62 protein-coding genes (1 of these 62 running past the window's edge) are annotated in these 57,671 nt (G+C 46.9%); 53 read left to right on the plus strand and 9 right to left on the minus strand.

Annotated elements, in window-relative coordinates; translation table 11 throughout:
* The first annotated feature begins 460 nt into the window (after window positions 1–460).
* The 7 genes from ACYVR3_RS04935 (at window position 461) to ACYVR3_RS04965 (ending at window position 13,525) form a co-directional block, all read left to right on the plus strand.
* Entirely contained in the window at window positions 461–928 is a 468-nt protein-coding gene (locus ACYVR3_RS04935; protein WP_054734076.1) for a CtsR family transcriptional regulator, read from the plus strand.
* Between the two features lie 17 nt (window positions 929–945).
* Window positions 946–3,432, plus strand: a complete 2,487-nt coding sequence (locus ACYVR3_RS04940) for an ATP-dependent Clp protease ATP-binding subunit (RefSeq protein ID WP_461243346.1) — start codon at window positions 946–948, stop codon at window positions 3,430–3,432.
* A 439-nt stretch (window positions 3,433–3,871) separates the two neighbouring features.
* On the plus strand, window positions 3,872–4,462 hold the full coding sequence (locus ACYVR3_RS04945) for a TetR/AcrR family transcriptional regulator (protein WP_461243347.1): 591 nt from the start codon (window positions 3,872–3,874) through the stop codon (window positions 4,460–4,462).
* Between the two features lie 257 nt (window positions 4,463–4,719).
* Entirely contained in the window at window positions 4,720–8,325 is a 3,606-nt protein-coding gene (gene rpoB, locus ACYVR3_RS04950; protein ID WP_057151908.1) for a DNA-directed RNA polymerase subunit beta, read from the plus strand.
* 19 nt (window positions 8,326–8,344) lie between these two features.
* Window positions 8,345–11,989, plus strand: coding sequence for a DNA-directed RNA polymerase subunit beta' (gene rpoC / locus ACYVR3_RS04955; protein ID WP_461243348.1), 3,645 nt, complete (start codon window positions 8,345–8,347; stop codon window positions 11,987–11,989).
* A gap of 121 nt (window positions 11,990–12,110) precedes the next feature.
* Entirely contained in the window at window positions 12,111–12,989 is an 879-nt protein-coding gene (locus tag ACYVR3_RS04960) for a helix-turn-helix transcriptional regulator (protein WP_461243349.1), read from the plus strand.
* Between the two features lie 143 nt (window positions 12,990–13,132).
* Window positions 13,133–13,525 (plus strand): hypothetical protein, encoded by a 393-nt coding sequence (locus tag ACYVR3_RS04965; RefSeq protein WP_461243350.1) that lies wholly within the window; start codon window positions 13,133–13,135, stop codon window positions 13,523–13,525.
* Between the two features lie 117 nt (window positions 13,526–13,642).
* Here the strand turns inward: ACYVR3_RS04965 and ACYVR3_RS04970 are convergent, their stop codons facing one another.
* On the minus strand, window positions 13,643–14,320 hold the full coding sequence (locus tag ACYVR3_RS04970; protein ID WP_461243351.1) for a prepilin peptidase: 678 nt from the start codon (window positions 14,318–14,320) through the stop codon (window positions 13,643–13,645).
* A gap of 299 nt (window positions 14,321–14,619) precedes the next feature.
* Between ACYVR3_RS04970 and rpsL the strand changes: the two genes are divergently transcribed.
* The 41 genes from rpsL (at window position 14,620) to ACYVR3_RS05175 (ending at window position 42,997) form a co-directional block, all read left to right on the plus strand.
* The gene (gene rpsL / locus ACYVR3_RS04975; protein ID WP_054734059.1) at window positions 14,620–15,033 is read left to right on the plus strand and encodes a 30S ribosomal protein S12; all 414 of its coding nucleotides are present in this window, start codon (window positions 14,620–14,622) and stop codon (window positions 15,031–15,033) included.
* A 36-nt stretch (window positions 15,034–15,069) separates the two neighbouring features.
* Complete coding sequence (gene rpsG, locus ACYVR3_RS04980; protein WP_054734056.1) at window positions 15,070–15,540, plus strand: 30S ribosomal protein S7; 471 nt, start codon at window positions 15,070–15,072, stop codon at window positions 15,538–15,540.
* 162 nt (window positions 15,541–15,702) lie between these two features.
* Entirely contained in the window at window positions 15,703–17,796 is a 2,094-nt protein-coding gene (gene fusA, locus ACYVR3_RS04985) for an elongation factor G (protein WP_461243352.1), read from the plus strand.
* A gap of 1,343 nt (window positions 17,797–19,139) precedes the next feature.
* Window positions 19,140–20,831, plus strand: coding sequence for a dihydroxy-acid dehydratase (gene ilvD, locus ACYVR3_RS04990; RefSeq protein WP_054734053.1), 1,692 nt, complete (start codon window positions 19,140–19,142; stop codon window positions 20,829–20,831).
* 73 nt (window positions 20,832–20,904) lie between these two features.
* On the plus strand, window positions 20,905–21,246 hold the full coding sequence (locus ACYVR3_RS04995; protein ID WP_461243353.1) for a metal-sulfur cluster assembly factor: 342 nt from the start codon (window positions 20,905–20,907) through the stop codon (window positions 21,244–21,246).
* Window positions 21,247–21,829: 583 nt separating this feature from the next.
* On the plus strand, window positions 21,830–22,138 hold the full coding sequence (rpsJ, locus tag ACYVR3_RS05000; RefSeq protein WP_054709151.1) for a 30S ribosomal protein S10: 309 nt from the start codon (window positions 21,830–21,832) through the stop codon (window positions 22,136–22,138).
* 47 nt (window positions 22,139–22,185) lie between these two features.
* On the plus strand, window positions 22,186–22,821 hold the full coding sequence (gene rplC / locus ACYVR3_RS05005) for a 50S ribosomal protein L3 (protein ID WP_054734049.1): 636 nt from the start codon (window positions 22,186–22,188) through the stop codon (window positions 22,819–22,821).
* A 17-nt stretch (window positions 22,822–22,838) separates the two neighbouring features.
* On the plus strand, window positions 22,839–23,462 hold the full coding sequence (gene rplD, locus ACYVR3_RS05010; protein WP_057151905.1) for a 50S ribosomal protein L4: 624 nt from the start codon (window positions 22,839–22,841) through the stop codon (window positions 23,460–23,462).
* Window positions 23,462–23,749: a 50S ribosomal protein L23 gene (gene rplW / locus ACYVR3_RS05015; protein ID WP_054734046.1), complete on the plus strand. Its 288-nt coding sequence runs from the start codon at window positions 23,462–23,464 to the stop codon at window positions 23,747–23,749. Before rplD ends, rplW begins: the two co-directional genes overlap by 1 nt.
* Window positions 23,750–23,777: 28 nt before the next feature.
* Complete coding sequence (rplB, locus tag ACYVR3_RS05020) at window positions 23,778–24,614, plus strand: 50S ribosomal protein L2 (RefSeq protein ID WP_054734043.1); 837 nt, start codon at window positions 23,778–23,780, stop codon at window positions 24,612–24,614.
* A 45-nt stretch (window positions 24,615–24,659) separates the two neighbouring features.
* Entirely contained in the window at window positions 24,660–24,938 is a 279-nt protein-coding gene (gene rpsS, locus ACYVR3_RS05025) for a 30S ribosomal protein S19 (protein WP_054734040.1), read from the plus strand.
* Window positions 24,939–24,954: 16 nt separating this feature from the next.
* Window positions 24,955–25,302: a 50S ribosomal protein L22 gene (gene rplV / locus ACYVR3_RS05030; protein WP_054734036.1), complete on the plus strand. Its 348-nt coding sequence runs from the start codon at window positions 24,955–24,957 to the stop codon at window positions 25,300–25,302.
* 12 nt (window positions 25,303–25,314) lie between these two features.
* The gene (gene rpsC, locus ACYVR3_RS05035; RefSeq protein ID WP_054734033.1) at window positions 25,315–25,983 is read left to right on the plus strand and encodes a 30S ribosomal protein S3; all 669 of its coding nucleotides are present in this window, start codon (window positions 25,315–25,317) and stop codon (window positions 25,981–25,983) included.
* A 2-nt stretch (window positions 25,984–25,985) separates the two neighbouring features.
* The gene (rplP, locus tag ACYVR3_RS05040; protein WP_054734030.1) at window positions 25,986–26,420 is read left to right on the plus strand and encodes a 50S ribosomal protein L16; all 435 of its coding nucleotides are present in this window, start codon (window positions 25,986–25,988) and stop codon (window positions 26,418–26,420) included.
* Window positions 26,410–26,604, plus strand: a complete 195-nt coding sequence (gene rpmC, locus ACYVR3_RS05045) for a 50S ribosomal protein L29 (protein ID WP_054734027.1) — start codon at window positions 26,410–26,412, stop codon at window positions 26,602–26,604. Before rplP ends, rpmC begins: the two co-directional genes overlap by 11 nt.
* 23 nt (window positions 26,605–26,627) lie before the next feature.
* Window positions 26,628–26,894 carry a 30S ribosomal protein S17 gene (gene rpsQ / locus ACYVR3_RS05050; protein ID WP_054734026.1) on the plus strand — a complete coding sequence of 89 codons (267 nt, stop codon included), beginning with the start codon at window positions 26,628–26,630 and terminating at the stop codon, window positions 26,892–26,894.
* 54 nt (window positions 26,895–26,948) lie between these two features.
* Window positions 26,949–27,317 carry a 50S ribosomal protein L14 gene (gene rplN, locus ACYVR3_RS05055; protein WP_054734024.1) on the plus strand — a complete coding sequence of 123 codons (369 nt, stop codon included), beginning with the start codon at window positions 26,949–26,951 and terminating at the stop codon, window positions 27,315–27,317.
* A 31-nt stretch (window positions 27,318–27,348) separates the two neighbouring features.
* A complete protein-coding gene (gene rplX / locus ACYVR3_RS05060) occupies window positions 27,349–27,657 on the plus strand; it encodes a 50S ribosomal protein L24 (RefSeq protein ID WP_054734022.1) in 309 nt (102 codons plus the stop codon).
* A gap of 25 nt (window positions 27,658–27,682) precedes the next feature.
* The gene (rplE, locus tag ACYVR3_RS05065) at window positions 27,683–28,225 is read left to right on the plus strand and encodes a 50S ribosomal protein L5 (RefSeq protein WP_057151904.1); all 543 of its coding nucleotides are present in this window, start codon (window positions 27,683–27,685) and stop codon (window positions 28,223–28,225) included.
* A 13-nt stretch (window positions 28,226–28,238) separates the two neighbouring features.
* Complete coding sequence (locus tag ACYVR3_RS05070; RefSeq protein ID WP_082624472.1) at window positions 28,239–28,424, plus strand: type Z 30S ribosomal protein S14; 186 nt, start codon at window positions 28,239–28,241, stop codon at window positions 28,422–28,424.
* A 30-nt stretch (window positions 28,425–28,454) separates the two neighbouring features.
* A complete protein-coding gene (gene rpsH, locus ACYVR3_RS05075) occupies window positions 28,455–28,853 on the plus strand; it encodes a 30S ribosomal protein S8 (RefSeq protein ID WP_054700913.1) in 399 nt (132 codons plus the stop codon).
* A gap of 30 nt (window positions 28,854–28,883) precedes the next feature.
* Window positions 28,884–29,417, plus strand: coding sequence for a 50S ribosomal protein L6 (rplF, locus tag ACYVR3_RS05080; RefSeq protein WP_054734015.1), 534 nt, complete (start codon window positions 28,884–28,886; stop codon window positions 29,415–29,417).
* Between the two features lie 34 nt (window positions 29,418–29,451).
* The gene (rplR, locus tag ACYVR3_RS05085; RefSeq protein WP_054734012.1) at window positions 29,452–29,817 is read left to right on the plus strand and encodes a 50S ribosomal protein L18; all 366 of its coding nucleotides are present in this window, start codon (window positions 29,452–29,454) and stop codon (window positions 29,815–29,817) included.
* Window positions 29,818–29,837: 20 nt separating this feature from the next.
* A complete protein-coding gene (gene rpsE / locus ACYVR3_RS05090) occupies window positions 29,838–30,341 on the plus strand; it encodes a 30S ribosomal protein S5 (RefSeq protein ID WP_054734009.1) in 504 nt (167 codons plus the stop codon).
* A 12-nt stretch (window positions 30,342–30,353) separates the two neighbouring features.
* Window positions 30,354–30,536 (plus strand): 50S ribosomal protein L30, encoded by a 183-nt coding sequence (gene rpmD, locus ACYVR3_RS05095; RefSeq protein WP_054734006.1) that lies wholly within the window; start codon window positions 30,354–30,356, stop codon window positions 30,534–30,536.
* A 27-nt stretch (window positions 30,537–30,563) separates the two neighbouring features.
* The gene (gene rplO, locus ACYVR3_RS05100; RefSeq protein ID WP_054734003.1) at window positions 30,564–31,001 is read left to right on the plus strand and encodes a 50S ribosomal protein L15; all 438 of its coding nucleotides are present in this window, start codon (window positions 30,564–30,566) and stop codon (window positions 30,999–31,001) included.
* Complete coding sequence (secY, locus tag ACYVR3_RS05105) at window positions 31,001–32,302, plus strand: preprotein translocase subunit SecY (RefSeq protein WP_461243354.1); 1,302 nt, start codon at window positions 31,001–31,003, stop codon at window positions 32,300–32,302. Before rplO ends, secY begins: the two co-directional genes overlap by 1 nt.
* A 74-nt stretch (window positions 32,303–32,376) precedes the next feature.
* Complete coding sequence (locus tag ACYVR3_RS05110; protein ID WP_054734001.1) at window positions 32,377–33,036, plus strand: adenylate kinase; 660 nt, start codon at window positions 32,377–32,379, stop codon at window positions 33,034–33,036.
* 132 nt (window positions 33,037–33,168) lie between these two features.
* Window positions 33,169–33,384 (plus strand): translation initiation factor IF-1, encoded by a 216-nt coding sequence (gene infA / locus ACYVR3_RS05115; protein ID WP_010619611.1) that lies wholly within the window; start codon window positions 33,169–33,171, stop codon window positions 33,382–33,384.
* Between the two features lie 46 nt (window positions 33,385–33,430).
* Window positions 33,431–33,550 (plus strand): 50S ribosomal protein L36, encoded by a 120-nt coding sequence (gene rpmJ, locus ACYVR3_RS05120; protein WP_054709090.1) that lies wholly within the window; start codon window positions 33,431–33,433, stop codon window positions 33,548–33,550.
* A 29-nt stretch (window positions 33,551–33,579) separates the two neighbouring features.
* Window positions 33,580–33,945 carry a 30S ribosomal protein S13 gene (gene rpsM / locus ACYVR3_RS05125; RefSeq protein ID WP_054733999.1) on the plus strand — a complete coding sequence of 122 codons (366 nt, stop codon included), beginning with the start codon at window positions 33,580–33,582 and terminating at the stop codon, window positions 33,943–33,945.
* Between the two features lie 27 nt (window positions 33,946–33,972).
* The gene (gene rpsK, locus ACYVR3_RS05130; RefSeq protein ID WP_054700933.1) at window positions 33,973–34,362 is read left to right on the plus strand and encodes a 30S ribosomal protein S11; all 390 of its coding nucleotides are present in this window, start codon (window positions 33,973–33,975) and stop codon (window positions 34,360–34,362) included.
* 90 nt (window positions 34,363–34,452) lie between these two features.
* The gene (locus tag ACYVR3_RS05135) at window positions 34,453–35,400 is read left to right on the plus strand and encodes a DNA-directed RNA polymerase subunit alpha (RefSeq protein WP_054733993.1); all 948 of its coding nucleotides are present in this window, start codon (window positions 34,453–34,455) and stop codon (window positions 35,398–35,400) included.
* 24 nt (window positions 35,401–35,424) lie between these two features.
* On the plus strand, window positions 35,425–35,808 hold the full coding sequence (gene rplQ, locus ACYVR3_RS05140) for a 50S ribosomal protein L17 (protein WP_054733992.1): 384 nt from the start codon (window positions 35,425–35,427) through the stop codon (window positions 35,806–35,808).
* Window positions 35,809–36,167: 359 nt separating this feature from the next.
* The gene (locus ACYVR3_RS05145; protein ID WP_461243355.1) at window positions 36,168–37,001 is read left to right on the plus strand and encodes an energy-coupling factor ABC transporter ATP-binding protein; all 834 of its coding nucleotides are present in this window, start codon (window positions 36,168–36,170) and stop codon (window positions 36,999–37,001) included.
* Entirely contained in the window at window positions 36,977–37,849 is an 873-nt protein-coding gene (locus ACYVR3_RS05150) for an energy-coupling factor ABC transporter ATP-binding protein (RefSeq protein ID WP_461243356.1), read from the plus strand. Before ACYVR3_RS05145 ends, ACYVR3_RS05150 begins: the two co-directional genes overlap by 25 nt.
* Entirely contained in the window at window positions 37,842–38,642 is an 801-nt protein-coding gene (locus ACYVR3_RS05155; protein WP_461243357.1) for an energy-coupling factor transporter transmembrane component T family protein, read from the plus strand. Before ACYVR3_RS05150 ends, ACYVR3_RS05155 begins: the two co-directional genes overlap by 8 nt.
* An 81-nt stretch (window positions 38,643–38,723) precedes the next feature.
* Window positions 38,724–39,518, plus strand: coding sequence for a tRNA pseudouridine(38-40) synthase TruA (gene truA, locus ACYVR3_RS05160; RefSeq protein ID WP_461243358.1), 795 nt, complete (start codon window positions 38,724–38,726; stop codon window positions 39,516–39,518).
* Between the two features lie 155 nt (window positions 39,519–39,673).
* A complete protein-coding gene (rplM, locus tag ACYVR3_RS05165) occupies window positions 39,674–40,117 on the plus strand; it encodes a 50S ribosomal protein L13 (RefSeq protein WP_054733981.1) in 444 nt (147 codons plus the stop codon).
* 13 nt (window positions 40,118–40,130) lie between these two features.
* On the plus strand, window positions 40,131–40,523 hold the full coding sequence (rpsI, locus tag ACYVR3_RS05170; RefSeq protein ID WP_054733978.1) for a 30S ribosomal protein S9: 393 nt from the start codon (window positions 40,131–40,133) through the stop codon (window positions 40,521–40,523).
* A gap of 635 nt (window positions 40,524–41,158) precedes the next feature.
* Entirely contained in the window at window positions 41,159–42,997 is a 1,839-nt protein-coding gene (locus ACYVR3_RS05175; protein ID WP_461243359.1) for a diguanylate cyclase domain-containing protein, read from the plus strand.
* 437 nt (window positions 42,998–43,434) lie between these two features.
* Here the strand turns inward: ACYVR3_RS05175 and ACYVR3_RS05180 are convergent, their stop codons facing one another.
* Window positions 43,435–44,622, minus strand: a complete 1,188-nt coding sequence (locus tag ACYVR3_RS05180; RefSeq protein WP_461243360.1) for an MDR family MFS transporter — start codon at window positions 44,620–44,622, stop codon at window positions 43,435–43,437.
* A 131-nt stretch (window positions 44,623–44,753) separates the two neighbouring features.
* On the opposite strand from ACYVR3_RS05180, the gene ACYVR3_RS05185 reads away from it, so the two are divergent.
* Entirely contained in the window at window positions 44,754–45,470 is a 717-nt protein-coding gene (locus tag ACYVR3_RS05185; RefSeq protein ID WP_461243361.1) for a gamma-glutamyl-gamma-aminobutyrate hydrolase family protein, read from the plus strand.
* 395 nt (window positions 45,471–45,865) lie between these two features.
* Here ACYVR3_RS05185 and ACYVR3_RS05190 read toward each other — a convergent pair whose 3' ends face one another.
* Window positions 45,866–46,045, minus strand: coding sequence for a hypothetical protein (locus ACYVR3_RS05190; protein WP_461243362.1), 180 nt, complete (start codon window positions 46,043–46,045; stop codon window positions 45,866–45,868).
* Between the two features lie 202 nt (window positions 46,046–46,247).
* Between ACYVR3_RS05190 and ACYVR3_RS05195 the strand changes: the two genes are divergently transcribed.
* Window positions 46,248–46,697: a MarR family winged helix-turn-helix transcriptional regulator gene (locus ACYVR3_RS05195; protein WP_057151899.1), complete on the plus strand. Its 450-nt coding sequence runs from the start codon at window positions 46,248–46,250 to the stop codon at window positions 46,695–46,697.
* Window positions 46,698–46,765: 68 nt separating this feature from the next.
* Here ACYVR3_RS05195 and ACYVR3_RS05200 read toward each other — a convergent pair whose 3' ends face one another.
* Window positions 46,766–47,308: a cysteine hydrolase family protein gene (locus tag ACYVR3_RS05200; RefSeq protein ID WP_054733956.1), complete on the minus strand. Its 543-nt coding sequence runs from the start codon at window positions 47,306–47,308 to the stop codon at window positions 46,766–46,768.
* A gap of 371 nt (window positions 47,309–47,679) precedes the next feature.
* Between ACYVR3_RS05200 and ACYVR3_RS05205 the strand changes: the two genes are divergently transcribed.
* A complete protein-coding gene (locus ACYVR3_RS05205; RefSeq protein ID WP_461243363.1) occupies window positions 47,680–48,936 on the plus strand; it encodes an RNA-guided endonuclease InsQ/TnpB family protein in 1,257 nt (418 codons plus the stop codon).
* Window positions 48,937–49,448: 512 nt separating this feature from the next.
* On the opposite strand, the gene ACYVR3_RS05210 is transcribed toward ACYVR3_RS05205, so the two are convergent.
* Together ACYVR3_RS05210 and ACYVR3_RS05215 are read right to left on the minus strand one after the other, a co-directional pair.
* Entirely contained in the window at window positions 49,449–50,066 is a 618-nt protein-coding gene (locus ACYVR3_RS05210) for a hypothetical protein (RefSeq protein ID WP_461243364.1), read from the minus strand.
* Between the two features lie 304 nt (window positions 50,067–50,370).
* Complete coding sequence (locus ACYVR3_RS05215; protein ID WP_461243365.1) at window positions 50,371–51,873, minus strand: MFS transporter; 1,503 nt, start codon at window positions 51,871–51,873, stop codon at window positions 50,371–50,373.
* 156 nt (window positions 51,874–52,029) lie between these two features.
* On the opposite strand from ACYVR3_RS05215, the gene ACYVR3_RS05220 reads away from it, so the two are divergent.
* Together ACYVR3_RS05220 and ACYVR3_RS05225 are read left to right on the plus strand one after the other, a co-directional pair.
* Window positions 52,030–52,290, plus strand: coding sequence for a hypothetical protein (locus ACYVR3_RS05220; RefSeq protein WP_202813645.1), 261 nt, complete (start codon window positions 52,030–52,032; stop codon window positions 52,288–52,290).
* A 288-nt stretch (window positions 52,291–52,578) separates the two neighbouring features.
* Window positions 52,579–54,408, plus strand: coding sequence for a bifunctional diguanylate cyclase/phosphodiesterase (locus ACYVR3_RS05225; protein WP_461243366.1), 1,830 nt, complete (start codon window positions 52,579–52,581; stop codon window positions 54,406–54,408).
* A 116-nt stretch (window positions 54,409–54,524) separates the two neighbouring features.
* Here ACYVR3_RS05225 and ACYVR3_RS05230 read toward each other — a convergent pair whose 3' ends face one another.
* From ACYVR3_RS05230 to ACYVR3_RS05240, 3 genes are all read right to left on the minus strand, one after another.
* Entirely contained in the window at window positions 54,525–54,788 is a 264-nt protein-coding gene (locus ACYVR3_RS05230) for a hypothetical protein (protein ID WP_461243367.1), read from the minus strand.
* A gap of 159 nt (window positions 54,789–54,947) precedes the next feature.
* On the minus strand, window positions 54,948–56,477 hold the full coding sequence (locus ACYVR3_RS05235; RefSeq protein ID WP_461243368.1) for an AMP-binding protein: 1,530 nt from the start codon (window positions 56,475–56,477) through the stop codon (window positions 54,948–54,950).
* Between the two features lie 525 nt (window positions 56,478–57,002).
* Window positions 57,003–57,671, minus strand: the 3' portion of a protein-coding gene (locus tag ACYVR3_RS05240; protein WP_461243369.1) for a citrate/2-methylcitrate synthase. It continues 468 nt past the right edge of the window; only the last 669 of its 1,137 coding nucleotides appear in the window; its start codon lies off the right edge, out of view; it ends in the stop codon at window positions 57,003–57,005.

Here is a 57,671-nt window from a genome sequence, read left to right on the forward strand (position 1 = left end):
AGCGCCTTGAGACGCTGGCAGGTACATAGGCCTTATAGGCCGAGTGCAAACCACCCGTTTTACGGGTGGTTTTGATTTTCTATCGGCTGCGTTATATGAATAACTGATTAAAGCTCACTTGACAATCTCATGATAGGCGATTATGGTAAAGCCTAAACCTAAGCTAACTTAGGCCAGTTGCTAGTTCGTGACAGTCATTGATCCGTTGGGATGGTTAAACTGAGTTAATGACAATAAATCCCATCAATTCACGGCTTTCAGTAGTCAGAATAAGGGGTTCTGGCCTATAATATAGGTAGTAATCGGTTTTCGGGTCCAACCGCAACGTAGAGGACGGCCCCTTTAATTACCAAAGAAATTTAAATTTAAGGTTAATACTTTGCTTTTTGGCTAAAGATTCGTATAATAAAAGTCAACATTAGTCAAAGTAGATTGCTGAGTTGGTGAATGGAGGGATAACGTGCAAAATCAAAATATTTCCGATATTATCGAAAAGTACCTCAAACAGATTCTGTCGGATACGGAGCACGTAGAAATTCGCCGATCTGAGGTTGCGGACCTCTTTAATGTGGTACCTTCTCAGATTAATTACGTGATCAAAACGCGCTTTACATTATCAAATGGGTATTTAGTTGAAAGCAAGCGTGGCGGTGGCGGCTATATTCGAATAGAGAAGGTCAACTTGTTAGATGATACGGACGTGTTGGACTCTTTAATTGAAACGATTGGTGATTCAATTGGGCAACGCGATGGTTACGCTGTCGTGCAGGGTCTTTATGAAAGTGGCGTCATTGGTCGGCGTGAAGCCAACATCATCTTGACGATCATGAATAAGGACACCCTTCAAATGGAAAACCGAGCACAAGAAAACGGCTTACGAGCGCGGATCTTAGTGAGCATCCTAAAGCATTTGCGTTACGAGAGCTAAGAAAGTGAGGAATTGATATGGATAATCTTTTTACCCCAAGTGCGAAGAGCGTATTGGCATTAGCTCAAGAGCAAGCCAAATTTTTCAAGCACCAAGCGGTAGGTACGGAACACTTACTCTTAGCGCTCACGATTGAGAAGAACGGGATCGCCAACAAGGTGTTACAACAGTTCTCAATTAGCGAAGACGATGTGCGTGAAGAAATCGAACGGTTTACCGGTTACGGCACTTTAGGCAACGTTGATAAGGATACTTACCTCCCATATTCACCAAAGGCCAAGGACATGCTGTCCGTTGCTGGTGAAGAGGCAAAGCGAATCGGTGCGACTAAGATTGGTACTGAACACCTATTACTTGCGCTACTGAGTGATGAAACCATCTTATCCTCACGTATTTTAATGAACTTAAACATTGACCTCGGCCAAGCGCGCAAGGTGATCTTGCGGAAGCTCGGCGTTAGTGAAACTCAAGATAAGCGGCGCAACCCACGCGCTCGCAAGCAACAAGGCGGTACCCCAACTCTGGATTCGTTGGCTCGGGATTTGACCCAATTGGCCAAAGATGATCGAATGGATCCAACGGTTGGCCGGAACAAGGAAGTTCGGCGTGTAATTCAGATTTTGAGTCGACGGACCAAGAACAACCCCGTGCTGATTGGCGAACCCGGTGTCGGGAAAACGGCGATTGCTGAAGGGCTTGCTCAACGAATCGTTGCTGGTGACGTTCCAGAAGATATGCAGCAAAAACGGCTGATGGCTCTTGATATGGGGTCGTTGGTTGCTGGGACTAAGTACCGTGGTGAATTCGAAGACCGGTTGAAGAAGGTTATCGAAGAAATTTATAACGATGGCCAAGTCATCCTGTTTATCGACGAATTACACACTTTGATCGGTGCCGGTGGTGCTGAAGGTGCCATTGACGCCTCGAACATCTTGAAACCCGCTCTGGCACGTGGCGAACTCCAAACCATTGGGGCAACCACGTTGGACGAGTATCAAAAATACATCGAATCTGACGCAGCGTTGGAACGTCGGTTTGCAACTGTGCAAGTCGATGAACCAACCGAAGACGAAACGATTGAAATTTTGAAGGGCTTGCGGCCACGTTACGAGGAACACCACCACGCCAACATTTCAGATGAGGCGCTTGAACAAGCCGTTAAGTTATCTACTCGCTACATTACGGATCGCTTCTTACCTGATAAGGCCATTGATCTGATGGATGAAGCAGCCGCTAAGGTGCGAATCAGCCAAATGGATCAACCATCTGCAAAATCTAAGCAAGAAGCGAAGTTAGCTGAATTAGCCGACCAACGCGAAGCTGCCATCTTGGACCAACGGTTTGAAGAAGCCGCTGATTTGAGAGAACAAGAAATTGCGTTGAAAGCGAAGCTCGATAAGAAAGCCAAGAAGAAGGCTGAAAGTGACCAACAGTATGACTTAAACGTCACTGGCGAAGACGTTGCCGAAGTTGTTTCTGACTGGACTGGGGTACCAACGACCCAATTGCAACGGACTGAACAGGAACGTTTGATCAACTTGGAAAACATCTTGCATAAGCGGGTTGTGGGTCAAGAAGAAGCCGTTTCTGCAGTCTCACGGGCAATTCGGCGGGCTCGGAGTGGGTTGAAAGATCCAAACCGGCCAATTGGTTCATTCATGTTCTTAGGCCCGACGGGGGTTGGGAAGACGGAATTGGCCAAGGCACTGGCTGAAGCCATGTTCGGCTCCGAAGATAACATTATTCGGGTTGATATGAGTGAATACATGGAGAAGTACTCAACGAGTCGGTTGATTGGCTCGGCACCAGGGTACGTTGGCTATGACGAAGGTGGCCAATTAACTGAAAAGGTCCGTCAAAAGCCTTACTCAGTCGTTCTCTTTGATGAAGTTGAAAAGGCACATCCAGACGTCTTTAACCTGTTACTGCAAGTGCTTGACGATGGTTACTTGACTGACTCCAAGGGTCGTAAAGTGGACTTCCGAAACACCATTTTGATCATGACCTCTAACTTGGGGGCAACTCGCCTTCGGGACGAAAAGACGGTTGGGTTTGGTGCCGAAGATCATGCCGAAGACTACAAAGCCATGGCAGCCACGATTCGTGAAACCTTGAAGCAATCATTCCGGCCAGAGTTCTTGAACCGGATCGATGAAATCGTGGTCTTCCACGCCCTCGTTAAGAAGGAACTCCACCAAATCGTGAAGTTGATGGCTAAGACGGTGATCAAGCGGATCAGCGATCAAGGTATCAAGGTCAAGGTAACACCAGCAGCTATCGACGTGATTGCCGATGCTGGTTTTGACCCTGAGTATGGTGCACGACCAATTCGTCGAGCCCTCCAAACCAAGATTGAAGACCGGTTGAGCGAAGCCTTGCTCTCTGGCGAAATCAAGGCGGGGAACCAAGTCACGCTTGGTGCAACCAAGGGTGAGATTACCGTGAACGTGAAACAAGAGACTGAAAAGCCGGTTGAGAAGAATCAACCGGTTGGAACTAAGTAAGTTAAATAGATTACAGTAGAAGCAACTTCACTTTGGTGGGGTTGCTTCTTTTGTGTCCAGCGTACACATTGGGTGCGATTGGGGGTGTCGGCTGTTTGTCGTCGCTTTGCTCGCCAAAGCCGCATTAAAAAGCGCTCGTTCAGGCGACAAAATTCGGCGCCGCTTAAACTGTTATTTTCAGGGTTCCTGAAGTTGTAGAAACCTGTCAACCACGCACTTTCTGGCCACCACGCCGAATGGTGCTGCGCGAGACTGAGAGCTGCATGTAGGGGCACTTCGATAAAACCGCCAGGCCCAGGCGCTTTCACCGAAGTGCCCCTACACACCGCTCTCAACCCGTCTCGCTTCGCACACTAACGCTTTGCCGTTTCGTTTACAAGGTTAATATGGTAGACTATTAATCGACAAAAAGTAGTTGGTATGAGAAAGGATCGTTCAATTGAAGCGAGAGGAACAGTTAGCACAGACCCGCCAGGCCATTCTTGATGCAGCGCGGGAATTATTTTTATCCAAGGGGTTCCAAGAAACCTCGACCCGAGACATTGCCAAAGCGGTGGGGATTACCCAACCGGCGCTGTACCATCACTTTGACGATAAAGAAGTGATTTTCTTGCAGGTGATTCAAACGGTAGGGGCGTCGATCAAAGAACGAATCGATGCAATTAATGTCCAACAGACGACGTTATCACCAGAAGATCGGTTAACGCAGATTACGCAGGTGCTGACAGATGCGCATCCGCGTGACATTTTTACGGTGATCCACTCTAGTTTTGCGTATCTAAAACCAGCGCACCAAGGACGACTCGGCATGCTGTTTCAAACGGATTATCTAACGCCGATCACCACGTTCTTTGAAAGTGAAGATGTCACCCTTCGAAAGCCATTGACCGCAACGGAGGCGGCTTCGTTTTATATGACGAGTCTTAGTCCGCTGTTCAGCCGGTTTCACCAAATCGGTGGTTCGGACTTATCGGAAGAGGCCCGCATTCGGTTGTTGTTGGATATGATTTTGCATGGCGTCGTTGATTAAGACCAATTTAGGCGTAATGTGAGCAACAGCCTTGACAAGCACAATTGAAGTGCGTATACTAATCAGCAGTATGGAACTGTGAACTGAAATGATTCGTCACGATCTATTGTCCGCGGCGGGTCTCATAAAAACCAAAAGCAAACAGAATCGGTTTGTTTTTGGATTTTTTTTGCCAAAAAACCGGTTAGAAATCGTTTTCTTTGAAAATGTAATCTAATTGTAATATTTGGATTCAGTTCGCTGAATAAACTGGAGAGGTGAACAACTTGGCAGGACACTTGGTTAAATATGGCAAGCACCGGACCCGACGAAGCTACGCACGGATTAAGGAAGTATTGGATTTACCTAACTTGATCGAAATCCAAAAGAATTCGTACCAATGGTTTCTAGATGAAGGGCTGCGCGAAATGTTCGATGACATTATGCCAATCGAAGATTTCCAAGGGAACCTTTCATTAGAGTTCGTTGATTATCAATTACTAGAACCAAAATATACCGTTGATGAAGCACGAGAACACGATGCAAACTACTCAGCACCACTACACGTCACGTTGCGCTTGACGAACCATGAAACTGGCGAAATCAAGTCACAAGACGTTTTCTTTGGGGATTTCCCACTGATGACGGAACAAGGGACGTTTATTATTAATGGTGCCGAACGGGTTATCGTATCGCAATTAGTTCGTTCCCCTGGTGTTTATTATAATGAAGAAACTGATAAGAACGGTCGGACGGTTTACGGTGCCACTGTGATTCCTAACCGAGGTGCTTGGTTGGAATTCGAAACCGACGCTAAGGGCCTCTCTTACGTTCGTATCGACCGGACGCGGAAGATTCCAATGTCAGAACTTGTTCGGGCATTGGGCTTCGGCTCTGACGATGAAATCATCAAGATGTTCGGTGACAACGACAGCTTGATGGCAACTCTTGAAAAGGATGTTCACAAGAACACCGATGATTCACGAGTTGAAGAAGCGTTGAAGGATATCTACGAACGCTTGCGGCCAGGTGAACCTAAGACCGCTGACTCTTCACGGAGTCTGTTGACCGCGCGTTTCTTTGATCCTAAGCGTTATGACATGGCGCCAGTTGGCCGTTACAAGACGAACAAGAAGTTAGTTTTGAAGAACCGCTTACTGGGCTTGACCTTAGCTGAAACCTTAGCTGATCCTGAGACTGGCGAAGTTTTGGCACAAAAGGGCGATATCTTAGATAAGGATCGTTTGAAGACGTTATCACCTTACTTAGATCGTGACGACTTCAAGACGGTGACTTACACGCCATCTGATGAAGCAGTTGTGACTGAACCAGTTACGTTGCAAACCATCATGGTTGAATCACCAGACGATCCAGAACGTGCTATCCCTGTTATTGGCGATGGCCATATTGATCTCAAATACAAGCACATTACCCCAGCCGACATCTTAGCTGCTGTTAACTACTTCTTCAACTTGCAAGAAGGCGTTGGCAACACTGATGATATCGATCACTTGGGTAACCGTCGGATTCGTTCCGTTGGTGAATTGTTGCAAAACCAATTCCGAATCGGGTTATCTCGGATGGAACGGGTTGTTCGGGAACGGATGTCAATTCAAGACGCCTCAACCGTAACGCCACAACAATTAATCAACATTCGGCCAGTTGTTGCTTCAATCAAGGAATTCTTTGGGTCATCACAACTGTCACAATTCATGGACCAAACCAACCCATTGGGTGAATTAACGCATAAGCGTCGGTTATCTGCCCTTGGACCTGGTGGTTTGACTCGTGACCGTGCCGGTTATGAAGTTCGTGACGTGCACTACACCCACTACGGTCGGATGTGCCCAATCGAAACGCCTGAAGGCCCTAACATTGGGTTGATCAACAGTTTGTCTTCTTACGCTCGGATCAACAAGTATGGCTTTATCGAAACGCCATACCGTCGTGTTTCTTGGGAATCTCACAAGGTTACCGATAAGATCGACTACTTGACCGCTGACGAAGAAGATAACTACGTTGTGGCACAAGCGAACTCACCATTGAACGATGATGGTTCATTTGTGAACGACGTTGTTATGGCACGTGCGAAGTCTGAAAACATCGAAACCGGGATCGACGCTGTCGATTACATGGACGTTTCGCCTAAGCAAGTTGTGTCGGTCGCTACGGCCTGCATTCCTTTCTTGGAAAACGATGACTCTAACCGGGCTTTGATGGGTGCCAACATGATGCGTCAAGCCGTTCCTTTGTTGGATCCTCACTCACCATTAGTTGGGACTGGGATCGAATACAAAGCTGCGCATGACTCTGGTGTTGCCTTGATCAGCAAGCACGATGGGACTGTTGAATACGTTGATGCACGTGAAATCCGTGTTCGTCGTGAAGACGGTGCCTTAGACACTTACAAGTTAATGAAGTTCCAACGTTCTAACGGTGGTAAGAACTACAACCAACGGCCAATCGTTAAAGTGGGCGACCACGTTGATAACGACGAAGTCTTGGCTGATGGGCCATCAATGGAAGATGGCGAATTGGCCTTAGGTCAAAACCCATTAGTTGCCTTCATGACTTGGCAAGGTTACAACTTCGAAGATGCCATTGGGATCAACGAACGCCTTGTTAAGGATGACGTTTACACGTCGATCCATATTGAAGAATACGAATCAGAAGCCCGAGACACGAAGCTCGGACCTGAGGAAATTACGCGTGAAATTCCTAACGTTGGTGAAGATGCCTTGAAGAACCTCGATGAAGAGGGGATTATCCGCATTGGTGCCGAAGTTCATGATGGTGACATCTTAGTTGGTAAGGTAACGCCTAAGGGTGTGACTGAATTATCAGCCGAAGAACGTCTGTTGCACGCAATCTTTGGTGAAAAGGCCCGTGAAGTTCGGGATACGTCACTTAAGGTGCCTCATGGTGGCGGCGGGATCATCCAAAACGTCCGGATTTTCACTCGTGAAAACGGTGATGAATTGTCTCCTGGCGTTAACATGATGGTTCGGGTCTACATCGCTCAAAAGCGTAAGCTGCAAGTCGGTGATAAGATGGCCGGTCGTCATGGGAACAAAGGGACCGTTTCAATCGTGATCCCTCAAGAAGATATGCCTTACATGCCAGATGGTACCCCAATCGATATCATGTTGAGCCCAATGGGTGTGCCTTCTCGGATGAACATCGGGCAAGTGCTCGAAATTCACTTAGGGATGGCTGCTCGTAAGTTAGGTATCCACGTGTCAACCCCTGTCTTTGATGGTGCGCAAGATGAAGATATCTGGGCGGCTGTTAAGGAAGCCGGGATGGCGGACGATGCCAAGACCGTTCTTTACGATGGTCGGACCGGTGAAGCATTTGACAAGCGGGTTGCCGTTGGTGTCATGCACTACATGAAGTTGGCCCACATGGTTGACGACAAGATCCATGCCCGTTCAATCGGACCTTACTCACTGGTTACGCAACAACCACTTGGTGGTAAAGCGCAATTTGGTGGCCAACGGTTTGGTGAAATGGAAGTTTGGGCCCTTGAAGCTTACGGTGCTGCGTACACGTTGCAAGAAATCCTGACTTACAAGTCAGATGACGTGGTTGGTCGTGTGAAGACCTACGAAGCCATCGTTAAGGGCGAACCAATTCCAAAGCCTGGTGTGCCTGAATCCTTCCGTGTGTTAGTGAAGGAATTGCAATCACTTGGGTTGGACATGAAGGTCCTTGGTAGTGACAAGCAAGAAATCGAGTTACGTGACATGGACGAAGAAGATGACGACGTGGTTAACGTTGACGCTTTGAGTAAATTCGCGGAACAACAAAAAGAACAAAACAAAGCCGCTGCCGATGCAAAGCAAGCAGCTGCTAAAACGGATGAAGCTAACGCAAAAGACTAATTAAAGGGAGGTCGATCCTTTGGTCGATGTCAATAAGTTCGAAAGCATGCAAATTGGACTTGCATCGTCTGACAAGATTCGGAGCTGGTCATTTGGTGAAGTTAAGAAGCCAGAAACCATCAACTACCGAACCTTAAAGCCAGAAAAAGACGGACTGTTCGATGAACGTATCTTTGGCCCAACTAAGGACTGGGAATGTGCTTGTGGTAAGTACAAGCGGATCCGGTACAAGGGTGTCGTGTGTGACCGTTGTGGTGTTGAAGTTACGCGTTCTAAAGTTCGTCGTGAACGGATGGGACACATTGAATTAGCAGCACCAGTTACTCACATTTGGTATTTCAAAGGGATTCCTAGCCGGATGGGCTTGGTCCTTGATATGAGCCCTCGCTCATTGGAAGAAATCATCTACTTTGCTTCATACGTGGTTATCGAACCAGGTAACACACCATTGGAAAAGAAGCAGTTGCTTTCTGAACGTGAATACCGTGATAAGAAGGCCGAATACGGTAACGGGTTCAGCGCCGAAATGGGTGCCGAAGCCATCAAGAAGTTGTTACGTGACGTGGATCTTGAAAAAGAAGTCACTGAACTTAAGGAAGAATTGAAGGAAGCTACTGGCCAAAAGCGGACGCGTGCCGTTCGTCGTTTGGACATCTTGGAAGCCTTCCTGACTTCCGGTAACAAGCCGGACTGGATGGTAATGGATACCATTCCAGTTATCCCACCTGATCTCCGGCCAATGGTTCAATTGGAAGGTGGCCGTTTTGCCACTTCTGACTTGAACGACTTGTACCGTCGGGTGATCAACCGTAACAACCGGTTGAAGCGGTTATTGGACTTACACGCCCCAGGCATTATCGTTCAAAACGAAAAGCGGATGTTACAAGAAGCCGTTGATGCTTTGATCGATAATGGTCGTCGTGGCCGTCCAGTTGCTGGTCCTGGTAACCGGCCATTGAAGTCTCTTTCACACATGTTGAAAGGGAAGCAAGGTCGGTTCCGTCAAAACTTGCTGGGTAAGCGTGTCGATTACTCAGGCCGTTCCGTTATTGACGTTGGTCCATCATTACGGATGAACCAAATGGGCTTGCCAGTGCCGATGGCAATGGAATTATTCAAGCCATTTATCATGAAGGAATTGGTTAGCCGTGGGTTAGCTTCTAACATCAAGAACGCTAAGCGTAAGATTGATCGTCAAGACGATGATATCTTTGACGTTTTAGCTGATGTTATCCGTGAACACCCCGTTCTGTTGAACCGGGCCCCTACGCTTCACCGTTTAGGGATTCAAGCGTTCGAACCAGTGTTGGTTAGTGGTAAGGCAATGCGGTTACACCCATTAGCCTGTGAAGCTTACAACGCCGATTTCGATGGGGACCAAATGGCCATTCACGTGCCGCTATCTGATGAAGCACAAGCTGAAGCGCGTTTGCTGATGCTTGCTGCCCACCATATTTTGGCACCTAAGGATGGGAAGCCCGTTGTGGCCCCATCTCAAGATATGGTTATCGGGAACTACTACCTGACTATGGAAGAAGCCGGCCGTGAAGGCGAAGGCATGATCTTCAAGGATAAGGACGAAGCTGTGTTGGCTTACAACAACAACTTAGTTCACTGGCACACCCGTGTCGGGATTCAAACGTCATCCTTAAAGAACAAGCCATTTACCGATGAACAAAAGGGCAAGATTATGGTCACGAGTGTTGGTAAGTTGATCTTTAATGACATCTTACCTAAGTCATTCCCATACTTGAACGAACCAACAACGACGAACTTGAACGGCCACGTGCCGGATAGCTACTTCTTGGAATCAGGCGAAGATATCTTCGATCATTTACGTGATGCTGAAGTTGTTAAGCCATTCAAGAAAGGCTTCTTGAGTGATATCATTGCTGAAGTTTACAAGCAATACAAAGTGACTGAAACGTCACTCTTACTTGACCGGATGAAGGACTTGGGTTACAACGAATCGACCCGTTCTGGCTTAACTGTCGGAATCGTCGACGTGACCGAAGTACCTGATAAGCCACAAATCATCGATGACGCCCACAAACAAGTGGCAACGATCACCAAGCAGTTCCGTCGTGGTTTGATTACCGACCACGAACGTTACGAACGGGTTATCGGGGTTTGGAACGATGCGAAGGATAACTTGCAAGACAAGTTGATCCATAACTTCGAACAACAAAACCCAATCTTCATGATGAGTGACTCCGGTGCTCGTGGGAACATCTCTAACTTTACGCAACTTGCCGGGATGCGTGGTTTGATGGCTGCGCCTAACGGGGCAATCATGGAATTGCCAATCACCGCAAACTTCCGTGAAGGGCTCTCTGTTTTGGAAATGTTTATCTCGACCCACGGTGCCCGTAAAGGGATGACCGATACGGCCTTGAAGACTGCCAACTCAGGTTACCTGACTCGTCGTTTGGTCGATGTGGCGCAAGACGTTATTGTGCGTGAAGAAGACTGTGGTACCGATCGTGGTTTGACGATCAGTGCAATCAAGAACGGTAACGAAATGATCGAACCATTGTACGACCGGATCCTTGGCCGTTACACGATGAAGTCGATCTACGACCCAGAGACTGGTGATTTGATCATCGGCCGTAACCAAATGATCGATGAAGACATTGCTCAAAAGGTTATCGATGCCGGTGTTGAAACCGTCACGATTCGTTCGGTCTTCACTTGTAACACCGCCCACGGGGTATGTGAACACTGTTACGGTCGGAACGTTGCCACTGGCGATCCAGTTGAAATTGGCGAAGCAGCCGGTACGGTTGCCGCTCAATCAATCGGTGAACCTGGTACGCAATTGACCATGCGTAACTTCCATACCGGTGGTGTTGCCGGTAACGCCGATATCACCCAAGGGCTTCCTCGTATTCAAGAAATTTTTGAATCTCGGAACCCTAAAGGTAAAGCTGAGATTACGGAAGTTACTGGGACGGTTGAATCAATCGAAGAAAACCCAGCTGAACGGACGACTGAAATCACCATTAAGGGTGAAGCTGATACTCGGAGCTATACGTTACCGATTACCGCTCGTCTTAAGGTGACTGAAGGCGACTTTGTCCACCGTGGCGCTGCGTTGAACGAAGGGTCTGTTGATCCTAAGGAATTGATTCGCGTTCGTGACGTCTTATCTACTGAAAACTACCTACTCCACGAAGTCCAAAAGGTCTACCGGATGCAAGGTATTTCCATCTTGGATAAGCACGTTGAGATCATTGTTCGTCAAATGCTTCGTAAGGTTCGGGTCATGGATCCGGGCGATACGGACGTCTTACCTGGGACGTTGCTGGATATTAAGGACTTCAAGGAACATAACTACCAGACCTTGGTTTCTGGTGGGATTCCTGCGACTGCCCGTCCAGTTATCTTAGGGATTACCAAGGCTGCCCTTGAAACCAACAGTTTCTTGTCAGCTGCGTCATTCCAAGAAACCACGCGTGTCTTAACTGATGCTGCGATCCGTGGTAAGAACGATCCTCTGATCGGTCTGAAAGAAAATGTTATCATTGGGAAGATTATTCCAGCTGGTACCGGGATGCCGGACTACCGGAAGATCAAGCCTAAGGAAGTTGGCGGCTCTGCCACTGATGGCGTCTATTCAATCAATGAATTGGAACGTCGGATGAAGGAAGAAGAAGCTAAGTAAACATTTAGAAAAGGCTCGAAAGTCGGTTGGCTTTCGGGCCTTTTTGCGTCCATAATTGGTTTTGTAGAAGAGAGACTTAGTGCGGAGGGGATGCAGCATCAAATCAGAAAAATTATTAAAAATGATTTATATCCTGTTAGATCATGATCAAGTGACAGCCGAACAATTAGCCGAACAGTTAGCCGTTTCGGTGCGAACGATTTATCGTTACATTGATACCTTGAGTGCTGCTGGCATTCCAGTCTACACGTCGCATGGTAGAAACGGTGGGGTTTCATTATTGCCAGAGTTTAAAATCAGTAAAGCGCTGGTGAATAAGGATGAGCAGATCGATATCTTAACGTCGTTGAAGAATATGCGAGATTTAGATGTTCAAGATGATCAAACGTTGACTAAGTTATCGGCCATTTTTCAGCAGGTACCGGTTGACTGGTTGAAGATTGACCCAACGGCTTGGCGGAAAGACGATGCGCAAGAAGTGATTCTTGCACAATTAAGGTCGGCAATTCTCAATCACCAGTTTGTTAGTTTTCAGTATCTGAACGCCAAAAATGAGGTTTCTAATCGTGAAGTTTACCCGTTTCAGGTGGTGTTCAAGAATAATGCGTGGTATCTGACGGGTTATTCAATTGAACGCAAAGCGACTCGCAGCTTTAAATTGACCAGATTGAGTGACCTAAAAGGCGAACAAACGGACCATCCGGAAGTAACCGGTCAACCGTGGTTAACTGAATCAACGGTGCAATCGACCCCAGTGGCGCAAATTCAGGTGAGGTTGCGTTTGGCGGAGCGGTTAAAGTACCGAGTTTTTGAGGCGTTTCCGAAATCGGATATCAACCAAAACAAGTCGGGCGAGTTTGAAGTTGTAACAATGGTTAATGAAGGTGACTGGCTAGTGACCTACTTATTGTCATTTGGGAGCGGGTTGACGGTCTTGGCGCCTCAATCGTTAAGGGATCAATTGCGAAGTGAAGTTCAAAAAATTTTGGCGAATTATTAAAAGCTGACAGTCCCTGTCAGGTAAAACCCTGTATGATTCAGTCATCGGGTTGAGGCGGATGTGCTAGCAGGACGAAACGGTTGTTGTCGGGCTGTTAAGCAATGCCTCAATCTGATGATCAATATTGAAAGCAGGTAGATACAATGACAACTTATCCAGATGGCTATAACCAATATTCAATCTATTTTTTGAATCTCATGATGCAGGGCCTACAGGACCACGTTGACGCAAATTCATTTTGGGAGGCAATTTCAGACGAGACCACGTTCACGTTCCATTACCATTTTCCGGGATTCCCACATCAAATGACGAAAGCAGCGTACAAAACGTGGTTTGAAGCCTACGATGCACCGGAAACGGGCGCCGAATTCGCTAATATCTACAGAGACACTACTGCAGGCGTGACGACGTTGATCATGGATTACGCCGTTCATTACAAACAGGGACCAGATATGAATTTTTTGTCAATCGTTAAAATTCAAAATCAGCAAGTGATCAAATGGGATGATTACTTGGATACGGCCAAGCTGAATTAGGTTGAAGATTTGATGATTAGCTAGCATGTCGGCATATATTAAATGAAGCAAAAGACTGCCATAGTTTTACCACCAGAGTTTGGCGATGAAACCATGGCAGTCTTTTTGCGTTCTGTTTCAAAATGAGATTAAGTCAACCAGGAGCACTGTTAAATAACCAACAGTTAAAAACGGAATAAATGGTAATTGTCGCCGTTCGCTGATCATCCCGAATAATAGGGCGGTGCAACTAGCGATCAATAGTAGCCAAGCAAGGTGGTAAAGGTTAAATAAAATTGCGAAACTTAAGCCCAGATCCACATCACCCGCACCAAAGTAGTGGTTGGTATCAGGAACCAGCTGAAAAAGTAACCAGCAGGCGATTAAACCACCATGCCACCAGGTGAAAGTGGTCAAATGCGTTAAACTCGCTAACAACATAATCAGATAGAAATAAACACTTGGCACACGCATTGTTTGCCAGTCGTGCAGACTCATCCAAAGTACTAAGCCACCAATTAGTGTTGTGCAGGTCGCTATTAGGTTCGGCTGCCAAGTGATCGCTAGTACGCCGAAGTAACCTTCAATGATTAAGGTACTTGGGGGGATGGTGGCGCGGCAATTGCGACAATGACCGCGGAGGACGAGATAAGAGATGATCGGAATCAAATCAAACCAACTTAATTGGTGATGGCAATGGTCACAGTAGGAGCGAGCAGGCGTCAGACAAGTTTGGCCGACCTGAATGCGACAAAAAGTGGCGTACAAAAATGAACCGATGATCGTGCCGATAATAAGTTGTGTGAATAAAACCATGATGGCCTCCTTTCGGCTAACTACGTGCGCAATATGGGATGTGTTTTTACGGATGAAAGGGACCTAAGTCAACGTAACGTTAACCAGTATGAATTCAGAAGTTATCGTTGACAGTCCCAAATTGCCATGGTATTATTTTAAAGGTGCTTTTTGTAGACCGGTTTCTGCTACGCAGACATGCTGACGGAAAACATAGCACGACTTATACGTGCATCTGGCTTTTATTTTTACCCAAAAATGAATCACCTGGATGTGTGGACTTAAAATCTAAATTAGACAAAAGGAAGGAGGACTCTTAGATGCCTACAATCAACCAATTGGTTCGTAAAGGTCGTAAATCTAGAAGTTCTAAATCAAATGCCCCAGCTTTGAACTATGGGTATAACAGTTACAAGAAGAAGCAAGTGAACAATCCTGCACCCCAAAAGCGTGGTGTGGCTACCCGTGTCGGTACGATGACACCAAAGAAGCCTAACTCTGCTTTGCGGAAGTACGCTCGTGTTCGTTTGTCGAACTTGATCGAAGTGACGGCCTACATTCCTGGTATCGGTCACAACTTGCAAGAACATAGTGTTGTTTTAATTCGTGGTGGTCGTGTTAAGGATTTACCTGGGGTACGTTACCACATCATCCGTGGTGCTTTAGATACCGCCGGTGTTGACGATCGTCGCCAAAGCCGTTCTAAGTACGGTACAAAGAAGCCTAAGGCTTAAGATAATACTAAGTTCCAACAAGGAGGATATTAAGTAATGCCAAGAAAAGGAAACGTCCAAAAACGTGAAGTCCTTCCTGATCCAATCTACAACTCAAAGATGGTTACTCGTTTGATTAACCGCTTGATGTTAGATGGTAAGCGAGGCACTGCATCACAAATTTTATATGGTGCATTTGATTTAATTAAGACTGAAACTGGCAACGATCCAGTTGAAGTATTTGACGAAGCAATGAAGAATGTTATGCCTGTTCTGGAAGTTAAGGCTCGTCGTGTTGGTGGTTCTAACTACCAAGTTCCGATCGAAGTTCGTCCAGATCGTCGTTCAACTTTAGGCCTTCGTTGGCTTGTTCAATACTCACGTTCACGTGGGGAACACACAATGACTGAACGTCTTGCACGTGAAATCATGGATGCTGCCAACAACACTGGTGCATCAGTTAAGAAGCGTGAAGATACGCACAAAATGGCCGACGCCAACCGTGCATTTGCTCACTACCGCTGGTAATCAGCAAATTGTCTCGCTGTCAGCACCGATTGTGGTGGACAACGCCGCATAGTTAAATTGATGTTGATAGTGATTGTTTGGGATGGCTAAATTAAGACCTTAATATAGCCATCCCTTTTTTTATAAAAATGTGATTAAACTGAGAGGAGTTACAGATTTAACATGGCTAATACACGAGCTTTTCCACTAGAAAAGACCCGTAACATCGGGATCATGGCCCATATCGATGCTGGTAAGACTACCACGACTGAACGGATCTTGTACTATACTGGTAAGATTCACAAAATTGGTGAAACCCATGATGGTGCTTCACAAATGGACTGGATGGAACAAGAACAAGAACGTGGGATCACGATCACTTCCGCAGCCACTACGGCCGAATGGAAGGGTCACCGGATCAACATCATTGATACCCCAGGACACGTGGACTTCACTGTCGAAGTTGAACGTTCATTGCGTGTTTTGGATGGTGCCATTGCCGTTTTGGATGCCCAAGCCGGTGTTGAACCCCAAACCGAAACTGTTTGGCGTCAAGCTTCTGACTACGACGTTCCCCGTATCGTCTTTGTTAACAAGATGGACAAATTGGGTGCTGATTTTGATTTCTCAGTTAACTCAATCAAGGAACGTCTCCAAGCTAACGCTTTAGCAATCCAAATGCCTATTGGTGCCGAAGACGACTTCGAAGGAATCATCGACTTGATCGAAATGAAAGCCGATATCTACGACGAAGATGAATTAGGTGCTGAATGGGATACGGTTGATATTCCTGATGAATACAAGGAAGAAGCTCAAAAGCGTCGCGATACGATGATCGAAGAATTGGCCGACGTTGATGACAGCATTATGGAAAAGTACCTTGAAGGTGAAGAAATTTCCATTCCTGAAATCAAAGCAGCTATCCGTAAAGCAACCTTGAACCTTGAATTATTCCCAGTTCTTGCTGGTTCTGCCTTCAAGAACAAGGGTGTTCAAATGTTGATGGATGCTACGGTTGACTTCTTGCCATCACCATTAGACGTTAAGCCTTACAAGGCTACTAACCCTGATACTGATGAAGAAGTTGAATTGAAGGCTAACGACGATGCACCATTCGCCGCTTTGGCATTCAAGATTGCTACCGACCCATTCGTTGGTCGTTTGACGTTTATCCGGGTTTACCAAGGTACTTTGGAATCTGGTTCATACGTCTTGAACTCAACGAAGGACAAGCGTGAACGTGTTGGTCGTTTACTTCAAATGCACTCAAATCACCGTCAAGAAATCCCAGAAGTCTTCTCTGGCGATATCGCTGCGGCCATTGGTTTGAAGAACACCACTACTGGTGATTCATTGACCGATGTTGATCACCCATTGCACTTGGAATCAATGGAATTCCCTGAACCAGTTATTCAGGTTGCCGTTGAACCTAAGACGAAGGCTGACCAAGATAAGATGAACAACGCCTTACAAAAGCTTTCTGAAGAAGATCCTACTTTCCGGGCCGAAACTAACCCTGAAACTGGTGAAACTTTGATCGCCGGGATGGGTGAACTTCACTTGGACATCATCATCGACCGGATGAAGCGTGAATTCAAGGTTGAAGCAACTGTTGGTGCACCTCAAGTTTCATACCGTGAAGCCTTCACTAAGCAAACTTCCGCACAAGGTAAGTTTGTTCGCCAATCTGGTGGTAAAGGTCAATATGGTGATGTTTGGATCGAATTTACTCCTAACGAAGAGGGTAAAGGGTTCGAATTCGAAGACGCTATCGTTGGTGGGGTTGTTCCTCGTGAATACATCGCATCAGTTGAACAAGGTGTTAAGGAATCAATGGAAAATGGTGTTCTTGCCGGCTACCCATTGATTGACTTGAAGGCCAAGTTATATGATGGTAGTTACCATGAAGTCGATTCTAGTGAAGCTGCCTTTAAGGTTGCCGCTTCGATCGCTTTACGTAACGCTTCGAAGACTGCCGCACCAGTTATCTTGGAACCAATCATGAAGGTCGACATCCTTGTACCAGAAGAGTACATGGGCGATATCATGGGCCAAGTTACTGCACGTCGTGGTCGTGTTGACGGGATGGAAGCACGTGGGAACGCACAAATGATTCACTCATTCGTGCCATTGGCCGAAATGTTCGGTTATGCCACTACTCTTCGTTCTGCATCACAAGGCCGTGGTACTTTCACCATGACTTTCGATCACTACGAAGCTGTTCCAAAGTCTATTCAAGAAGAAATCATCAAGAAGAACGGTGGCAACCCAGCCTAACCGAATCTTCACTAAAAGAGTCTCCGCTTGCGGAGGCTCTTTTTTGTGTCTATTACACTGTCGTTTGTGTCCAACGTAAGCATTCTGCTGCTCAGTTTGTGAAGTGCGATGATTTGCGTGGACTTACGATTCCGGTAAGCGACTAGGTTCCTGCTGTGGGGCCGGCCTGAGCCGAAGGGCGGTCTCAGACCTCGAAGTTAAGCCTCGCCACAACCCACGCGAGTCTTAACTTCGTCCCCGATAATTGGCGGTTGTTGGAGGTTCATCAACAACCGCCAATTATCGCGACACAGCATCCACCTAGTCGCCTACCTCCATCTCACATTGCGCAATTCGGTACTATTGTAGATCATCTCAAGTGCTTAATTGCACGGTTTTCGCAGTATTGCAACGACAGAATTAATCATCAGTCAACGCTTCAGAATCGCAGCAGAAGTCTGAATGGCAACGTAACTGCATTAAGTTCACGTGAGCGCATGACTGGCTGATTTAGTTCTGCACAATCTTTGACCCGTTGCAGTTGCTGAATATTGACCATGATTGTTTCTACAGTTGTTGAGTTACCATCCAACGTAGTTGTCACGTAGTTTCGTTAACTTCAGAATGTGACATTTGGCAGTTTTGTTACCGACAGCGCACCATGTGGCGGGAGGCGGAGGCGCGCGGGGCTCAGCAGTGTCGGTATGACTTAAGCAGTCGTGCCCCGTGGGGTTCGGGGTGCGAGTGCTTTAGTCATACGCCAGTCCGGAGAGATCCGGCATGGGCGGTTTTTGCCCATTCCTAGCTCGTAGGCTGGCCACTGCGTTCCAGTCCCCGCATAGCGCCGGAGCCTCCCGCGGCATCCTCCCAATATAGAAGACCAGAATCACCGAACTTCACAAACTAAACACACTTACGCTGAACACAAACGTAAGACTAAACATTGAATTAACAAAATCATTAAATTATGGCAAAACTCTCAATTAACTCTGTTAGAACACTGATAGTTGTGTTAAAATTCAATTAAATTATAATTATTTTTACAATAACTGTAATTGAAAAAATACATATTTATATACGCGCGGTGTTAACCGAGTCGAAAGATTCTGGACCCAGCGCGCCCCGCGTTGGCCTCAACCTGCTGATAAGGTTGGTATTTAACGCCGCAAACGTGTTTTGTAAGGGGCAGGTAAACAATACCGCACGTTTGATGCAATTAATTAATACACGCGGCAATTCAGACAGACTACCAGTTGGATAAGTGGTGATCAGTGCACTGCCATCATCGTCTGGTGACATGAGAGCGCCGGCGTACGAATTACGCACCACGTGTATTTAACTATGTTTTGGAAGGAGCGCTTCAAATGGCAAAAGATCTTAGAATCAATAGCCACGTATACGATGGCATCGTGAAAGCCCCGAACCGGGCGATGATGCGGGCAACCGGGATGAAGGATGACGACTTCAAGAAACCCATCGTTGGTGTGGTTAGTACTTGGGCTGAAAACACCCCCTGTAACATTCACCTTCGTGGGTTAGGGGACACGGTTGAAGAGGGGGTCAAAGCCGATGGTGGCTGGCCCGTTCAATTTGGTGCGCCAACTGTTTCAGATGGGATTTCAATGGGGACCCAAGGGATGCGGTTCTCATTACCGTCTCGTGACGTAATCGCCGATTCAATGGAAGTTTCCATCATGGGACACAACTGTGACGCCTTCGTTGCCGTTGGTGGCTGTGATAAGAACATGCCTGGTAGTGTGATTGCCATGGCAAACGCCGATGTGCCATCAATCTTCGTTTATGGTGGGACGATCTTACCTGGGAACTTAGATGGTAAGGATATCGACTTGGTTTCCGTATTCGAAGCGGTTGGTCAATGGAACGATGGTAAGATTTCATCTGATGAAGTGTCTGCTATCGAATGTAACGCTTGTCCTGGACCTGGTGCTTGTGGTGGGATGTACACTGCCAACACGATGGCTTCTGCAATTGAAGCTTTAGGTATGAGCTTACCAGGCTCAGCCTCACACCCTGCTGTCACGGAATTGAAGAAGCAGGATTGCGAAAAGGCTGGGAAAGCCGTTTTGAAGTTGATTGAAAATGACATTCGGCCACATGACATCTTAACTCGAGAAGCATTTGAAAATGCCATTACCGTCGTCATGGCCTTGGGCGGATCAACGAACTCTGTGTTGCACTTATTGGCAATTGCGCACGCTGCAAACGTTGATTTGACCATCGAAGACTTCAACACGTTCCAAAAGAAAGTGCCTCACTTGGCTGACTTGAAGCCTAGTGGCCAGTACGTCATGAAGGACCTCTTTGACGTTGGTGGTGTTTCAGCAGTTATGAAATACCTCTTGTCAAAGGGCATGCTTCACGGCGACTGCTTAACCGTTACTGGTAAGACGTTAGCTGAAAACTTGGCTGGCGAACCAGACTTGAAGCCTGGTCAAAAGATCATCGCGCCATTGGAGAACCCACGTCGGGCTGATGGCCCACTGATCATCTTGAAGGGGAACCTGTCCACTGAAGGGGCTGTCTGCAAGGTATCTGGGTTGAAGGCGCGTCGTCACGAAGGTCCCGCCAAGGTCTTCAACAATGAAGAAGATGCCGTTGACGCCGTATTGGCTGATGAAGTCGTTCCTGGCGACGTTGTCGTTGTCCGGTTCGTTGGTCCTAAGGGTGGCCCTGGGATGCCAGAAATGCTGTCTCTGTCAGGTCTGTTAGTTGGGAAGGGCCAAGGCGAAAGCGTAGCCTTGCTGACTGATGGCCGGTTCTCTGGCGGGAGTCACGGGTTCGTGGTTGGTCATATCGCCCCTGAAGCGCAGGATGGTGGCAACATCGCCTTGCTGCAAGACGGTGACATTGTTGTGATCGACCAAGATACGCGTGAGTTGACCATGAAAGTTTCTGACGAGGAATTAGCTAAACGTCGGGCTAAGTTGGTCTTACCACCACTTTACTCACGCGGGGTCCTTGGTAAGTATGCGCACTTAGTTTCTAGCGCTGCTAAAGGGGCAACTACTGATTTTTGGAAAAAAGATGAACAATAAACTGATAGTATGACGCTACCAAGCCAGAGTAATCTGGTTTGGCTACATAATAGATAGGAAAGGTTAGATCAACATGCGTGATGACATTAAAACCAACGACCGAGCGGCAGCAATCGATGATCAACTTGAAACAGCTTTTGAAGCGGTTATGGAACCCGAACTCGGGGTCGATATTTATAACCTTGGTTTCATTTATGAAGTGTCGCTGGATGATAACGGTCATTGCAGTGTCACGATGACCTTTTCGGAAATGGGCTGTGCTTGTTTAGGGACGGCACCGGAAGAAATCAAAACCGAGTTAAAGAAAATTGATCAGATCAACGACGTCTCAGTCGATATTGTCTGGAAGCCATTATGGCAAATGACCAATATCAGTCGTGTCGGCCGAATTCAATTAGGCATCGCCGTTCGGTAGTTAATAGAAGTAGCACCGCTTAGAAAGCCGTTTTAGTGGCTTCTGGGCGGTGCTTTTTGTTTGCCTGAAGGAAATGGTAGCTGGGCGGAGAAGGTCGGTGGTCACTTACGATTAAGTGGTAGACACTGACGTTGCCAAACGATTCAAAATAGTGTAAAGTAGTACCTTGTGACCGACATAAGTGAACCCAGCACGTTCAAAGTTCTTGCAAAACTACTATAGTATTATGAAGTAATCGTTAACCGGTAACCTAATGATTAGGTGACGAATGCATAATGACTGGTTTTAATGCAGTGACTATGCAAAAAACACCCAAGCATTTAGATACTTACACAAATTATCGTGTAAGCGAGTGACCACGCGGATTCGGGATTGAAAAAAATTACCGAAAATCCTTGTCAAACGGGGATTTATTTTGTATCATAGATAGGTGCTGAATTTCCGGGGCATGCCCCTAGGAGCTTCGCATAGCAAAGCGTTGATGTGAAAGGTTGCGGCACACCCGGCCGCTTTGCCACGGGGTGTGACGGTAATTTTCACGGAGTTAGTCTTATTTTCAAAATAGACGTAAGGAGGGAATCCAATGGCAAAACAAAAAATTCGTATCCGTTTGAAGGCTTACGAACACCGTATCTTAGATCAATCTGCAGAAAAGATTGTTGAAACTGCAAAGCGTACAGGTGCTGAAATTTCAGGACCAATTCCATTACCAACGGAACGTACGATTTACACGGTGCTTCGTTCACCACATAAGTTTAAGAAGTCGCGTGAACAATTCGAAATGCGCACTCACAAACGGTTGATCGATATCGTTAACCCAACGCCAAAGACAGTTGACTCATTAATGAAGTTAGACTTGCCTTCAGGTGTGGATATCGAAATCAAGTTATAATTTAAAGGGTCAAATAAATAAAATTACATTATATCGGAGGTGTACTCATGACCACTAAAGGAATCTTAGGTAAAAAAGTCGGTATGACGCAAGTCTTCACTGAAAATGGCGAATTAATTCCAGTTACTGTTATCGAAACCACTCCTAACGTTGTGTTACAAGTTAAGACGGTTGCCAATGACGGTTACGATGCCATTCAATTAGGTTACGAAGATAAGCGCGATGTTTTAAGTAACAAACCCGAAAAAGGTCATGCAGCAAAAGCAAACACGACTCCTAAGCGCTTCATTCATGAAATCAGAGATGTTGAGCTAGGAGACTACAAGGTAGCAGACGAAGTCAAGGCAGACATTTTTGAAGCCGGTGAGTACGTTGATGTCACTGGTACTACAAAAGGTCATGGTTACCAAGGTAACATTCACAAGGACGGCCAAAGTCGTGGACCTGAAACCCACGGTTCTCGTTACCACCGTCGTCCAGGTTCATTAGGTGCCGTTATCAACCGGGTATTTAAGGGTAAGCTCTTACCAGGCCGGATGGGTAACAACACTCGGACGATCCAAAACTTAAAGATCGTACGTGCTGATGTTGAAAACAATGTTTTATTGGTTAGCGGGAACGTTCCTGGCGCCAACAAGTCATTCGTTGAAATCAAGAGTGCCGTTCGCGCACCTAAGAAATAAGAAAGGAGGAAACGTAAATGACTAGTGTTACTTTATTTAAGCAAGACGGTAGCCAAAATGGTGACGTTACTTTAAACGATGCCATTTTCGCCGTTGAACCAAACGAAAACGTCGTATTTGACACTGTTTTGATGCAACGTGCTTCACTTCGTCAAGGTACTCATGCGGTTAAAAACCGTAGTGCAGTTCGTGGCGGTGGCAAGAAGCCTTGGCGTCAAAAGGGTACTGGCCGTGCACGTGCCGGTTCGACACGTTCACCAATCTGGGTTGGTGGTGGTACCGTATTCGGTCCTACACCACGCTCATACGCTTACCATCTTCCAAAGAAGGTTACGCGTTTAGCATTGAAGTCAGTGCTTTCACAAAAGGTCATTGACAATAGTTTAGTTGTTGTTGATGCATTCAGCTTTGATCAACCAAAGACGAAAGACTTTGCGGCATCATTAGCTAGCTTGAACGTTTCAACTAAAACTTTAGTGGTTCTTGAGGAAGATAACAAGAATGCAGAATTAGCCGCTCGTAACTTAGCTAACGTTAAGGTTATCGATGCTAAGGGGATCAACGTACTTGATGTCATTAACAGTGACAAGCTCGTCTTGACCCAAGCTGCTCTTTCTCAAATCGAGGAGGTGCTCGCATAATGGAAGCACGCGATATTATTTTACGCCCAGTCATTACTGAAGCATCTACCGCTTTACTTGATGACAAGCGTTACACGTTCGACGTAGACGTTCGTGCTACGAAGACCCAAGTTAAAAAAGCAATCGAAGAAATCTTTGACGTTACTGTTGTTAAAGTTAACATCATGAACGTTAAGGGTAAGCTGAAGCGTCAAGGTCGTTACGAAGGCTACACTAAGAAGCGTCGTAAGGCTATCGTGACCTTGTCAGCTGATTCAAAAGAAATCAAGTTATTCGGCGAAGAATAACAATTTATTAATATAGGAGGAAATCAACGTGGCGATTAAAGTATACAAACCAACCAGCAATGGTCGGCGTAATATGACTAGCATTGACTACAGCCAAGTTATCACGAAGTCAAAGCCAGAAAAGTCATTACTCGAATCACAGAGTCACACTGCCGGCCGTAACAACTACGGTCACAAAACGGTTCGTCACCGTGGCGGCGGTAACAAGACTCAATACCGGATCATCGACTTCAAGCGTACTAAAGATGATGTTACTGCAACGGTTAAGGCTATCGAATACGATCCAAACCGGACTGCTAACATTGCATTGTTAGTTTACTCTGACGGTGTGAAGACTTACATCTTAGCACCTAAGGGCCTTAAGGTTGGCGACAAAGTTCAATCTGGTCCAGATGCCGATATCAAAGTTGGTAACGCATTACCATTAAAGAACATTCCTGATGGGACAACGATCCACAACATCGAATTGAAGCCAGGTAAGGGTGGACAATTAGTTCGTTCTGCTGGTGCCTCAGCTCAATTGTTGGGTAAAGAAGGCAAATATGCCCTTGTTCGTTTAACTTCTGGTGAAGTTCGGATGATTCTTGCCGTTAACCGTGCCACTATCGGTACTGTTGGTAACGAAGAACACGGCTTGGTCAACGTTGGTAAAGCCGGTCGTAACCGTTGGGTTGGCAAGCGTCCACAATCTCGTGGGTCTGTTATGAACCCTAACGATCACCCTCATGGTGGTGGTGAAGGTAAAGCGCCTATCGGTCGTCCATCACCATTATCACCATGGGGTAAGAAGACTGCTGGTAAGAAGACTCGTTCTACCAAAGCACGTTCAAACAAGTTTATCGTTCGCCGTAAGGGTCGGAAGTAATCAACTTGTTGCTTAAGAAATCTCACTCATAAGGAGGGTAATCTAATGGGTCGTAGTTTAAAAAAGGGACCATTCGCTGATGAACATCTTTTGAAGAAGATCGATGCACAAAAGGATCAAGATAAGAAGACGGTTATCAAGACTTGGTCACGTCGTTCAACGATTTTCCCAAGTTTCATCGGCTTCACGATCGCTGTTTACGATGGTCGTAAGAACGTTCCAGTGTTCATTCAAGAAGACATGGTTGGTCACAAGTTAGGTGAATTTGTACCAACTCGTACTTTCCGTGGCCATTCTGGCGACGATAAGAAGACAGGAAAATAATAAGGAGGATTAGCTAATGGCTGAACAAGTGACATCAGCAAAGGCAACTGCGAAAACAGTTCGTATTGCCGCACGTAAGGTCCGCCTTGTCGTTGATCTTATCAGAGGTAAGAGCGTGGCCGAAGCGATTGCTATCTTGAAGTTCACCCCTCGTGGTGCTTCACCAATCGTTGAAAAAGTTTTACTTTCAGCAGTTGCAAACGCTGAAAACAATTTTGACTTAGATCGCAGTGATTTAGTTGTCAGCGAAGTCTTTGTCAACGAAGGACCAACCCTTAAGCGGTTCCGTCCTCGTGCCAAAGGTTCTGCTTCACCAATCAACAAGCGTACAAGTCACATCACAGTAGTCGTATCTGAAAAATAGGAGGGATAACGCGTGGGTCAAAAGATTAATCCAACCGGATTGCGTGTCGGCATTATTCGCGACTGGGAAGCAAAGTGGTATGCTGAAAAAGAATTTGCTGCTTACCTTGGCGAAGACCTCAAAATCCGCAAATATATCGAAAAGCGCCTTGCAGATGCCTCAGTCTCAACGGTAGAAATTGAACGTGCCGCTAACCGCGTCAACATTTCAATTCACACCGCTAAGCCTGGTATGGTTATTGGTAAAGGTGGGTCAGAAGTTGAAAATCTCCGTAAGGAATTGAACAACTTAACTGGCAAACGAGTACACATCAACATCATCGAAATCAAGAAACCTGATTTGGATGCAAAATTAGTTGGTGAAAACATTGCACGTCAACTTGAAGGCCGTGTTGCTTTCCGTCGTGCAATGCGTGGGGCAATGCAACGGACGATGCGTTCTGGCGCCAAGGGGATCAAAACCCAAGTTGCTGGTCGTTTAAACGGTGCAGATATGTCTCGTGTTGAAGCTTACTCAGATGGCACTGTGCCTTTGCATACTTTACGTGCAGACATTGATTACGCCTGGGTTGAAGCACACACAACTTACGGTTCATTAGGTGTTAAGACTTGGATCTACCGTGGCGAAATTTTGCCAACTAAGCCTAACGCTGACCAAAATAACAACAAAGGAGGGAAATAAACATGCTAGTACCAAAGCGAGTTAAGCACCGTCGTGAGCACCGCGGTAAGTTACGTGGCGCTGCTAAAGGTGGCAAGTCAGTTGCTTTCGGTGAATACGGTTTGCAAGCATTAGATTCAAGCTGGATCTCAAACCGTCAAATCGAAGCTGCTCGTATTGCCATGACGCGTTACATGAAGCGTGGTGGGAAAGTTTGGATTAAGATTTTCCCTCACAAGTCCTACACTGAAAAAGGTGTCGGCGTTCGTATGGGTAATGGTAAAGGGGCACCTGCAGGTTGGGTTGCACCCGTTAAACGTGAAAAGGTAATGTTTGAAGTCGGTGGCGTTTCTGAAGAAGTTGCACGTGAAGCTTTACGCTTGGCTGCCATGAAACTGCCAGTTCGCACGAAGATCATTACGCGCGAGGAAGTAGGTGGCGAATCAAATGAAGGCTAATGAAATTAAAGAATTAACCACTGCTGAAATGCTTGAAAAAGAAAAAGGCTACAAGGACGAATTATTCAACCTTCGTTTCCAATTAGCTACTGGTCAATTGGAAAACACTGCTCGTTTGAAGCAGGTTCGTAAGAATATTGCACGGATCAAAACTGTGCTTCGTCAACAAGAATTAAGCAAGTAGACTACGATAAGGAGGAATAATTAATGGCTGAAGAACGTAATGCTCGTAAGACATACCGTGGCCGTGTTGTTTCAGATAAGATGGACAAGACGATCACTGTTGCCGTTGAAACTTACAAGAATCATCCAGTATATGGTAAGCGGATCAAGTACACTAAAAAGTACAAAGCCCGTGACGAACAAAACGTTGCCAAGACTGGCGACATTGTTGAAATCATGGAAACTCGTCCATTATCTAAGACTGTTCGTTTCCGACTTCTTGAAGTTGTTGAAAAGGCAGTTATTATCTAGTTTCGACAATTTATCGTATTCTGCTTTACTTAAAAGTGAAAGGAGGACACTACGGTGATCCAACAAGAATCTCGTTTGAAAGTCGCTGACAATTCTGGTGCCCGGGAAATTTTAACTATTAAAGTTTTGGGTGGCTCAAAGCGCCGTTACGCAAGTATCGGGGACGTGATCGTTGCTACGGTTAAACAAGCAACACCAGGTGGCGTTGTCAAAAAGGGACAAGTTGTTAAAGCAGTTGTCGTTCGGACAACTTCTCGTGTACGTCGTGCCGATGGCTCATACATCAAGTTTGATGAAAATGCTGCGGTATTAATCCGTGATGATAAGAGTCCACAAGGCACTCGTATTTTCGGACCAGTTGCGCGTGAATTGCGTGACAATGATTACATGAAGATTGTTTCTTTAGCACCAGAAGTGCTTTAATCGTTTCGAAAATAAGGAGGTGCCAAACAGGATGTTCATTAAAACTGGTGATAAAGTTCGCGTGATCAGTGGTAAGGACAAGGGTAAAGAAGGAACTGTTAAAAAGACCCTTGCTGCCAAGGACCGTGTCATCGTCGAAGGCGTTAACATGATCAAGAAGCATCAAAAAGCTTCTCAAGCCAATCCTCAAGGCGGCATCATTGATACTGAAGCACCAATTCACGTATCTAATGTAATGCTACTTGATCCTTCAACTAACGAACCAACCCGTGTTGGTTTCCGTGTTGAAGACGGCAAAAAAGTTCGTTTCGCCAAGAAGTCCGGCGAAATCATTAAGTAATTAAGGAAGGAGGATTATCAAACTAATGGCTAATCGTTTACAAGAGAAGTACACTAATGAAATCGTTCCATCAATGATTGAAAAGTTTAACTACACTTCAATCATGCAAGCGCCAAAGCTTGACAAGATCGTGTTGAACATGGGTGTCGGTGACGCCACTGCCAACGCAAAGAACTTGGATGAAGCAGTTGAAGAACTTGGATTAATTGCTGGTCAAAAGCCGTTAATCACTAAGGCTAAGAAGTCAATCGCCGGTTTCCGTTTACGTGAAGGTAACGCAATCGGTGCCAAGGTTACATTACGTGGCCAACGTATGTATGAATTCTTAGACAAGTTAGTTAACGTTTCTTTACCACGTGTTCGTGACTTCCATGGTATCAGCTCCCGCGCCTTTGATGGTCGTGGTAACTATACGCTTGGTGTTCGTGAACAATTAATCTTCCCAGAAATCAACTACGATAACGTTAACCGTGTTCGTGGTCTTGACATTGTTATTGTAACAACTGCCAATACTGACGAAGAATCACGCGAGTTGTTAACTCAACTTGGCATGCCATTTACTAAGTAAGGAGGGTATTATTGTGGCTAAAAAATCAATGATTGTTAAGAGTCAGCGTCCTGCTAAATACTCGACACAAGCTTATACGCGTTGCGAACGTTGTGGTCGTCCACATTCAGTTTATCGCAAATTCCACTTATGCCGACTTTGCTTACGGGATCTTGCCCACAAGGGTCAAATTCCTGGCATGAAGAAAGCTAGCTGGTAAAAAGTACACTATAAAGGAGGATAAACGTTAATGTCTATGACTGACCCAATTGCAGACTTCTTGACTCGGATCCGGAACGCCAACATGGTTTACCACGAATCATTAGAAGTACCTGCATCAAAGATGAAGCGCGACATCGCCGAAATCTTGAAGCGTGAAGGCTTCATTCGCGACGTTGAATATATCGAAGACAACAAGCAAGGCATCATCCGCGTATTTCTTAAGTACGGCCGTGACAAGCAACGTGTCATTTCTGGTTTGAAGCGTATTTCAAAGCCAGGGTTACGTACTTACGTTAAGTCAGATGCTGTTCCTAAGGTCCTTAACGGTTTAGGAATTGCCATCATCTCAACATCTGAAGGTGTTGTGACTGACAAAGAAGCTCGCGCAAAGAAAATCGGTGGCGAAGTGCTCGCCTACGTTTGGTAAACTTTTAATAAGTAAGGAGGTGCCTACTCAATGAGTCGTATTGGATACAAGACAGTTACTATTCCAGCCGGTGTAGAAGTTAAGCGTGACGGCAATGACGTTACGGTTAAAGGTCCTAAGGGTGAAATCACTCGGACTTTCTCACCAATCATCACGATGAACGTTTCCGAAGGCGAAGTTAACTTCGATCGTTCAGACAACAACAACAAGACCCGTGCCTTACACGGAACTACTCGTGCCAACTTCAACAACATGGTTGAAGGGGTTACTAAGGGTTTCTCTAAGACCTTAAAGCTTGTCGGTGTTGGTTACCGTGCCCAATTAAAGGGCAAGTTGATCTTAAGTGTGGGTTACTCAAACCCAGTTGAAATGGAAGTTCCTTCAAACTTGAAGGTTGAAGTTCCTGACAACAACACGATCAAGATCGACGGAATCAGCAAGCAAGAAGTCGGTGACTTCGCTGCTGAAATCCGTGCCGTTCGTTCACCAGAACCTTACAAGGGTAAAGGTATTCGTTACGAAAACGAACACATCACTCTTAAAGAAGGTAAAACTGGTAAATAATGCTGCGTAAGCAGTTCACAATAAATTCAAAGAGGTGACTATTTTGATTTCGAAACCAGATAAGAACAAGACACGTCAAAAGCGCCATGGACGCGTTCGTAACAAGATTTCTGGTACTGCAGAGCGCCCACGCTTAAATGTTTTCCGTTCTAACAAAAACATCTACGCTCAAGTAATTGATGACGTAGCGGGTGTGACGCTGGTCAGTGCCTCGACATTAGATAGTGAAGTAGCAGCCGGTAACAAGACGGAACAAGCCCAAGCAGTTGGTAAGCTTGTTGCAGACCGTGCCGCTGCCAAGAAGATTTCCGAAGTTGTCTTTGATCGTGGCGGTTACTTATACCACGGCCGTGTGCAAGCATTGGCAGAAGCAGCTCGTGAAAACGGCTTACAATTCTAAAAAAGGAGGAATAACCACTAATGGCAAAGTTTATCGATCCTGAAAAGTTGGATCTTGAAGACAACGTTGTGTCAATCAACCGGATTACCAAAGTTGTAAAAGGTGGCCGTCGTCTCCGTTTTGCAGCCCTTGTCGTTGTCGGTGATCACAAAGGTCACGTTGGCTTCGGTACTGGTAAAGCTCAGGAAGTTCCTGAAGCAATCCGTAAGGCTGTTGAAGCCGCTCGCAAGAACTTGATTGAAGTGCCTATCGTTGGTACTACTATTCCACATCAAATCATCGGAGTTTACGATGGTGGCCGGATTCTTTTGAAGCCAGCCGCTGAAGGTTCCGGGGTTGCTGCTGGTGGCGCTGTTCGTGCCGTCATGGAACTTGCTGGCGTTGCCGATGTTACAAGTAAGCGTCTTGGCTCAGACACCCCAATCAACGCAATTCGTGCTACCTTCGAAGGCTTAAAGCAATTGAAGCGTGCTGAAGAAGTTGCTGATTTACGTGGCGTCTCAGTTCAACACTTGGCTGAATAGGAGGATCTCAACATGGCTGATTTAAAGGTTACTTTGACTCGCAGTGTCGCACATCGTCTTCCTAAGCAACGTAAGATCGTTCAAGCCCTTGGCTTGCGGAAGATCAGTAGCTCTGTTGTCCTTCCTGACAACGATGCTACTCGCGGTGCGCTTTTCCAAGTTGCACACTTGATCAAAGTTGAAGAAGTTAAATAATTAAAAAATAAGGAGGTGCCTTCATTCATGAAGTTGAACGAATTACAACCATCTGAAGGATCACGTTTTACACGTTCACGTAAAGGCCGTGGTCGTTCTGCTGGTAACGGTAAGACATCCGGTCGTGGTCAAAAGGGCCAAAAGGCTCGTAGCAAGACTCGTCTTGGTTTCGAAGGTGGACAAATGCCTTTGTACCGTCGGATTCCTAAACGCGGCTTTACTAACATTAGCCGTAAAGAATTCGCTATCGTTAACTTAACTACCTTAAACGATCGTTTCGAAGATGGTGCAGAAGTTACTCCTGTAGCATTAGTTGAAGCAGGCATCGTTAAAAACGAAAAAGACGGTATCAAGATTCTTGGTAACGGCGAAATCTCAAAGAAGCTTACGGTTAAAGCGCACAAGTTCTCTGCTAGTGCAACTGCCGCAATCGAAGCTGCAGGCGGTAAAACTGAGGTGATTTAATGCTCTCAACCATGAAAAACGCGTTTAAGGTTAAAGATATTCGAAATAAGATTTTCTTTACACTGATGGTTTTGGTAGTCTTCCGGATTGGCTCGTATATTACTGTTCCTGGGGTTAATGCGAAGGCTTTACAAAGCGTGGCGTCTTCTGGATTGGTCAGCATTTTAAACATGTTCAGTGGTGGCGGTTTGACAAACTACTCCATCTTCGCGATGGGGGTGTCACCGTACATCACCGCTCAAATTGTGATCCAACTTCTACAGATGGATATCGTACCGCGATATGTAGAATGGAGTAAACAAGGTGAAGTCGGTCGGAGAAAGTTAAATCAACATACGCGTTACTTAACGATTATCTTGGCGTTCGTTCAATCAATTGGGATTACGGCTGGGTTTAACACCCTAAGTAGTCTTAATCTGGTGAACAACCCAGGCGTTAAGACTTACGCCATGATTGGTTTAATTTTGACTGGTGGTACAATGCTGACCACTTGGATGGGTGATATGATCACCGACCACGGTTTAGGTAACGGTGTCTCGATGATTATTTTCGCCGGGATTATTGCTAGAATGCCAACCGGGGCTCAACAGTTGTATCAAAATTATCTGACTGATGTTAACTGGCAGAACGTACTGTTTGTCATCGGAATTGTGATCTTGGTCCTCATCATTGTGACGTTTGTGACCTGGGTCCAACAAGCTGATCGGAAGATTCCGATTCAGTATACCCGACGTGTATCAGGTGACCCTGATAGCAGTTATCTACCATTAAAGGTTAACGTTGCCGGCGTGATCCCAGTTATTTTTGCGAGTTCGTTTATTGCAACGCCTCAAACCATCTTGATGGCGTTCGCAAATAACCACTCTGAAGACACGTGGTATCAAGTGATGACTAACATCTTCAACATGCAATCAACTGGTGGCACGATTTTATACACGATTTTAATTATCCTGTTTACTTTCTTCTATGCGTTCGTTCAGGTTAACCCAGAGAAGTTATCCGAAAACTTACAAAAACAAGGAAGTTATATTCCAGGAGTTTGGCCCGGACATGAGACTCAAGTGTATGTTTCAAACTTACTCATGCGTTTGAGTACGGTTGGGGCACTGTTCTTAGGGTTCGTTGCGTTGATTCCATTAATCGCTCAAAACGTTTGGAATCTGGATGAATCAATTGGACTTGGTGGTACTAGTTTACTTATCGTTGTTGGTGTCGCAATTCAAACGATTCAACAGATCGACGGGTTAATGATGAAACGACAATATGTCGGCTTCATCCAAGATCCACGTCCAGCTGAATGAGACGAGTAATGGTGTGGTGACTTGTTCAGCACACCATCTTGTCATTTTGTAGCAGATTACTAGGAGGTAACATAATGTCAATGAATCTGATTTTAATGGGCTTACCTGGTGCAGGTAAGGGAACTCAAGCACAAAAAATTGTCGAAGACTTCGATATTCAGCATATCTCAACTGGTGACATTTTCCGTGAAGCCATGAAAAATGAAACTGAGATGGGTGTTGCTGCTAAGAAGTTCATCGACAAGGGTGAATTGGTTCCTGACGAAGTGACGAACGGTATCGTTCGCGAACGTTTGTCACAAGATGATGTGGCTAACGGCTACATGTTAGATGGTTATCCAAGAACAATTGACCAAGCGGAAGCACTTGATCAATTTGGGACTGAATTGGATCGGAACGTGGATGCCGTTATCAATATCCACGTTGAACCAGAAGTCTTAATTGAACGACTTTCGGGTCGGTTCATTTGTCGGACCTGCGGGGCAACGTATCACAAGATCTACAACCCAACAAAGGTTGAAGGCACTTGTGACGTTTGTGGTGGCCACGACTTTTACCAACGTGAAGATGACAAACCGGCAACGGTTAAGAATCGGTTGGATGTTAACATTAAGATGAACACCCCATTGGTTGATTTCTATCAATCAAAAGGCGTTCTTCATACGGTTGATGGTGACCGCGACATTGACGCAGTTTACCAAGACATCAAAGCGATTTTGAACAAGCTCGCGTAAAACACCTCTGAATCCCGGATTGACTTGCTTCTCAGATTATGGTGTGGTAAACTAACTCAGGTTAGCCTCAATAATTGGGCAAGTCCGGGCACTATTTAAAGATAGTTATCAATCAATCAAGGGGGTACTTTCGTGGCTAAGGACGTCATCGAAGTTGAAGGTAAAGTTACTGAAACGTTGCCTAACGCAATGTTTCGGGTCGAACTAGAAAACGGGCATGAGATTTTAGCGCACGTCTCTGGCAAGATTCGGATGCATTACATCCGAATTTTACCTGGGGACCGCGTTACGGTTGAAATGTCTCCGTACGATTTGACCAAAGGCCGGATCACTTACCGCTTCAAGTAAGTCGATTTTTTGGTTTGGATTAAGACAATAGGAGGTTTAGATTACAATGAAAGTAAGACCATCTGTTAAAAAAATGTGCGATCACTGTAAAGTAATCAAGCGTAAGGGTCGAGTAATGGTTATCTGCTCAGCTAACCCTAAGCACAAACAACGTCAAGGTAAATAATTAAACTATAAACTAGGAGGTGCAACTTAATGGCTCGTATTGCTGGAGTTGACTTGCCACGTGACAAGCGAATCGTCATTGGCTTAACTTACATTTTCGGAATTGGTAACACTACTGCTCAAAAGATCATCGAAGAAACGGGTGTCTCACCAGACGTTCGCGTTCGTGACTTAACCCCTGATGATGAAGACAAGATCCGTGCAGCCGTCGACAACTACCAAGTTGAAGGTGACTTACGTCGTCAAGTAAGCATGAACATCAAGAATCTTCAAGAAATTGGTTCTTACCGTGGCATGCGTCACCGTCGTGGTTTGCCTGTTCGTGGCCAACACACGAAGAACAACGCCCGTACTCGTAAAGGTAAAGCCGTTGCGATTGCTGGTAAGAAGAAATAATCAATTAAAAGGAGGGTATGACATTTTATGGCAACTAGAAAAACTTCGCGCAAACGTCGCGTAAAAAAGAATATCGAGTCCGGTGTTGCTCATATTCACTCAACATTTAACAACACTTTGGTCATGATTACTGACATGCAAGGTAACGCTATTGCGTGGTCATCTGCTGGTTCACTTGGCTTTAAGGGTAGCCGGAAGTCAACACCATTTGCTGCACAAATGGCTGCTGAAGCCGCTGCTAAGGGTTCAATGGAACATGGTATGAAGACTGTGGAAGTTGCTGTCAAGGGTCCTGGTTCTGGCCGTGAAGCCGCAATCCGTGCCTTACAAGCAACTGGTCTTGAAGTTACGGCTATCCGAGACGTAACGCCAGTGCCTCATAATGGTTCTCGTCCTCCAAAGCGCCGTCGTGTATAGTCAATCCCGCGGTTTAGTGGAGATACGAGACCTGAATAATGGGATTAATTTACATGGCTCAATGCGTTTTGAAAGGGGTAAAAGATAAGAATGATCGAATTCGAGAAGCCTAACATTCACAAAATTGAAGAAAGCGACGATTATGGCAAGTTTGTCGTTGAACCGCTCGAACGGGGTTACGGAACTACGTTGGGGAATTCTTTAAGACGAATTCTGCTTTCTTCGCTTCCTGGTGCTGCTGTCACTAGTATTCAAATTGATGGCGTGTTACACGAATTTTCAACTGTTGAAGGTGTCGTGGAAGACGTTACGCAGATTATTTTGAACACAAAGAAGATTTCGCTTAAGCTTGAAGGACCTGACGATGAAATCGAGTCAATGGAAATTGACGTTAAGGGCCCAGCTCAAGTCACTGCCGGTGATATCACCGCTGATAGCGACGTGACGGTATTGAACCCTGATCTTTACATTGCAACTGTCGCGGAAGGTGCAACTTTCCACATGCGTATGACTGCAAACAAGGGTCGTGGCTACGTTTCCGCAGACCGGAACAAGGCTAAGGAAGACATGCCAATCGGCGTTTTGCCTATTGATTCTATTTATACCCCAATCGAACGTGTTAACTATCAAGTTGAAAACACGCGAGTTGGCCAACGGGATGATTACGATAAGCTGACTTTGGATGTTTGGACCGATAGTTCAATTACGCCAAGTGAGTCAATCAGTCTCGCAGCCAAGATTTTAACGGAACACTTAGCAATGTTTGTTGATTTAACTGACGAAGCTAAGAATGCCGAAATCATGGTTGAAAAAGAAGAAACCCACAAGGAAAAGATGCTTGAAATGACCATTGAAGAACTCGACTTGTCAGTTCGGTCATACAACTGTCTTAAGCGTGCCGGGATCAACACTGTTCAAGAGTTGACCAACAAGACTGAAGCCGACATGATGAAGGTTCGTAACTTGGGCCGGAAGTCATTGGAAGAAGTTAAGGCTAAGCTTTCTGATCTTGGGTTATCACTTCGTAAAGAAGATTAATTAAACAAAGGAGGGTATCTACTCATGAGTTACCGTAAATTGCAACGAACAAGTTCACAACGTCGGGCATTATTGCGTGATTTGACTACTGAATTATTGATTCATGGTGAAATCAAGACAACTGAAGCCCGCGCCAAAGAAGTACGTTCTACTACTGACAAGATGATCAGCTTAGGTAAGCGCGGAGACTTGCACGCCCGTCGTCAAGCCGCTGCATTCCTTCGCGACGTTGTTGCAGATGTTAAGGAAGATGGCGATAACATCCAAATCTCAACTGCATTGCAAAAATTGTTTAGCGAAGTAGCACCTAAGTATGCAGATCGTAACGGTGGTTACACCCGGATCTACAAGACCATGCCTCGTCGTGGTGATGGCGCTCAAATGGTTATTTTACAACTTGTTGATTAATTTTAATCAGTAATCGTGACTACGTCTATTGCGTAGTTGCAATAGAATCACACCAAATTTTAGGTATAAAGCGTTATGATGATGAAGGTTTTCAAGTCTAGCTTGAATACGGAATTCTCCGTGCACCTTTAATTTGGTAGTGATTTTTTTGTGCCATAAATTACGGACCAGCTCGCTGGGTGGCTTCGCTTTGCGCGGCTGCTGAGTGAGCGGGTCCGTTTTTACATAGTTTAGAATTGGTCTTATACCGCGACAGCAGACGGACACTTAGCGGCGATTGTTCAAGACGAAAGGGTGCATTACCCCAGTAGAATTTGGTATAATGGCTCTTGAATTGAAAATAAACGGGGAATGACGACATGGCTTTAATCAAGGTGTCACACTTAAGTTACCAATATGCGAATAGTGAAACTAAAGCAGTGGACGACGTTAGCTTTGAAATTGAGGGCGGCGAATGGGTCGCCATTGTTGGCCATAACGGGAGTGGTAAGAGTACCATTGCCAAACTGTTAATTGGCTTGATGGCGGCTGATGACGGAACGGTAGAAGTTGATGGTCAAACCCTCAGCGAAGCCACCGTTTGGCAGATTCGAGAAACCATTGGGATGGTCTTTCAGAACCCGGATAACCAGTTTGTTGGTGCAACGGTGGCTGATGATGTGGCGTTTGGGATGGAGAACCGCCAAGTGGACCGGGACACGATGGTACCACGGGTTGAATCGGCTCTCAAACAGGTTGGTATGTGGGACTTTAAGGACCGGGAACCAGCTAAGTTATCCGGTGGTCAAAAACAACGCGTCGCGCTGGCGGGGATTATTGCGGTCGCGCCGAAGATTTTGATTTTAGATGAAGCGACTAGCATGCTGGATCCACAAGGGCGGCGCGACATTTTACGCACCATCAAGGAACTTAAGGACCGACTCAATTTAACGGTGTTGTCGATCACCCACGATATTGATGAAGCGGCCAACGCTGATCGCATCATGGTGATTGATGACGGGCACTTCGTTGAAGAAGCGGACCCTGAAACAATTTTCAGTCACGGCCAACGGTTGATTGAAATGGGGCTTGATGTGCCGTTTTCTGAGAAATTAAAACTTGCGTTAGCTGACCGGGGCGTTGCCGTTCCGAACAACTACCTCGATGAAGGGAGTCTAGTGGACTGGTTATGGACATCACATTCCAACACGTAAATTATTGGTATCAAGCTGGGACGCCCTTTGCGGTGCAGGCCCTAACTGATATTGATCTGACAATTGCCAGCGATACCTTTACGGCGGTGATTGGTCAGACCGGTAGTGGCAAGTCAACCATGATCCAACACCTAGATGCCTTGTTGAAGCCAACTGAAGGTACCGTTGCGATTGGAGATCGGCTGATTGATCACACCACGAAAAATAAGCATTTAAAACCGGTTCGTAAAAAGGTGGGGATCGTGTTCCAGTTTCCCGAGAACCAGTTATTCGAAGAAACGGTCATCAAGGATATTGCCTTTGGTCCACAGAACTTTGGTGTTAGTGAGGCTGATGCCACCAAGTTGGCCCGTGAAAAGGCTGAACTGGTTGGGTTGGATGCATCACTACTGGAACGGTCACCGTTTGATTTGTCCGGTGGGCAGATGCGGCGGGTCGCGATTGCTGGGGTGTTGGCTCTGGAACCGGAAGTGCTGGTGTTAGATGAACCAACGGCCGGCTTAGATCCGCGAGGTCGTTTGGAAATCATGAGTTTGTTGACCAAATTACGGACCGAACAGCACCTGACGATCGTGTTGATCACCCACCAAATGGATGACGTGGCCAACTACGCGGATCACGTCATCGTGATGGCGCACGGGCAGGTTGTGAAGCAAGGAACACCGCGAGACATTTTCAGTGACCCTGAGTGGTTGGCCAACTACCAACTGGAGATGCCATCGGCGACTCGGTTTGCACAACGGTTGGGTGAGCGTGGCTTCCACTTTGACCCCTTGCCATTGACCGAGGCTGAGTTAGCTGACCAGTTAATGGGGCAACTCCCAAAGGAGGCGACTCCTCATGGATAAATTCCTGTTTGGCCGCTATATTCCAGGCCATTCCTGGGTGCACCGGTTGGATCCGCGAGCGAAGTTAGTGCTCTGTTTCATGTACGTCTTAGTGGTGTTCTTTGCTAATAACCTGTGGACCTACTTATTGTTGACGGTGTTACTATTGGCTTCGGTTGCTGCAACGGCGATTTCACTGCGAATCTTTTTGCGGGGGTTACGGCCATTACTGTGGCTGCTGATCTTTACCGTGCTGATCCAAGTCTTCTTCGGTGCCGGTGGTCACGTTTACTGGTCGTGGGGGATCTTATCGGTGACCCATGATGGGTTGATCAGTGCCGGTTTGATTCTGATGCGGTTTGTGCTGATCATCATGATCTCCACGTTACTGACTTTTTCAACGGCACCGTTGGACATTGCGGACGGTATCGAATCGTTGTTGTCGCCGTTACGCAAGGTGCATTTTCCCGTAGCGACCCTAGCGTTGATGCTGTCATTAGCGCTGCGGTTTGTGCCGACTTTGATGGATGAAGCTGAGAAGATCATGAACGCGCAACGGGCGCGGGGCGTTGATTTTGGCACTGGTGGCTTGAAGCAACAGATCAAGACCATTGTGCCGATCCTCATTCCGCTGTTTGTGAACGCGTTTAACCGAGCCGTGGACATTTCCACCGCCATGGAAGCGCGGGGCTATCAGGACGGTGAAAATCGGACCAAATACCGTCAATTGAAGTGGCAGCGAGCTGACACCATTAGTTTATTGGTGTACGTTGTCAGTTTAGCCGGCGTTATCGGGTTACGGTTCGTTGCCTAACCGGGTTAATTTAAGTGAACAATGACGGGCGCGGCCGACGAGTTGTTGGGCCGTGCTTTTGTGAGTTAAGGAGAACGAAATTTGAGATATAAAGTAACGATTGCCTATGATGGCACGAACTTTGCGGGTTTTCAGCGCCAACCAAACCAACGGACGGTTGAAAGCGAGCTGACGAAGGTCGTGAATAAGATGGCTAAGCATCCGGAACCAGCGATTGAAGTTTACGGTTCTGGGCGGACGGATGCCGGGGTGCACGCGTTAGGTCAAGTGGTGCATTTTGACATGCCGTTTAATTTGCCGCCTGACAACATGCGAAAAGGCTTGAACAGCATGTTGCCGATGGACATGGAAGTGCTGGCGGTGGCGCAGGTTGATGAGACCTTCCACGCCCGGTACAGTGTGTCGGGGAAGCGGTACTTGTACCGGATGGACCTCGGTGAATTCCGGAATCCGTTTAAACGCAACTACACTGGCCACTGGAAGTTTCCGGTGGATGTGGATCGGATCAACGAAGCGGCCAAAGACCTCATCGGCGAACACGACTTTACGAGTTTTGTGGCGTCGGGTTCCGGCGCCCGGACGAATTTTCGAACGATCTATGAAGCCGGCTGCCACCTTGATGAAGCGAACAACGAGCTGGTCTTTGAATTTTACGGTAACGGCTTCTTATACAATCAAGTTCGAATCATGGTAGGGGTGTTGGTTGAAATCGGTGCGGGTACGCGACCGGTGGATGGCATTCAACAGCTTTACCAATTGAATGACCGCCGATATGCGCGGCGAACGGTGCCGGCTAGCGGATTGTATTTAAAACACGTTTACTACGAAGGCGACGATCCGGCACACCCGACTAAGTTGCCTAAGCACCAGCGATAGGCGAAATTAACGCAAATACCGTTAAAGTTGAAGGAATGGCTTGACTTTGGGTTGGTAAATTTGTATTATGGAACATGGTATTGTTTACCCCACGAATAAGCCCCGGAAACTTGTTATTGGTTGTAAACAAACACTGAAATTGGAGGAAATTAATCGTGCGTACAACATATATGGCTAAACCAGGTGACGTGGATCGCAAGTGGTACGTCGTTGATGCTACTGATGTTCCTTTGGGACGTCTTGCATCAGCTGTCGCTAACATCTTACGTGGTAAGAACAAGCCTACGTTCACCCCAAATGTAGATACTGGTGATCACGTTATCGTGATCAACGCAAGTAAAGTTGCTTTAACGGGTAAGAAGGCTTCACGGAAGATCTATTACCACCATACGAACCACCCAGGCGGTTTAAAGCAACGCACTGCTGGTGATTTTCGTGAGAAGGATCCAGAAAAGTTAATTGAGACTTCTGTCAAGGGTATGCTTCCTCATACTTCATTAGGTCACAAGATCGGCTTGAAGCTTCACGTTTACGCTGGCGACCAACATGACAATGCTGCTCAAAAGCCTGAAGTTTTGGACATTACTAACCTAATTTAAGGAGGAAATTATATTGGCTCAAGTACAATATCGCGGCACTGGCCGTCGTAAAAACTCTGTTGCCCGTGTACGTTTAGTACCAGGTACTGGTAAGATCGTTATGAACGACAAAGCAATCGAAGAATACATTCCATTTGCTAACTTACGTGAAGTGGTTGTTCAACCATTTAACGTTACTGAAACGCTTGGTAACTATGACGTTTTAGCTAACGTCAACGGTGGTGGCTTCTCAGGCCAAGCCGGCGCAGTTCGTCACGGGATCGCCCGTGCATTGCTCGAAGTTGACCCAGATTTCCGCGGTCCTTTGAAGCGTGCCGGTCTTTTGACTCGTGATGCACGTATGAAAGAACGGAAGAAGCCAGGTCTTAAGAAAGCTCGTAAGGCTGGTCAATTCTCAAAGCGTTAAGATTTATTTCTTCTCGCCTTCAAAAAGCACTTTCCCGTTTGGGAGGGTGTTTTTTTTGTAGAGCAGAGCGTGACAAAAAGCGGTTAAAGAGCGGAGCGTAAGGGGCAAGGGCCATTAAGTCGTGGGTTTTCGACTTGATGGCCCTTGCCCCTTACGTGCAGCTCTTTGCTTTTTGGCGCGCGTTTCGGCACGGGTAGCCAAAAAAAGCGTAACTAAAACACAGACAAAACCAACACAAATACGACACAACAGAAAGTTAGCTCACAGTAAATGATTTCCTGCACTATATCATAATACGAACGCAGGTAGTTATACCCATCGTTGCGTTTCAGTAACCCCACAATACCCGTTAAAACGATTATAAGGGTGATTTCGGCTTGAATAATTAAAAATTGAATAATTTACACCACCCGGATGAACAAAGCCTAACAGCTAAATTTTTCGATAATTTAGGCATCCTATATATTGAAGTTACTGGCGTTTTGAGACTGTTGCGCCACTTTAACAGTTACTGTTTCAAAATATCTCAAAAATATCATTGTGTCTAAAATACATTATCGGTATACTTTTAATTAAAGGTAATTAAACCTTAAATCGTACAAGACTGAAAAGTGTCGTTATTGGAGATGGAAACTTTGTTAAGTGGCGCAATTTTTGAATCATACATCACCACCCTTTTCTTAGGGGTGTTCTTGGCGGTCGGTATGACGTCACTTCTATACTGGGTGAACGATCGAACCGTGTCACCATTTATTGTGCGCCACCGCAAGGGCATCATTCGGTTGGCTGCACTAGTATATTTAGCGGTATTATATGAGATTCAAGCGATGCAGTATCGTTTAGATCCGCAGATGAGCGTGTTTGGCTGGCACTGGGCCTTTTTGAACCTGATGCTGGTGAGTTTATACGTCATCATTGTAGACATGGGAGATTGGTTCACAGCAACCTTACAGGGTATCTGTTGCGGTATCTATCTGTGGTTTTATGCGGATCCATTTAGTCCGGTCGTTATTGCGACGTTTGTGATCTGGTTGGCCGTGTTGACCGGATTGTATTTGACCCGCGAACGGTTAATGAACTCGCGGTTGGCAAGTTACGTTGGGATGCTGATTCTTGGGTTATCAGGGATTATCGGCATCTACGTGTCGCGTCCCCGGACGTTTGATGCTTGGTGGTGGGTTCGGGAGTTGACCAGCTTTGTGATCCTCGGCATTGCGGTGACCGAATATCGCCGAACCATCCAGCAAACAGATGCGAAAACGGCCGAACTACAGAGTGTGGCGGCCTACCAGCGGTTGGCGCATTCCGAGGTGTTTACGGATGATCCACGCATGCTTACCCAGATGTTTACCAGTGCTCGTTCAAACCGGGAACCCTTAGCGGTGGTGACGCTGGATGTGGACCACTTCTCAGCGTTTAACCAGCGTTACGGCTATCTGGCCGGTAACATCGCGTTGGTGGACGTGGCAGATGTGCTACAAGAAACGTTGACTCAGGGCAACGTGAACGCGCGACTGTTCCGGTCGGAAGGTGAAGAGTTCTCGATCGGTATCGCAGGCGAAACGGCTGAACAAGTTGCTGAAACCGTCAAAACTTGTTTGGAACGCATTCACCAAAAGCAGTTTGCGGTGGGTGGCGAACCCGTTGTGTTAACGGCTTCAGCCGGAATCGCCATGCTGGAACAAGCCGATGAAACGATCGACGACGTTTATAAACGCGCGGACGACCAGTTGCAACTTAGTAAAAAATACGGCCGCAACAAGGTCAGCGGGAGTGGTGTACCGGAAACCATTGCGGTGGCAGCCCCGAAACCGTTGGCATTTTTCGAACAAGAAATTATCGACGTTACGCCGGCTGGCAACACCAAATGGGGCGCCGAGTTGCTGTTACGGGCGAAGAATCCCCGGAATCAACAGTGGGAGCTACCAGAGCGGTTTGACATCAGCGTTGAACAACAGATTTCGTTCATTACCGAAGTCTTGATCCGGGATCGCGCGTTGAAGCGGATGACCATCAACCTCACGTTAGCCCAGTTCTCGAATTCAAATACCGCCAATTCACTGGCCGGGTTCACGACTGCCGCATATGGACCGGAAACTCTGATCATCGAAATTACAACGGTGCCCGACCTGAGCACGATTCGCCGGGTTACGGCACTGTACCGGTCGGCAGGCGTTAAGATCTACATTGATGATGTGGGTTCGGATAACAGTTATGAACTGGTTCGCAATATCTTGCCATACATTGACGGGGTTAAGTTTGCGATTCAAAATCTGCGGCCAAAAGAAGCCGACGAACGGATCCAAGAACGCATTGCGTTTTGGGCTGAAATCGCAGAGAACGCGGGTATCGACTTCATCCTTGAAGGGGTCGAAACCAATGAAGATATGGCGTTTGCGCAGGGGCTTGGAGTTAGCCATTACCAAGGGTTCTACTTTGGTAAGCCGGTGTTACCTGGGCGTGACGACGATTAGTTTAACTTAGCAAAATCAAAAATCGTGCACCTTTGATGAAAGGAACACGATTTTTTAGTCCGGTTGTTGGTGGCTGTCGATTCCGGTAGGCGGATAGGCGAGTGCTATGGAGACCGGTCTGAGCCGAAAAGCGGTCTCAGCTTCCATATTTAAGCTTCGCCAAACGCAAACCTAATCAAAACGAGGCTGAGAAAAAAGGCCATATTGGTAAGCATCGAACTAATTTCTTAACTTGAAGTGAGTTGAAAATTTCACTTTATCTCAAGACTGTTATCTAGTCTAAACGCCAATAGGCTTCCAAGCTTCGCTGGGTCGTGCGCCAAAACTCAGGTCCCGGCCATATAAGAAAACCGGCCCGTAGATTCCAAAACCAGGAATCCACGGGCCGGTTTTCTTATATTCTGGGACCTAAACGAGTTTTTGCCCACTCTCTTTTATTAATCATAAGTCTTAACCTGATGCCGATAAAGCCCAAGGGTCACCACAACCAACACGATGACCAACAGGTAAACCCCAACCGCAATCTTAAACAGGAACGGGTAAGAGGTCGCTTCGATGACGGCGCCACCAACCAGCGGCCCCAACGCCCGTCCAGCCGAGGCTGAGGCATTGACCAGCCCCTGAGAGCGCCCTTTGACACTAAACGGGCTCAGTTGATTGACCATGACGGAAATCATTGGGAAGGCGGTGGCCTCACCTAACGTCAGTAGCATCATTGCCACCACGAAGCTAACGTAGTGTTTGGCGCCGGCCAGGACCAAGAAGGACAGCGCCAGCATGACCAGTCCGAATAAGACTTGGTTACGCGGATTATTGGTGAAACGTTGCAGGAAGTTCAGTACGATTTGAATCACGACGATGCCGCTGGCGTTGAGGGTCCACAAGAAGCTGTATTTGATCAACGGCAAGCCCAGGTCGGTCATGTAGACGCTGACGTTGGAGGCCCATTGCTGGTACATCAACCAGACGATGACCAGAGAAGCGAAAAGGGTCAGCAAGATGATTCGGTTGGCGGCAGGAAGATGCGCACTGTGTTTATCGTGCTGAGCGTGCTCATGAGGTTGTGGCGTCCGGTTCAGTGGCCGGTAAGTCAGCGCCACGACGATCAGATAACCCACGAACAGTACGGCGGCGGTAACGAATAAGAGCGTGATACTGATATCGTATAAGTAGCCCACTAGCGCTGTCCCAAGCACGATGCCGAGGTTTTGGAATAAATACAGCAGGTTGAACACCCGATTACTGTTCATGTCGCGGATGCTGGTGGCACTGGCATTAGTGAGCGCCACGTTCCAACCGGAACAAAAGCCCAGCAGTGCTAACCAGAACCCAAATAGCGGCCAACCATGCGAGAAGGTGAGGGCAATCAACACAAGTAGCGAACCAGTGATGCCACCCAACAGGAGCTTATACGGATTCCCCCGGTCATACAGCACCCCACCCGCGTAACTGCCGATGATCCCGGTCAAGGAGTTCAACAGCAGCACGATACCAATGGTGGTGAGTGAGATATGAAGTTGATTGTGGAGGTAAACGCTGGTCAGCGGCCAAATGAAACTCATGCCGAGGTCGCTGATCAACGCACCGGTGGCAAGCCAGCGCAGTTTAATGGATTGGGTGGTCATGACGTGAACTCCTTTCGAGAATAATGGCTGAGATGAATGCAACGATAAAGCTATTCTAATTAGAAATTATGTCATATAATAAAGATGATAAAATTAAAATACAATGAGAATATGTGACTGGAGGCGCAAAAATGAAACCATTGATTGGCATGCCAACGGATGCGGACTGGACGCACCGGGGGTTCAAAGACTACATTGATGACCGAGTCGCACAGGGCATCGTGGCTGCCGGTGGGATCCCGGTGATGATCCCACCACATGATGTTAACATGATCGACGATTACGTGGCGCGGTGTGATGGCTTTGCCTTTTTAGGTGGTCCGGATATTGATCCAACGCTGTTTGGTGAGGAACCCGTTGCGAAGTTGGGCAATACCTCACTGCGAAAGGATCAGTTTGAGTTAGGACTGTGTCGGGCGGCCTTTAAAGCGGGCAAGGCGATGTTTGGTATTTGTCGTGGGATTCAAATTATTGGGATCGCACTGGGTGGTCAGATGTATCAGGACTTTCCGAGTCAACACGAGGGCGCTTTTGTGAAGCATCAACAAGACGCCCCGGCGATGTACCCAACCCATCACGTAACAACGGTACCGGGAACGTTAACGGCAAAGTTGTTGGGTGAAAAGCCCTACGTCAACTCGTTTCACCACCAGACGCTAAAAACGGATGTCGGTCCCTTATTAAAGGTGACGGCCCAAGCAGCGGATGGGGCGGTTGAAGCAATTGAGTCCGTCGATAACCAATTGGTGTTGGCCGTGCAGTGGCACCCGGAGTTTTTGTTTGAGACAATGCCGGAAGAAAGGGCGTTGTGGGGGAACTTTGTACAGAGAGTGGAACAAGGCGGTTAGAAGGTGGTGTATAAGGGTGGCCCAAGTTAGACTGCCGGGTTTTGGCAGTCTAACTTGGGCCACCCTTATATGCAACCTTCTGCCTTGTGGAACTCGTTTAGTCTCGAGGACAGGAGAGCACAGTAGTCTGATACGCTTAGTAGGCGAAAGCAACCTTCTGCCTTGTGGAACTCGTTTAGTCTCGAGGACAGGAAAGCGCATTAAACCGAAGCTCTCAGTGAACGATAACAACAAACGGCTGGTGGAACTCGTTTAGTCCTAAGTACAGCAACCACAAAAGACACGCTATTCTAACAAAAGCTGCAACTTTAAAAAACCACAACAAAAAAAGCCCCAGTCCACTCCCAGACCAAGGCCCCACACCCAGCATCAACGCCAGTATTCACTTAACACAACTAAGCCTTATGATTCCCGCGTGCTTCTCGAATGGCGGTCAACCGGGCATCAATCAGGCCACGGATCTCCGTGAGGTCCTGAAAAAGTTGGTATTCATCGGTTTCGTTATCGACTTCCATGCGCGTCAGCAGTTTGGCTGCCGCGACAACGTTGCGGTAATAGGTTTCTTGGGTTTTCAATCAGCTCACGCTCCTTAACTAATCAGCTGGTCATCTACTCCCACAATTGTACTATAAATTGGTATATAAATGTGGCATATTTTGAAATTAGTTGAGGCCCTTGATTAAGCGCGGTTACCTGAAATCGAGAAAAAAACTCGCTAAAGTGAACCGGAAATGGGTATAATGGAACATAACTAGTTTCACATTGGAGGTAATTTCTGTGAGTTTAGAAACATTTCCCGGTGATTTGGCGCAGTGCTTCTCCATCATCCACCGTGCATTTCAACGAGACACCCAACCACTCTATAAAGCAATCCACCTAAACGTGACGAATGCGTACATATTATTGTTATTAGAAAAGCAGGGGGAGAGTAGCCAAAATGCCTTGGCGCGGACGCTTGTAATCAACAAGGGTCAAATTACCCGTGAGATCAAGCGACTGAGTGAACTGGGCTACATTTCCCAAACCCAGTCGGTCGACAATAAAACCACCAACGTGATTCGCATTACCGCGGCTGGCTTGGAAGTTGTGCCAAGTATCGTTAAGATTCGGAATGATTGGTGGCAAGAACGCTTAGATCATAATCAGGTCACGGTCGATGCCCCGTTTGCGGAAACCTTGCAGACAATCATGGCGGACTTGATCGAAAGCAACCGGACTAAAATCTAGAGCATTAAAAAAAGCGCTATCCACGTGCGATTCTCAAGGGAGAATTGGTCGGGGATGGCGCTTTTGCGTTAAAGACTTTCAATCATGGTTTTCGTATCGTTGATTTGTTCAAAATGCCGCAGCGCATCTTGATAGTGGTGCTGGGACTTCGCTAAAATTGCATCGACGATCACCGTCGTGGGAAAGCCCAAGCGGGTAGCATCGCGAACGGTTTTGCAGACGCCGTTTTCGGCAGCAATTCCGGTGACGACGAGGTGTTTGACACCAGCGGCCCGCAATGCATCGACCAGTGCGGGTTGCGAAAAGGCGCTGGGTAAATGCTTTTCAAGGCGGTGCACCTGAAGCTGAGCGTTATCAAACAGTGAGCGACTCAGCGTTTGGTCAAAAAGGTGGGGAAATGCTTTGGGCCGCATCGTCACGATAAAAATCGGTAAGTGATGGGCGGTGAACGCGTCGATCAACAGTTGGTTATTTGCCAAAAGGGTCGTAAAGTCGACCGGTGCGGGTTGTTTGTAGACGTGTTCGGCAAGGTAGCGTGTGCCAGCCTGCATGTCGATAACAACCAGACCAAGGTGCCGAGCCGTTTTGAGTGGATTATTGGTTAAACTCACGTCAGTACGCCTTCCTTTCAATGGTGATTAACCATAGCTTACATGGTTTTGGCGGGAATGTCAGTAGTGGGGTGGGGAGTGTAAGGGAAATTTAAATGAATTTATGCCGGAAATCCCGTGACTTTAGTCAGGGGATGGATAGGCCGCCGCATCGCTGAAAGCGTCGCGGCTTTTTTGAAATAAAAAATAAAAAATCATGTCATTATTATCAATATTATCAATTGAATCAATTGGTTGAAAAAGTTCAAATAATGAGTAATTTCGCATTTGATTCACCCTGAAAATAAATTATACCTTAAAAGTAATAAAGAATATTATTTATCTCTAATCCTTGGTATACTCAATTTATATCAGATTGGAGGTGAATAAGCATGAAATCAATGAGTAAGTTAGCGTATCATTACGGCTTAAAAGTACGCATCTATCCGAATGATGAACAAAAACAAATCATCAAAGTTAATTCAGATGCTAGTCGGTTTATTTACAATCAAATGGTGGGAATCAACCAAGAAATTCATCAACTAAAACGCGTTGGTTTGCCCATTGATACGATTCAAACGCGTTTGGCACAACTTGAAAAACGGCGTAATGCTCGTGAACTTACTAATCATTTCGGCTTTTTGGCAGATTCGCGGATCGATAGCTTAACCAAAGCCAATGCCATTCAGAACTACCAAAAGGCTTGGCAGCAGTTTTTGAAAGTTCATCATGCCGGTGTACCAAAGTTTCATCGTAAGAGCGCGGTTTGGCAATATCAAACGAACTGTCAGTATCCGGGTCAAACAGTAGCTAAATTGACTAATGGGACCGTTCGTTTTATCAATACTAACCAGCTAATCGTTCCTAAACTGGGTAAGCTGCGAATTCGAGGTTCTCACAAACGCCTTTTGAAGCGCTTATTAGACACTCGAATCGGGACGGTCACGATTATGAAAGATGCTTCTGACCGATTCTATTTAGCCATGCAGTTAGCTTCTGACTGGCCATTCGTGACCTATCAGGAATCGCACCCGGGGTCAGTAGGCATCGATTTGAACCTCGAAAACTTCTTAACTGATAGTAACGGACAGACGGTCGCTAATCCACGGCACTATCGAAACAGTAAACAACGGTTAGCTAAGGAACAACGCATCCTCTCCCGGCGAGCACGTCGGGCTAAACGCGAACATCGCTCATTGAAGACCAGCAAGAATTACCAAAAACAACGGCGCCTAGTTGCTCAGTTGCATGATAAAGTGCGGACACAACGACAACACTTCCTTCATCAACTCTCCACCACACTGATCAAAAGTCACGATTTAGTGGTTGCCGAAGAGCTGCGGAGTAAGAACTTGTTGAAGAACCATGCTTTAGCAATGAGTATCAGTGATGTTGGCTGGCGAACCTTTTTAGGGATGCTGACTTATAAAGCAAATTTATATGGCACCACTTTTGTGACCGTTGATCCACGCAATACAACGCAGACTTGTTCTAAATGTACATTTGTGATGGGCACTGAAGGTACGAAGAAGTTGACCCTAGCTCAGCGAAAGTGGCAATGCCCAAGTTGCCAAACAGAACATATTCGTGATTGGAATGCTGCGCAGAATGTTCTGGATAAAGGGCTCAAGAAACTCAAATCGGCCTGAATCAAGGCGGTTCCTATGGCAACCTGGGAACCTAAACGGCGTTGGTAATTAGATAACCTCCACTTAGAGACCGATGGTGACTAAGCGCGTTATCCGTATCTACGCAAATTGTGGTTCGAAACCAGAGAAACAACCGTCAAAGTGGTTTTGGCTCACAAGCCCCTGACTTTAGTCGGGGGTGGTTGACAAGAGCAGAGAGCGGAACAAAGCGGTTAAAGAGCGGAGCCTAAGGCACTTCCGCCAGAAACCCCGGTTTTTGGGGTTTGTGGCGGAAGTGCCTTAGGTGCAGCTCTTTGCTTTGTGTAGCTCATTTCGGCGCAGGCTAATGAAAGCAGTTACCTGAACAAGCTACACAATGTCACCAGTAAGCGCCAACTAAAGCCCAAATGGCGCCGAAAACTACGTAAGCGCAATGAACGTCGCCACAAACACTCACTAAATTAACGCACCATCCTTCACACCAAACAAAAAAGCCCAGACCAAAGTCCAGACTCCTAAACAATCAAAGTCAATTAAGCAAACACTCCACCCAACAACTTCGCATAAACGCCATCCCGCAGTGCGGGTAACTGATCCGCCAAGCTCCGTTGCCGCTGAGCTTCCTTAGTAGCGCGTACCTTAGCCGTTTCCAGCAAGGCTTCATTTTGGCTATCATCCGGGTTCGGTTGCCGTAGTAACATCCAGTAAGCGTAGCGGAACCCAAATTCCCAGCCGAAGAAGTAGATGTCTAACAGGTCACTCCGGTAGAGTTGAGGGACGGGTAACGTTTGAATTTCTTCAAATGAATGCAACTCGTTAGTCCGGATAAGCTGTTGGTGTAGCCGGTCATCAAGCTCGTGGAAGTCGGCGCTCTTAGGGTCGTTTAAGAGTTGCAGTAACGCTTTAAAAAACGGGCTCCCCCAAGTGGTTGCCTTTTCGTAAACGTCGGCACCAAGGTCACGGATGTGCTTGTTTTGACTTTCAGCCGTGTAAATAATGTAGGCGGATTGAAGACCCTCAGCCATCCCGGTGGTAAAGACGTCAGCCAGTGGCTTAAACCAAGCGGAAACGGGGTTATCAATCAATGTTGCTAGTTTAGCTTGAATCTGCGTTTCAGCAATGCTAAGTGATTCTTGATCTTGTTTGCTCATGAGTGCCTCCGATATTAGGTGCGTTTATGAAAACGTTTTTTTGTATAATCAATGATAACATTGGAGAGAGGGTGGAGCAAGGCGCTTAGAAGGTGGTGTATAAGGGCGGCCCAAGCGAAGCTACCGGGCTTTGGTAGGTTTGCTTGGGCCGCCCTTATATGCAACCTTCTGCCTTGCGGAACCCGTTTAGGCTCGAGGACAGAAAAGCGCCGGCGCCTGACGGTCACCATAACTGATAACAGGCCAGCCAACAAAAAAAGAACCACCGCCCACCGACGATAGTTCCCACAATTTAAATATCAACTTAAGCCGCCTTCGAAGCCTGTGCCCGCGCTGCCGCCGCATACTTCTTCCGCTCAAGCCCCTGCGCCCAAATGTTGATCACAAAGGCAATCACCATCAGTATCAGGGATACCAGCATAATGTTATGCAATCCGTTATGCAAAATGACCCGCATTTGCGGAATCAAATGACTTGGTAACGAACTGACACTAGCTGCGTCACTCAACTTGTTCATCATCTTCATGGTGATCTGGCCGTGCGAGGCGGTGACGCCAGCGCGCAGGGCATTGTTCATGATCAAGCCGAAGATGGACGCCATAAAGGTTTGGCTCAGCATCCGGATCAAAAAACTAAAGGAAGTTGCGATCGGCACGTCTTCTGGTTCGGCGTCTTGTTGCACCTTCACCTGAAGTTCGTTGAAGCACATCCCGTTGCCAAAGCCCTCAAAGGCCCCGGCGAGGACTAAGATCCAGTAAGGCGTATGCACGCCCATCACGACCATTAAAATGAAGGTGATGGTCAACGTGACGATACCTAGCCCAATGACCCGTTGTGGCGTTAAAACCTGCCGAAGTGGGGCGACGGAACTCGATCCGCCAAAGTTCGTAAACGAACTGGGAATCTGGGTAGCGCCACCAACTAATGCGGAGGTGCCCAATAGTCCTTGGGCCCACATTGGGGCGTAAATCAGGAAGCCTAAGAAGGCCGCCCAGATAATCATAAATAAGCCAAAGTCGATCACCAGCGACCGATTCTTCAATAACCGCGCCGGAATGATGGGATCCGCGCACCGGCCCTCGACCCGCATCAAAATGGTGAGGCAGATAGCGGCAACCACTAAGAACCCACCAATCATCATGATGCTAGCACTACCAATCAGTTCGATGGCCACTAGTAAGCTGATCAACCCGAACGTCATCAGAGTTGCACCAAGGTAGTCCACGGGGCTGTCGGTGCGGTATTTGGGATTGGATTTGTAGAAAAATTGCACTAAAACGGCTGAAATGAGGCCGACTGGGACGTTTAATAAGAAGACCCAGTGCCAGCCGACCGTATCGACAATGGCGCCACCGACCAGCGGGCCGATGATGGTGGCCATGCTGTAACTGGCTGAGACAAAGCCAAGCACCTGCATCCGCTTGCGAGGATTTTCATACAGGTGCGCATAAATGATATAGGGGAGCGAGACGACCCCACCGTTGCCGATACCGGCAATTGCCCGAGAAATGATCAAGAAGACCATGTTGGGGGCGATGCCTTGCAGGAAGGAGCCCACTACGAAGAATAACGCAGCGAGTTGGTAAGCCTGCTTGTTGCCGATGTGTTGGCCAAGCTTACTCCAAAGCGGGGTGCTGACGGCGGTTCCCAGCAGGAAAATCGCGACGATCCACCCCATGAGTTCCAACCCGTGGAGGTCGGCAATAATGGCTGGTAAGGCGGTGTTGACGATCGTGTTATCCAGACCACTCATCGCGTTGGAGAGCAGCAGGGCACAGGTGACAATAAAGACGTTGCGTTTGGACACAGTGTTCGCTTCCTTTTATGTAAGAATAATTGACAATACCTACTATCATACAACTTTCTAGGTTCAAATTAAAAGGTATGTTAGAATAATGGCAGTCTTGTGTCAAAATGCAGGATCAAACGGATGCTCCTAAGTTCAAATAGAATTGGTGACGACTTGAAAAATAAAAAATACTTCTACAGTAACTACACCGGCATGTCACCGGTGTTACTCCAAAAACCACTGACAGCAAATGAAAAGAACGATATCGCAAATGATTTGTTGGCCCTAGAAGACCTAATCGAACAGTATACGAATCGATTAGCCGGGGCGGCGCAAACTACCGAAACGGGCCAACCGGACTATCAAGCGTTGGCCGACCACCTCAAAACGGCGCGAACTGAATTAGTAAACGTTCAGCGCGGCCTGTTCAAATAAAAAAATTAATCGTTGGGTGCAGTTGCACCTAATAGTCAAAAAATAGCGCGACGTCCCGGAAAATGTGACGTAGCGCTATTTATCAGCTGTTAAATTAAGTTGAAATAATTAAAAAAACTTTTGAAAAATAACCTATCATAGTGTAAAAAATGATGGATTTGTGATAAATTAATTATAAAGCTTCACGTTTTAAATTGAACTGTGTTCGTATGGTGGTCGGCGTAGGTTCTTGATGCGTCATCCTTAGAGTCGCGACCGTTATACCGGATCCTTAAGGAGGGATTCTGTTTGATTGCAGGGTTAACTGCTGATAATTTCTTTTCGCAATTGGTACTTCTGATCTTTGCCGTGGCGTTTGTTTCGGGCATCGTGATCGCTTACTCACGTGCTTGGCACTATCTTGAGACCAATCAGGGGTTGCTGCAGCCGCAGCGACGTTTGATTCGAATCGCATTACCAGTGACCGTTTGGCTACTTGGTGGCATCCTGTGCTTGGCGAGTTTGTTTTCGAGTGATAATCAACATTTGTACGCTAGTATTGGAGTCTTTTTGATTGCCTTTCCAGTGCTGGATATTCATTTGAGTAACGCTGAATACTGGGCGCGAGGCGCCGTGTTAGTCATTGTTTGGGAAATTGCACATTGGGCCAATGTGTTATCGATTCAAAATATTTTAGTCAGTCTTGGTCTGCTCTGGATGCTCCACTTGATCCACCATCATTTAGGGATGGTCCGTTATCGCTTTGGTTACTGTTTTGCTGCTGGCGCATACGTATCACTGGGATTTTGGTTGACCTATCCGGGCCTGCCGGTGACGGATGCTAATCTCTGGTTAAGTATCGGCATCTACATGATTATGACGGTGATTACGTGCCTCTATTGGATTGGTCAAAAAAATCATGACCAGTTGACGGATACCCGAAATCAGCAGCAAGATATTACGCCAACCACGCTGTACGCCTCTTATGAACGAGACGTGAACAGTCTATTTGAGATGGCGCAGGGTACGCATACGCCGATGACGGTGGCCATCATTAACATTGACCGGTATGCGGATGTCAATAACCGCTACGGACAGCGGGGTGCCAACGCGATTTTAGGCCAGTTCGAAACGTTGTTGCAGCACGTGTTGCAACAGTACAGTACTGCGTATCACCTGTTTCGTTCAGGTGGCAGCACCTTTAACGCCATCTTCACCAACGCAACGCCGGTGGATACCGCACCGATTTTGATGGATTGCTGGGACACGGTGCGCACCCATGAATTTAGCTTTAATGGCGAAAAAGTCGAGTTAACGGTCTCGATTGGGGTCACTCAGGTTCAAACTGTTGATAAGAGCGTTGATGATACCTACGCACGCGCTAGCAAGAGTCTCAAACAGAGCAAGCACGAAGGCCACGATGCCATTACGGTGGAGGGCGTTTCGCAACATGCCCGGGAGTCAATCAACTGGTTCCCAACGTACCGCTACTTTGTGCAACCAATCGTCGACGCCAGCAAGCCTGACCATCCAATATTGTTGAACGAAATGCTGTTGCGTGAATTTGACCGTAACCGGTGGCGGTTGCCCGCGAACTTTGAAATTCCGGTCACCACGCAGATCAGCTTGATCAAACAGGTGTTGAACCATAACGACTGCCGGGGGGTTAACATTAACCTCACGGCTAAGCAATTTGCTGATTCGAAGATTGCCCATGACCTGGTGCGCTTTAAGCAACATGAACCACGGATCGATGAATTCGTGGTGGAAATTATGGATGCACCGGGCACTGAGGTTGTGAAGCAGATCAACGAAATTTACCACGCTGGCGGAATCAAGGTTTACCTTGATGACGTTGGTAGTGATAACAGTTTCGAACTGGTGCTGGACATGTTCCACTATCTGGACGGCATTAAGTTTGCGATTCAAAATTTGCGGAAGACCAATAATCAGGATCAACTCTTGGAACGAATCGACTTCTGGACAAAAATTGCCGAGCAAAACGACTTGGAATTTGTGCTTGAAGGGGTCGAGACCGAAGATGAGTCGCAGTATTCGATTAAGAGCCACGGCATTTTTCGGCAGCAGGGGTACTACTTTGCGAAGCCGTCGTTGCCGGAGGAAGAGCATGTTAACTAAATAAGTATGTCATACAGGCTTTGCATAACGACAAAACAAAAACAATCGACATTGGTTAACCTTTTCGGGTTACCCAACATCGATTGTTTTTAATTTTATATCGCGACGGTTAATGACTAATCATCCAACGGAAAAACCGCATCCGCCTCGTCCCAGTCCTTGACCCACTGCTCGAAGTCATCATGTTCAGGATCGCCATCGATCATCCAAACGATTTCGTATAACTTATCGGGATCACCATCGACCTTGTAGCCACTGCCACGCACGACGTCGACCGTATCTGCGACGCCCATCACGGTGAATTGGTTGATATGTTCGGTTGGTGCGGTGACGATCACGTAGTCGGTACCTTCGACGCGGACGGTTTGTTGAGTTGCCATAGAATTACCTTCTTCTTTGAAATAGTTGATGAGTCTATTATAGGCGGGGAGAACGGAACTTCCAACTATTGTGTTTGGGGGCGATGCAAAAACAAAGCCGGTCAGGACTTCAATTACAAAGTCTTGGCCGGTTTTGTTTCTGTCAGTTATTGAGTTAACTTACTTCTCCTCACCAACCATCAACAACTGCTCCCGCAACTGTGGCCGCAACACCTTACCGGTAATGTTCCGGGGGAATTCTCTCAGAAATTCGACTCGGGTTGGGCTTTCGAACTTGGCCAGATGAGTGGTTGAGTAATCGAAAATGGCTTGGCGTTGTTCGGCTTCGTTGAGGCCGGGGGTGGTGCTGACGACGACGGCGGTGACTTCTTCACCGTACAGGTCGTCTGGCATGCCGATGACGGCGAGTTGTTCGATGAAGTCGAGGTCGTTCAAGGTGTTTTCAACGGCGGCTGGCGCAACCTTTTCGCCACCGCGGGAGATGATCTCCTTCTTACGGCCCTTGACGAACAGGTAGTTGTCGTCGTCCAAATACCCCAGGTCACCAGTTAAGAACCAGCCATCTTTGAAGCTATCGGGATTTGGATCCATGTAGTGGGTGATGACGTGGTTGCCGCGAACGGCGATTTCGCCCATCACGTTGTGGTCGTTGGTGAGTTCACCATCGACTAACAGGCAAAGGTCGGTGCCAAATGGCTTGCCGGCTGAGCCAATCTTGGGCGCGTCAAACGGGTTGATCGTGCATTGGCTGGAAGCTTCGGTCATGCCGTAGCCTTCGATGATTGGGGCGCCAAAGCGGTCTTGGAACGCAACCAGACGTTCTTCAGGGAGCGCAAACGAGCTGGAACGGATGTAACGCAAGTGAATACCGTCTTTCAAGGCATCGTAAGCGGCGTTGGCCTTTTCGTTCAGCAACAAGAAGGACACGATGGTTGGGACCACTGAAACCCAGGTCACGTGGTTGTCGTGAACCTGCTTCCAGAAACGGGAAGCGGAGAATTTCTGGGTAACCAGTACCTTACCGTCAGAAACCCGGGTAGACAACGTCGTCATCACTTGGGCGTTGATGTGAAACATTGGCATGGTGACCATGGCAACGTCATTTTCGTCCATGTGGTTGGAAACGGCGTCGTTCTGAGCGGCATTTAACAGCATCTCGTGCGTTAAGCCGACTCGCTTGGGTTCACCAGTGGTCCCGGAGGTATTCATCACTAAGCCGAGGTCGGTGGCGCTCACGGGCGTGGTGTCGGCCGGGGTCTTAGCGGCTTCTTTGTTGACCAAGAACGTCAAGTGGGGCGACGTCAACAGGTCTAAGTGGCTCACAGACCACTCGTCAGTTGACCAGTCAGCAGCAAGTTCCGGCGTGGTGAATAGCGCTGGGTAGCCGTGGGCCTCGTAATCCGCGTGTAACTTCGCGGTTGGCGTTGATGGTGAGATGGGATGGACGATGATGCCCAGTTCCCAAGCCGCTTGGTTGATCACCGGGAAAACGGCGGAGTTGGGCAGGCAAACCAGAATCTGATCACCTTTCCCAAGGTTGTTGGCTTTAAATGCTTCTTGGAACACGTTGATATCCGCCTGCATATCGGCGCCGGTAAACCAGGTGTTCATGGCCTCGTCCTTAATGATGGGGTCCGTTTGGTGACGCTGAAGTTGTTCCGTTAAAATCGTAGTTAATGGTGTGGCCATAAAATGAATCGCTCCTTTAATAATGAGTAGTCGGTTTCAATGACTCGGCAAATTTAATTGGTTTTGTTTGATGTCATGAGTAATAGCCTAGGCTGGTTAACTTAAATCAGGCTTAAAGGTTAGCAAAATATGATTGCCGAGGGTACTTTTTCTTATTATAGACAGCCATTTTCGACTTGACTAGTAGTTAATGGGAAAAAGATGAGAAAAAGTGGAATCAATCTCACTATACTATCGCATATTGGTGCACGGAAAGCTGGCACTGCGACTTCGATGGTTTAAAGTTGTTACAGTTGTTGAGGAATGTTTGCTTGGGCTGTCGATTCCGGTAGGCGGTCAGTCAGCATCATCGTAAATCATCTCAAGTGCTTAATTGGTTGACTCATTGTCGTATCGCAACGACCGACGTTGAGTCAACCGGTTGTGCCCACAATATCAGCCATGATTAACGCGGCAAAGAAGCCAAACTTCACAAGCGACAATAAAAAGCCCTGAAGCATTTTGCTCCAAGGCTTTCAAGCACTATTAGCCAAAATTCACATGATCCGTAACACTAGCATCAGCTCCACGGTTGCCTGCAATCACATAATGCCGTCCAGTCGGCCCATCATACACGGATGACGGTCGAATCAAGCAGCCTTCGCGTTGCTGTTCCAAAATGTGGGCTAACCAGCCAGCAGTCCGGCAGGCCGCAAACATCGTGGTGAAGGTGGCTTTGTCCAGACCGAGGCAGTGGTAAATCAAAGCGGTGTAGTAGTCAACGTTGGGATGCAACCCGGTGCGGTTTAGCATTTCAGCCGCCAACGCTTCCTGCAGGTCAAACAGCGCTTGGTTATCCGTTGAGGCTGCTAAGCGAGCCGCAACTCCGCGGAGAATCTTCGCCCGGGGATCGCCATGTTTGTAGACCCGGTGGCCGAAGCCCATGATTTTCTTATGAGCGCCCAGTTTCTCGGCAACGTACTCGGACGCGGTCAAGTGCCGCCGGTTGATGTCCATCAACATGTTATACACCTGTTCATTAGCACCACCGTGAAGCGGTCCCTTCAACGCACAAACGGCTGCGGTCAGGCAAGAGTAGTAGTCCGACTTAGTGGAAGCGACCACCCGACTGGTAAAGGTCGAGGCGTTAAATTCGTGGTCAGCGTGCAGCACCATCACGGTGTTAAACATTGCCGTGGCTTCAACGTCAGGCCG

It is taken from the genome of Secundilactobacillus muriivasis (assembly GCF_054785195.1).

What these genes read in the sequence shown, in the direction of transcription:
- rplO (WP_054734003.1), top strand. Translation starts at nt 30,564, where the DNA reads ATGAAGTTGAACGAATTACAACCATCTGAAGGATCACGTTTTACACGT.
- ACYVR3_RS04970 (WP_461243351.1), bottom strand. Translation starts at nt 14,320, where the DNA reads ATGGTTTTATTCACACAACTTATTATCGGCACGATCATCGGTTCATTT.
- rplQ (WP_054733992.1), top strand. Translation starts at nt 35,425, where the DNA reads ATGAGTTACCGTAAATTGCAACGAACAAGTTCACAACGTCGGGCATTA.
- ACYVR3_RS05210 (WP_461243364.1), bottom strand. Translation starts at nt 50,066, where the DNA reads ATGAGCAAACAAGATCAAGAATCACTTAGCATTGCTGAAACGCAGATT.
- ilvD (WP_054734053.1), top strand. Translation starts at nt 19,140, where the DNA reads ATGGCAAAAGATCTTAGAATCAATAGCCACGTATACGATGGCATCGTG.
- rpmJ (WP_054709090.1), top strand. Translation starts at nt 33,431, where the DNA reads ATGAAAGTAAGACCATCTGTTAAAAAAATGTGCGATCACTGTAAAGTA.
- rpsG (WP_054734056.1), top strand. Translation starts at nt 15,070, where the DNA reads ATGCCAAGAAAAGGAAACGTCCAAAAACGTGAAGTCCTTCCTGATCCA.
- secY (WP_461243354.1), top strand. Translation starts at nt 31,001, where the DNA reads ATGCTCTCAACCATGAAAAACGCGTTTAAGGTTAAAGATATTCGAAAT.
- ACYVR3_RS05230 (WP_461243367.1), bottom strand. Translation starts at nt 54,788, where the DNA reads ATGGCAACTCAACAAACCGTCCGCGTCGAAGGTACCGACTACGTGATC.
- ACYVR3_RS05150 (WP_461243356.1), top strand. Translation starts at nt 36,977, where the DNA reads ATGGACATCACATTCCAACACGTAAATTATTGGTATCAAGCTGGGACG.
- rpsQ (WP_054734026.1), top strand. Translation starts at nt 26,628, where the DNA reads ATGGCTGAAGAACGTAATGCTCGTAAGACATACCGTGGCCGTGTTGTT.
- rpmC (WP_054734027.1), top strand. Translation starts at nt 26,410, where the DNA reads ATGAAGGCTAATGAAATTAAAGAATTAACCACTGCTGAAATGCTTGAA.
- ACYVR3_RS05185 (WP_461243361.1), top strand. Translation starts at nt 44,754, where the DNA reads ATGAAACCATTGATTGGCATGCCAACGGATGCGGACTGGACGCACCGG.
- ACYVR3_RS04960 (WP_461243349.1), top strand. Translation starts at nt 12,111, where the DNA reads ATGATTTATATCCTGTTAGATCATGATCAAGTGACAGCCGAACAATTA.
- rpsH (WP_054700913.1), top strand. Translation starts at nt 28,455, where the DNA reads ATGTCTATGACTGACCCAATTGCAGACTTCTTGACTCGGATCCGGAAC.
- rplW (WP_054734046.1), top strand. Translation starts at nt 23,462, where the DNA reads ATGGAAGCACGCGATATTATTTTACGCCCAGTCATTACTGAAGCATCT.
- ACYVR3_RS05135 (WP_054733993.1), top strand. Translation starts at nt 34,453, where the DNA reads ATGATCGAATTCGAGAAGCCTAACATTCACAAAATTGAAGAAAGCGAC.
- ACYVR3_RS04965 (WP_461243350.1), top strand. Translation starts at nt 13,133, where the DNA reads ATGACAACTTATCCAGATGGCTATAACCAATATTCAATCTATTTTTTG.
- ACYVR3_RS05180 (WP_461243360.1), bottom strand. Translation starts at nt 44,622, where the DNA reads ATGACCACCCAATCCATTAAACTGCGCTGGCTTGCCACCGGTGCGTTG.
- ACYVR3_RS04995 (WP_461243353.1), top strand. Translation starts at nt 20,905, where the DNA reads ATGCGTGATGACATTAAAACCAACGACCGAGCGGCAGCAATCGATGAT.
- ACYVR3_RS05145 (WP_461243355.1), top strand. Translation starts at nt 36,168, where the DNA reads ATGGCTTTAATCAAGGTGTCACACTTAAGTTACCAATATGCGAATAGT.
- rpmD (WP_054734006.1), top strand. Translation starts at nt 30,354, where the DNA reads ATGGCTGATTTAAAGGTTACTTTGACTCGCAGTGTCGCACATCGTCTT.
- ACYVR3_RS04940 (WP_461243346.1), top strand. Translation starts at nt 946, where the DNA reads ATGGATAATCTTTTTACCCCAAGTGCGAAGAGCGTATTGGCATTAGCT.
- rplV (WP_054734036.1), top strand. Translation starts at nt 24,955, where the DNA reads ATGGCTGAACAAGTGACATCAGCAAAGGCAACTGCGAAAACAGTTCGT.
- rpsK (WP_054700933.1), top strand. Translation starts at nt 33,973, where the DNA reads ATGGCAACTAGAAAAACTTCGCGCAAACGTCGCGTAAAAAAGAATATC.
- rpsM (WP_054733999.1), top strand. Translation starts at nt 33,580, where the DNA reads ATGGCTCGTATTGCTGGAGTTGACTTGCCACGTGACAAGCGAATCGTC.
- rplD (WP_057151905.1), top strand. Translation starts at nt 22,839, where the DNA reads ATGACTAGTGTTACTTTATTTAAGCAAGACGGTAGCCAAAATGGTGAC.
- rplE (WP_057151904.1), top strand. Translation starts at nt 27,683, where the DNA reads ATGGCTAATCGTTTACAAGAGAAGTACACTAATGAAATCGTTCCATCA.
- rpsL (WP_054734059.1), top strand. Translation starts at nt 14,620, where the DNA reads ATGCCTACAATCAACCAATTGGTTCGTAAAGGTCGTAAATCTAGAAGT.
- rpsJ (WP_054709151.1), top strand. Translation starts at nt 21,830, where the DNA reads ATGGCAAAACAAAAAATTCGTATCCGTTTGAAGGCTTACGAACACCGT.
- rplF (WP_054734015.1), top strand. Translation starts at nt 28,884, where the DNA reads ATGAGTCGTATTGGATACAAGACAGTTACTATTCCAGCCGGTGTAGAA.
- rplP (WP_054734030.1), top strand. Translation starts at nt 25,986, where the DNA reads ATGCTAGTACCAAAGCGAGTTAAGCACCGTCGTGAGCACCGCGGTAAG.
- fusA (WP_461243352.1), top strand. Translation starts at nt 15,703, where the DNA reads ATGGCTAATACACGAGCTTTTCCACTAGAAAAGACCCGTAACATCGGG.
- ACYVR3_RS05205 (WP_461243363.1), top strand. Translation starts at nt 47,680, where the DNA reads ATGAAATCAATGAGTAAGTTAGCGTATCATTACGGCTTAAAAGTACGC.
- ACYVR3_RS05155 (WP_461243357.1), top strand. Translation starts at nt 37,842, where the DNA reads ATGGATAAATTCCTGTTTGGCCGCTATATTCCAGGCCATTCCTGGGTG.
- rpsE (WP_054734009.1), top strand. Translation starts at nt 29,838, where the DNA reads ATGGCAAAGTTTATCGATCCTGAAAAGTTGGATCTTGAAGACAACGTT.
- ACYVR3_RS05235 (WP_461243368.1), bottom strand. Translation starts at nt 56,477, where the DNA reads ATGGCCACACCATTAACTACGATTTTAACGGAACAACTTCAGCGTCAC.
- rplC (WP_054734049.1), top strand. Translation starts at nt 22,186, where the DNA reads ATGACCACTAAAGGAATCTTAGGTAAAAAAGTCGGTATGACGCAAGTC.
- rplX (WP_054734022.1), top strand. Translation starts at nt 27,349, where the DNA reads ATGTTCATTAAAACTGGTGATAAAGTTCGCGTGATCAGTGGTAAGGAC.
- rpsS (WP_054734040.1), top strand. Translation starts at nt 24,660, where the DNA reads ATGGGTCGTAGTTTAAAAAAGGGACCATTCGCTGATGAACATCTTTTG.
- ACYVR3_RS05110 (WP_054734001.1), top strand. Translation starts at nt 32,377, where the DNA reads ATGTCAATGAATCTGATTTTAATGGGCTTACCTGGTGCAGGTAAGGGA.